This window comes from Streptomyces tailanensis (assembly GCF_008386495.1).
Taxonomy (GTDB): domain Bacteria; phylum Actinomycetota; class Actinomycetes; order Streptomycetales; family Streptomycetaceae; genus Streptomyces; species Streptomyces tailanensis.
In genome coordinates this window covers 1-48,446 of record NZ_VTHJ01000068.1, presented here as the reverse complement: position 1 = coordinate 48,446, position 48,446 = coordinate 1, and the positions used below count along the sequence as shown (strand labels likewise).

Sequence of the window (48,446 nt, the reverse complement as noted above, 5' to 3'; positions counted from 1 at the left end):
CACCCAACACCGTACGGGGCATTCGGCTGAGCATGAGCCCTGGCAACAGGACTCACTCCCGCTCAGTCCCTAGGAACGGTGATCGACAGGTCAGCAGCCGCCGGACGTGCTTGGCGCGCCGATGCCGATCTGCAGGGTCGCGGGAGCCGCGCAGCAGCCTCCGCCCTCGCTGCTCTGGGCGGCGTCGGGGTCGTCGTACAGGCCCGCTCCGCCGCATACGCCGGTCTCGGGCAGGGTCAGCTCGACGCGTTCGGCGGCCTCGTGGTCGCCGGCGAGGGCGGCGGTGATGGAGCGGACCTGCTCGTAGCCGGTCATCGCGAGGAACGTGGGGGCGCGGCCGTAGGACTTCATGCCGACGAGGTAGAGGTCCTGCTCGGGGTGGGAGAGCTCGCCCACGCCGTGCGGGTAGACGGTGCCGCAGGAGTGGACGTTCGGGTCGATGAGCGGGGCCAGGGCGGTGGGGGCCTGGAGGCGTTCGTCGAGGCCGAGGCGGACCTCGGAGAGGAAGGACAGGTCGGGGCGGAAGCCGGTGAGGACGATGATCTCGTCGACCGGGTCGAGGCGGCGGCCGTCCTCGGCGAGGAGGACGATCCGGTCGCCGGCGCGGTCCACGGTCTGGGTACGGAACCCGGTGAGCGCACTGGCGTGGCCGGCCTCGACGGCGGCCTTGGCGCGCAGGCCCAGGGCTCCGCGAGCCGGGAGCTGGTCGGCCTCGCCGCCGCCGAAGGTGTTCGCGCCGATGCCCCGGCGCAGGATCCACACCGCGTGCGTGCCCGGCTCGTCCTCGGCCAGGTCGGCGAGGTAGGCCAGAGCGGTGAAGGCGGAGGCGCCCGAGCCGATGACCGCGGTGCGCTTGCCCGCGTACCGAGCACGGACGGCGGGGTCATTGAGGTCGGGGACGCGATAGGAGATGCGGTCGGTGGCCGTCCTCTCGCCGAGGGCGGGCAGGCCGTCGGCGCCCATGGGGCCGGGGATGGTCCAGGTGCCGGAGGCGTCGATGACGGCGCGGGCGGTGAGGCGCTCCTCGTGGCCGTCGGCTGTCCGGACGTGCACGGTGAAGGGCTGTTCGGCGCGGTCGGCGTCGACGATGCGGTCCCGTCCCGCGCGGGCCACGCCGGTCACGGTGACGCCGTAGCGGACGTTGTCGCCGAGGACGTCGGCGAGCGGCTGGAGGTACCGCTCCGCCCAGTCGCCGCCGGTCGGGTAGGCGGCGCCGTCGGGGCGGACCCAGCCGGTGGGGGCGAGGAGCTTCTCGGCGGCGGGGTCGGTGACCTCGGCCCACGGCGAGAACAGACGCACGTGCGCCCAGTCTCGTACGGCCGTGGCGGCGGAGGGGCCGGCCTCCAGGACCAGCGGTTCGAGGCCGCGCTCGACGAGGTGCGCGGCGGCGGCCAGGCCGACGGGACCGGCTCCGATGACCAGGACGGGCAGCTGGTCGGTGGTGGGCACGCTGTTGGTGGGCACGGCCACGATGTTCCCCTTTGAGTCGACCGATTCGCTTGATTCGACGCATGTCGATGTCTTGCGTACCCAGGATGGCACCTATATCGATGAGCGTCAACATAGACATTCACCGAATCAACGACGAGTGCGACTGCAACCAGGGGACGCCCCTTTCCGAGGGGCGCCCCCAGACGTCACTCCGCGGTTTCCCGCCCAGGCAGGAATATGAGGGCCACCAGCGCCAGCCCGAGCACGGCACCGATCAGTTGCATGGCGATGAAGCCCGCGACCGAGCCGGGCGCGATGCCCGCGAAGGTGTCGCTGAAGGTACGGCCGATGGTCACCGCGGGGTTCGCGAAGGACGTCGACGAGGTGAACCAGTACGCGGCGCCGATGTACGAGGCGACGGCCACCGGGGCGAACCGCAGCTGGCCGGTGCGGGCCAGGCCGAAGATCAGCAGGATCAGCCCGGCCGTGGCGACGACCTCGCCGAGCAGCAGGTGCCCGGCGGACCGGTCGTGCGTGGACCACTCCACCAGCGGCTCGGCGAACATCGCGTCCGCCAGGATCGCGCCCGCGATCGCTCCCACGATCTGTGCGGGGACATAGACCGCCGCCTCGCGGATCGTCACCCCCGCGCCGCCACGCCTGGCCGTCCACCATTCGGCCAGCGTGACCACGGGGTTGAAGTGCGCGCCGGAGACCGGACCGAGCAGGAGGATCAGTACACCGAGGCCGAAGACGGTGGCCAGGGAGTTGGCCAGCAGTTGCACGCCGACGTCCTTCGTCAGCTCGGTGGCCTGGATGCCGGAGCCGATCACCACCGCGACGAGGGCCGCGGTGCCGACCAGCTCGGCGGCCGCGCGGGCCGCCAGCGGCCTACGGGGCGGGGTGGCGCCCGGAGCGGGCTGCGGCGCGGCGGCGGGCATCGCGGACTCCGCGGCAGACTCGCGCGTGCCGGACTCGTGCGTGGCGGTCAACAAAAACTCCTTGGTGCAGTCGCCAGGAAGGGCGAGGGATCAGGGACAGGACCGCTTGTTGTCGGAGGCGGTACGAGCGGACTCGGCCAGGTCGGCGAACCGGCCCGCGAGGGAGGCGATGACGTCGGGCTTGAGCCGGTAGTAGGTGAACCGGCCGCAGGGCTCCGTCTCCACGACCCCGGCCTCGCGCAGCACTCTCAGATGGTTGGAGAGGTTGGTCTGCCTCGCACCGGTCTCCTCCACGAGGTGGCTGGTGCACAGCATCTCTTTGGCGAGCAGGGTCACGATCTGGAGCCTGAGCGGGTCGGCCAGAACCCGGATCAGGTCAGTGTCGACTGACGTCATCATGGACTGATACTCTCACATCAGTGGTAGCTGACACCACCGGGCGCTGACATCATTCGCGCCTGATGTCGTCGTGAGACAAGAGAGACCTCTGATGTCCGACAAGCCCTCCGTGCTCTTCGTCTGTGTCCACAACGCGGGCCGTTCCCAGATGGCCGCCGCGTGGCTGACCCACCTGGCCGGGGACCGCGTCGAGGTCCGTTCCGCCGGCTCCAACCCGGGCGCCAACGTGAACCCGGCCGCCGTCGAGGCCATGGCCGAGGTCGGCATCGACATCTCCGCCGAGGTCCCGAAGATGCTCACCATCGACGCGGTCAAGGAGTCCGACGTCTGCATCACCATGGGCTGCGGCGACACCTGCCCGGTCTTCCCCGGCAAGCGGTACCTCGACTGGACGCTGGACGACCCGGCCGGTCAGGGCGTCGAGGCGGTTCGCCCGATCCGCGACGAGATCAAGACGCTGGTCGAGGGCCTGATCAAGGAGATCGCGCCGGAGAAGCCCGAGGCCACGGCATGAGCGACGGCGAGATCCGCAACGTCATCGTCATCGGCTCCGGCCCCGCCGGATACACCGCCGCCCTCTACACGGCCCGCGCCTCGCTGAAGCCGCTGGTCTTCGAGGGCGCGGTCACGGCCGGCGGCGCGCTGGTGCAGACGACCGAGGTGGAGAACTTCCCCGGTTTCCGCGACGGCATCATGGGCCCGGACCTGATGGACAACATGCGCGCCCAGGCCGAGCACTTCGGCGCCGAGCTCGTTCCCGACGACATCGTCGAGGTCGACCTCACCGGCGTGGTGAAGACCGTCACTGACAGCGCGGGTACGGTCCACCGGGCGAAGGCCGTCATCATGGCGACCGGCTCGCAGCACCGCAAGCTGGACCTGCCCGGCGAGGACGCGCTGTCCGGGCGTGGCGTGTCGTACTGCGCGACCTGCGACGGCTTCTTCTTCCGCGAGCACGACATCGTGGTGGTCGGCGGCGGCGACACGGCGATGGAGGAGGCCACCTTCCTCTCCCGCTTCGCCAGGTCCGTGACCGTCGTCCACCGCCGCGACACCCTGCGGGCCTCCAAGACCATGCAGGACCGCGCCTTCGCCGACCCGAAGATCTCCTTCGCCTGGAACAGCGAGGTCGCCGAGATCCACGAGGACGGCGGCAAGCTCGCCGGGCTCACCCTGCGCGACACCGTCACCGACGAGACCTCCCGCCTCCAGGCCACCGGGCTGTTCGTCGCCATCGGCCACGACCCGCGCACCGACCTGGTCACCGGCCAGCTGGACCTGGACGACGAGGGCTACCTCAAGGTCACCTCCCCCTCCACCCGTACGAACATCCCGGGCGTCTTCGGCGCCGGTGACGTCGTCGACCACACCTACCGGCAGGCCATCACCGCGGCGGGCTCCGGCTGCGCGGCCGCCCTCGACGCGGAGCGCTACCTCGCCGCCCTGAGCGACGCCGAAGCCGCGGGCGAGCCGGTCACGGCTGCCGTCTGACCACCTTCCGGCCGCGCGCTTGGCGATCATCGACCGGCTGGTGCTGGGCGACGCCTCGCCCGGCGAGCTCGGCCGGGAACTGGGCCTGCCCAGCAACCTCCTCGCCCACCACCTCAAGGTGCTCGACCAGGTCGGCCTGGTCGAGCGATCCCGCTCGGAAGGAGAGTTGTTCGTGGGCGTTGTCGCAGACGGCGACCACGAGGTAGTCGGGGCGCGAGGCCCGTGGGCGGTCGCCGTGAGGAGCACGTACTGCAGGGCCTGGCCGGCCCGCAGCCAGTCCTCCCGTCGGTCGTGAGGCGTCCACAGCAGGGCCAGCTGGACGTGGCGTTCAAACCACAGGGCGGGCCGACGGACGATGGCGGGCAGTACGACGGCGAAATCCCTCATCGGTACGCGCCTGCCCGCGTCCGGCGGGCCGAGGGCGGTGACGGGAATGCCATACGGGGCGTCCGATCCTGGGACGGTGACCCAGGTGAGGGTTTCGGCTGTACGTGCCGGGTTGGCGCCGTTGCGTGCTTCGGCAGCGGCGGTCAGACGCAGCAGCCGCCGGGTGCCGGCGAAATCCGGTACGTGAAGGCGTGCGCCGGCGGCCTACGCGGCGGTCACCATCTCCGCCACGATCGGCTCGGGCACCGGGCGGCCGGTGAACGGCATCCGGCTCGTGTGCCGTCGTGGGATGGCCTCATAGAGGCCGGGGTCCGGCGGCTGGTCGTCCGCGCCGAGCGGACCGGTCAGTCGTACGGCGGCCAGCAGGCCGGGGGCGTGAGGGTCCGGCAGCAGTCGTACCTCCGGCCGCCAACCCAAGTGGACGGCGGCGAGGCGGAGGTTGAAGACCGCCGCGCCCGCGGACAGATACTGGGCGCGGTGTGTCGGGTCGGTCAGGGGCAGGGTGCGCTCCGGCACCGAATGGACCTCCAGCAGTCGGCTGTCGGGGGCCAGGCGGAAGCGCCAGGGTTGGGTGTTGTGGATCGACGGGGCCGCCACGGCGGCCGCCAGGAGCGACTCCACGGTGGCCGCGTCCAGCGGGGTTTGAGTGCGCATGAGGGCTTCTCTTCCTTTCTTCCGCGCTTTCTTCGGCGTGCTTTCTTCGGCGTGGCCGCTTGTCAGGTGGCGGGCAGGGCCGTGGCCAGCAGGACGACGCCGAGTGAGCCGACGAGGGAGACGACCGCCAGGGCGCGGGCCAGGTCGGCGCGGCCCCTGGCGTGGGCGATGCCGTGTCCGGCCGCGGCGAGCATCACGAGGATGAACAGGGCGAGTTTGGTCGCCAGGGTGCGGCCGTAGCCGGGTTCAGCGAGGGAGGACCAGGTGACGCCCTTGTGCCAGGCCATGGCCCAGCCGGTGGCCAGCTACACGGGCAGGAAAACCGCTCCGGTCAGCATCCCGAACCGGCGGCCGACCGCCGCGGTGAAGCTGTCCTTGGCCTCCGGGGCGAGCAGGTGGCGGGCCAGCGGCAGGATCACCAGGGAGAGGGCGAGTTGGCCGCCGATCCACAGGGCGGCGCCGGCCACGTGCGCGAACCTCACCAGGGATCACCAGCCGACGGTGTCCATCAGTCGCTCACCTCCACCATGCCGTGCGCCCCGGCTTCGGCGTGGCGCATGTCGTGGTCGACGAAGCGGTAGTGGCCGGCCTCGGGGAACGTCGTCTCGGTGAATCCGCCCTGCGCCGGGGCCAGGTCGAGCACCTGCGAGCCTGGTTCGGTTCGAGCAGGTAGGCGCCCTCCTTGTACACGGTGTCGAAGACGGTGCCGACGATGTGGAAGGCGATGCCGTCGCTCGGCCCGGCGCCGACCACCCGGAAACGGGCCCGTTCACCGGCCTTCACCCTTCAGGGGCTGCTGGGCGTACTGGTTGGCGATGCCGTTGAACGCCCAGGCGTCCGGGGTGTTCTGGCGCATCTTCGTCACCTGGGCCGTGTGCCGGGTGTGCCGAGGTAGAGCTCGAAGGAGACCAGCACGTACTCGTGGTCGACCTTCGCCAGGCCGGGCGGGTCGATGACGACGGCGCCGTACATGCCGTTGCCGATGTGCTGGAGGTGACCCCGCGCTGCCTGGAACGGGGCATCATCCCGGTGCCCCGGGGTGCCCTGTACGTCGTCCGGGACACCCACTGGATGCTGCTCGGCGCCTGGTACGGGGTGATCGCACTGCTGGTCCTGACCCGCTTCTGGCCGTACTGGAGCAGCCTGCTGTAACCGACCGACACACTCCGGGACATCCCGCCGAACTTCCTCGGCGGGGTGTTGCCGTGGCTAGCGGCCGTGCTTCTTGTTCCAGTCGCTCACATACCAGGCGTAGATCGCGTTCCCGATCCCCGCGGTGAACATGAACAGCCAGAAATGCGCCCAGAACGACTGACGCTTCCGCCGGCCGTACCCGCCGCCGAACGCCACAGCCGACGCCGACGCGGCCACGGAGTTGTTGATGATGATCGGCGCCGCGTACTGCTGCTGCGGCGGATACGGCTGGCCCTGGTACTGCTGCCCCGGGTGCTGCTGCCCCTGGTAGGCCTGCGGCGGGTACGGACCACCCGGCTGCGGCTGCGGCGGGTACGGCTGCTGGAACTGCGGCTGCGACGACGACGCGGACATGGATCCCCTCCTCGGCCACAGACGTGGCCATCTACACGTAGAAAGCGAGAGATTCTTACACGAACCGCACAAGCCCCGACGCCCACGTCCACACACACCGGGACAGCACTGTCGAATGCCGACCAAGCCGCGGCCCAACTCCCCATCCACGCACGCCAGATGCCCCGTACCCGGTCAGCCGGCAACTCGTCATCCGGACGGAATGGAGCCGGCTGCGCGTGCTGGGCGAGGAAATCGGGATGCCTGAATGCGCCACTTCAATCGACCATGGAGGCATGACCCAGCCGGATCATGCTGTCCGAGCCGGAATGCACTGCCGGGTGCTGCGGAGCCGTGTACGTCACAGTGCGCCGCGAGGGGACGCCGACCAGTTGCTGCAGGAACTGGAGTTGCATCTGCCGGGCTTCGGCCGGACCGTTTCCGCACTCGCCGGTGGGTTCCACAGTCCTGCGCTTCGTACGAGGGCGCCCGAGCGACCGCGTCGCCTGCGGTGGTGGGGAAGGACTCTGATGGTGCCGAGGGACGGGCCAACTCACGGCAGGAGGCCGTGAGCATCAGGCTCTTCAGCTGTTGGCGGTTTTGCTGCGTTTTCCTGCATGAGTCGGGCCTTGTCGCCAGAGGGTGCGTGCTTTGTGCGGGGGTCGGTCGTTAGGTCGATCGGATGCGGGGGTGCGCACCGGTTCGGGGCTGTGGAGGGGGTGGTGCGTGTGGGCCGGTTGGTGGCGACGGCGACGTGCACCGCCTTCGGCGGTGTGGTCGAGAGCAGTGGTGAACGGGTGGGTCAGCGGCTGCTGTTGGAGCGGGTGTCCTACCTGGCCTCCTTGTGCCAGGAGCTGACCGGGGCTGTGGTGGCTTCCCGGTGGGACGAGGGTTCGCTGGATGTGCTGGCCGCCGGCCTCGGCGGGCAGGGCAAGGAGCTGCCGTCCAAGGGATGGATGGCGCTGCGCCGCCTTCACTGGGCAGGAGTCGCCGCGCCTGCCGAGGGTGTGTACGTCTCGGACCGGGTGCGCCGGGCGGCCGAGGAGTACGCGGCACGTACCCTGCGTCTTGCGGTGCACCGGCGCACTGTGGTGGCGGCCATCCTGGCGACCTGGCCCGCCGATCCTTCTCGGCGTACCGGGGCGGAGTGGGCCGCGTTGCGGGCGCTGCTGCCCGCCGGGATCAGCGGTGCGGAGATCCGCAGTCGCACCCGGCAGGTGGGCGCGTATCTGGCCGAGCACGGCAAGCTGCCCGCCGGGTTGTGCGAGCTGGAGGAGCCGCCCCGGGTCGCGGCGCAGGTGCTGCTGGCGGCGATGGACCGCCAGCAGGTCACCCTGCAGCGCCTGGATGAGACCACGGCCCGGCTGCGGGTGAAGCTCCCGCTGTGCGCTGCCCCGGCCTCGGGGCGGGAGTGGGCCTGGCATGTGATCGACATCCGGCTGCCGGGCACCGTCCACGCGGACGCGGTCCTGCACACCCCCACCCTGCGCCCCACCCCAGCTGGGCGGATCGCGGTGGACCTGCCGTACTCCCGCCCCGTCCCGGCCGCCAGGGCGTCCGGACATCGGGTGGCGGTCGGTTTCGACTGGGGTGTGAACACCCTGCTCACCGGCGCCCTCGGCCGCTTGACCGGGCGGGGTGAGAGCAAGCGGGTGGTCACCGACGGCCGGCCCCTGATCTTCGACGCCACCGCGATCAGTGCGAAACTGCACCGGCTGCGCGGCCACCGCGAACACCTGGCCGCCAAACGTGACCACTACCGCGCGCTCGCCAACCCTCTCGGTGCCCCGCACCGCGCCTGGGGCCGACTCCTGCACGGGGCGGCGGTGCTTCAGCGCGAGCATGAGCGGGTATGCGCCCGCATCCGGAAGCTGAACGACGCGCTGGCGTGGTCGGCGGCCCGCTGGGCCGTCGACCAGACGACCGCGCTCGGCGCCACCGTCATCTACCTCGAAGACCTCGCCACCCTGGAGGCCCGCGGCCGCAGACGCGGCAACGCCCGGCTGTCCGGGCAGGTCCGCGGCACCGTGGCCGAGGCGATCCAGGACTGACGCGTCGGCAATGACGATCGCTCGCGTCACCAGGTGATCCGCGCGCCACCGGGTGATCCGATTGATGGGCCCAGTGGGCCCGTCAATCGGGACGTTCGGCCCGCGCAGCCCGCCATCACTCCTCGTTAGGTTCGCCTTAGTAGGACCCGTGCGAGAGCGAGGCATGAGCATGGCATCGATGGATCAGCCGGCCCTGCGGAAGAACCTTCCCGTTCCCGGCGAAGGACTGGACGCGGCCCGCATGCCCGGCCATTGGCTGCTCGCCCGCGTGGGCAAGCGCGTGTTGCGCCCCGGCGGTGTGGAGCTGACCCGGTGGATGCTGGACGCGTTGGGCGTGGATCCCGAGGACCGGGTGGTGGAGCTGACCGCCGGCCTGGGGCCACCGCCCGGCTGACCCTCGCCCGTCGCCCGGCCGCCTACACCGCCGTCGACCGCGACGCCGCCTGTCGTGGCCGCGCTCAGCGTCCTCGTCGCTCCCGGCCCGACCGAGGTGCGTGCCGTACGGTCGGACGCCGCGGACACCGGCCTGCCGGGCGGCGACGCCACCGTCGTGTACGGCGAGGCGATGCTGACGATGCAGCCCGAACCGGCCAAGCGGCGCGCGTACGGGAAGCGCGCCGCCTCCTCGACGACTCCACCGGCCGGTATGCCATTCACGAACTGTGTCTGCTGCCCGACGACCTGGACCCGGCCCTCGCCGAGCGGATCGCGGCGGACCTACAAGACGCCATCCGCGTCGGCGCCCCCCCTGACACCCACCGGCTGGAGCGAACTCCTCGCCGACGAGGGGACCACGCCGGCTCGTCGCCGACGAAGGGCTGCTTCCCGCCCTGCGCATCGCCGGCCGGGCGCTGCGGGACCCGGCCGTCCTGCGTCGTGTGCTGCACATGCGCCGCGTCTTCCGACGGCACAGCGCCCACTTGGGCGCGATCAGTCTGCTCGCCGTCCCCACCCAGTCCCAGCCCTGAGGATGTACTCCACATGACCGCCACCGTGATCACGGACCTGGCCACCGAGCTGACCGTGCCCGAGGACGGCACCCTCAGCCGCGTCCTGTACCGCGACGACCGGCTGCGCGTGGTCGGCTTCGCCTTCGCCGCCGGCCAGGAACTGACCGAGCACACCTCCGCCCTGCCCGTGGTCATCCAGGTCGTCCGGGGCCGCCTCGACCTCGTCCTGGGCGACGAGAAGACCGAGGCGACACCCGGCAGCTGAATCCGCCTCCCCGCACGGCTGGCGCACACCGTACGGGCCACCGAGCCCAGCATCATGCTGCTGACCATGCTGCCGACCCCCGAGCCGTCCGGATCAGCGGTGCCTTCCACGGCGTGGGCGACACTTCAGTGGCCGTCCTGCTTGAGCCTGTCCTGGGCCTGGGTGGCGATGACGGCGGCCTGGATGCGCCGTTCCACACCGAGCTTGGCGAGCAGGCGTGAGATGTGGTTCTTCACCGTCTTCTCGGCGAGGTAGAGCCGCTGGCCGATCTGCCGGTTGGTGAGGCCCTCGCCGATGAGGGCCAGGATCTCCCGCTCCCGCTCGGTCAGGCCCGGCAGTGCGTCGGGCTCGGGCTCCGGCTCCTGGCCCTGGCGCAGCCGGGCCATCACCTTGGCGGTGGCGCTGGGGTCGAGCAGGGACTGGCCGGCGGCCACCGTGCGCACGGCCGACACCAGGTCGGAGCCCTGGATCTGCTTCAGCACGTAACCGGACGCGCCCGCCATGATCGAGTCGAGCAGGGCCTCCTCGTCGTCGAACGAGGTCAGCATCAGGCAGGCCAGCTCCGGCATCCGCGAGCGCAGCTCCCGGCACACGGTCACGCCGTCGCCGTCGGGCAGGCGGACGTCGAGCACCGCCACCTGCGGGCGCAGCGCGGGCACCCGGACCAGGGCCTGCTCGACATTGGCGGCCTCGCCGACGACGGTGATGTCCGGCTCGTCGTCCAGCAGGTCGTGCACCCCGCGCCGTACCACCTCGTGGTCGTCCAGAAGAAAGACCCGGATCGGGTTGTCGGGGCCGGGCTGCTCGCCGTCCGCCATCGGATGCTCCTTGTTCCGCTCGCTCCGCGTTTCGCGCTGTCTGAATCCGCCTATCGCAGATCCTGTGCGATCCCGGGCCGAAGGACCAGGGCCGATCGGCCCTACTGCGTTCACAGTGCCCGCAGGCCGTGCTCCCGGAACCGCTCGCGCACCCGCTCCGTCAGCCCCGGATCCGGCGCGGGGGTGTCGCGAAGCGGGAAGGGAATCCCCACCTTGGCCATGAAGGGACGTCACCAGGTCGGTGGCTATGGCGTCGGCGCGGTCGTCGTTGTTGCCGTACGCCGGGTAGTCGCCCTCGACCTCGTAGTCGACGGCCAGCCCGGTCGCGTCCCGGATGACCTTCACGCGCGCGTGCCTGACGGCGGACAGGCTGTCCACGGCGACCGACAGGCCGGCGATGCCGCACGCCATGAAACGGTGCACCGGGGTGGTCGTGCAGGTGGGGCCCGCCATCCGTCCCTCCCTTGCCGGGCCGTTCGGCCCGGTCAGCCGTCCCAGGTCCAGTCGGCGACCTCGGGGAGGTCGGTGCCGTGGACACGGATCCAGTCGTGGTGGCGCAGCCGGGTGTCCTCCATCCGCTGGCGTACGGCGGCGGCGCGGACGGCGAGGCCGGGGACGCGGTCGATGACGTCCATGACCAGGCGGTAGCGGTCTTCCCGCAGGCGGGCGATGCCGAGCCGCGGAACGGCTTCTTCCGACCGGTCGTTCCTGGCCTGCCGCTCCTGGCCCGGGCTTGTCGCGGCCACCAGTGAGGGCAGGTCGGGCGTGGTGTGCCGGTGCGTGGCGGAGTGCGGGACGCGCAGGCGGGCCCCGCGCCGCGCCGCCTCCCGGAAGGCATAGGCCGCCGCTTCCGTGTCGGCGTCGCTCTCCAGGCCGAGCAGCACCTCGCGGCCCCCGTCGCAGGGGTGGTCGCCGCGGACGGCCAGCAGCGGACCGTGCGCTTGGGCGGCCAAGCGCCAGCTCACCGAGCGGGCCAGCGCGCCGGAGACACCGCCGAACCCCCGGGTGCCCACGACGGTGAGGGCCGCGTCCTCCGGACGATCGCGAGGAGGCCGGGGTCCTCCGGGGCGGGCAGCAGGCGCCCGACCGGCGACCATCCGCAGTGCGCGACGACGACCCGGAGATTCCAGAGGCACGCCCCCACCGAAAGATGCAGGGCGCGACCTGTCGGGTCCGTGTGGCGCAGGCCCCGTTCGGGGGCGGCGCGCACCTGGAACATGGCCGACTCGCCGTCGAGGCGGAATGACCATGGCGGGGTGTTGTGAATCGAGGGCGCGGCGACCGCGGCCGACACGCAGGTCTCCGGAATCACGGCGTCCAGGGTTGTGCTGTGCATGATGCCCTCCTCACGCGTAGGCCAAGGGAGGCCAGGGGGTGCTGTCCTCCGAGCGTGGGTGCCCGCCACGGCCCTGTGAGGAGCCGATGGCCGCGCCGCCGGTCCTCACGGGCAGGGGCCGAACGGCCCCAGATCTGCTTCGAGTTGGCCCCGGCCGACCCACCCCTACTGCCTGCTCGGCCCATGCCAGGGCTCCCTCTCGACTGTCACCTTCGTGAGCGCCACGACGAGGAAGAGGGGCAGGCCGATGGACGACGGCAGCAGGCGTACGAGGAAGAACCAGCTCTGGCGGTGGCGGAACAACCCGCTGCGGCGGCGCGACGACATCGTCGAATCCTGGATCGTGCCGGCCGTGTGGGCGGTCATCGCGGTCGGCGGTACGGTCGTCGGCCTGGTGGCGGCCCAGGCAGCCGACGAGGTGTTCGCCCGGCAGCGCGCCGAGCGGCATTCCGTACGCGCCGTTCTTCTCACCGACGTCCCGCGGAGCCTGGGGGGTCGGGACCAACAGCGACAGGATCGCCGCGAAGGTCCGCTGGACGGACCCCGACAGCACAGTCCACACGGACAGGACCCTGGCGGACAGCGGGCTGACGGCCGGGTCCGGGATCATGGTCTGGACGGACGGCCGGGGCCAGATCGTCACCGAGCCGCCGAGTCCCGCAGAAGCGGCCGTCGAAGCCGGCGTCTTCGCCACCGCGGCCGGCCTCGCCTTCGCCGGCCTCGCCTTCGGCGCCGGAGCCCTCGCCCGGTGGAGGCTCGACCTGCGGCGCGTCGAGCAGTGGGGCAGGGAGTGGGACCTGGTCGGCCCGCGGTGGAGCCACAAGACCGGCTGATCCACGGGTCCCCGACCTTCCGTGTACCTCATGCACAGGGGGCCGGGCGGCCCGCGCATGGGGCCGTGTGGCCCATCGTCCGGCACGGGGCACGGGAGCACGCTGGAGGTGCCAGGTTCGTACGCCCCGACTGGAGGCACGTCATGAACGCTCCCGCCACGGCCGGCATGCTGCAGGCGCTGCCGGCCGAGCACCGCCGTCGGCTGATGCGCTTCGCCCGTGAGGTGTCGTTCCCGCAGGCCACCCCCCTCTTCGAGGAGGGCGGCCGGGCCGACCGCTTCTGGATCATCCGTACCGGCAGCGTGGACCTCGACCTGCGCGTACCCGGCCGCCGCGCGGCCGTCATCGGGACCCTCCGGCACAACGAACTGGTCGGCTGGTCCTGGCTGTTCGCCCCGCACCTCTGGCATCTGGGTGCCGAGGCGACCAGCCCGGTGCGCGCCTACGAGTTCGACGCCACCGCGATACGCTCGATGTGCAAGGACGATCCCGACCTGGGCCGGACGGTCGCCCTGTGGGTGGGGGGCGTACTCGCTCACCGTCTGTACTCGGCCCGCACCCGGCTGCTGGACCTGTACGCCCCCTACGGCAGCGGCAGCCTCCTGTGACCGGGCCGACGAGTCGAGGTGACAGCGCCGTAGGAGGCATCATGCACGGCACCCCGCACATCGTCAGCGACGTGATGACCCATACCGTCGCCGCCATCGGCCGTGGCGCCTCGTTCAAGGAGATCGTGCGGATGATGCAGGACTGGAAGGTCAGCGCCCTGCCCGTCCTGGAGGGCGAGGGCCGGGTCGTCGGCGTCGTCTCCGAGGCCGACCTCCTGCCCAAGGAGGAGTTCCGCGACAGCGATCCCGACCGGCACACCCAGCTGCGGCGCCTGCCGGATTTGGCGAAGGCCGGCGCGGTGACCGCCGGGGAGCTGATGACCTCGCCGGCCCTCACCGTCCACGCGGACGCGACGCTCGCCCAGGCCGCGCGGACCATGGCCCTGGCGAAGGTCAAACGGCTGCCCGTCGTCGACGACGTGGGCATGCTGCAGGGCATCGTCAGCCGCGCCGACCTGCTGAAGGTGTTCCTGCGTGAGGACGAGGACATCGCGGAGGAGGTCCGCCGGGAGGTGGTGTCGTACCTCTTCCCCAAGTCGACGTCGTCCGCAATCGTGACGGTACGGGACGGGGTCGTCACCCTCAGCGGTCACATCCGGGACACCTCCCTGATCCCCGTGGCCGCACGTCTGATCCGGGCCGTCGAGGGAGTCGTGAACGTGAACTTCGACGTCTCCGAGCCCAACCGTCCCTCCAAGCCGGCTCCTGCCCCGCCGAGTCACAGCGAGAACACCTCACCCTCGTGACCGACCCGAGCGAACGATGAAGCAACGCGGCGAGAACCTCGCCGCGTTGCGCACGTTTGGGCCCGCCTTCAACTTGGAACGGCTGCGCCGGACAGAGCCGACAGGCAGTCGTCCCGGTGCCGTGTGGCCCCAACCGCGGAGCGGGGTGTGGGACCGATGTGCCTCAATCCATGGGGCCGTTCGGCCCCTCTTCGCCCAGTGCCGGGAAACAGCGCCGAAACGCGGGCCGGCGCCTGCTACACAGAAGATGCCGCCCGATGCGATGAGGCGGCGCCCTTCCAACCCCACCCCCTGCCCGGGAGGCTCCATGCTGTCCGCAGAATCCGCCGCCGTAGTCCGTGCCACCCTGCCCGCCGTGGCCGGAGCGCTCGACGAGATCACGACGCGCTTCTACGGCGCGATGTTCCGCGACCGGCCGGAACTGCTCGACGGGATGTTCAACCGCGGCAACCAGGCCAGCGGAGCCCAGCGCCGCGCACTGGCCGGCTCGATCGCCGGGTTCGCGACCGCGCTGCTCGACGATCCGGAGACCCGCCCGGACACGCTGCTGGACCGGATCGCGCACAAACACGCCGCGGTCGGCGTCACCGACGACCAGTACACGATCGTCCACAAGTACCTGTTCGGCGCGATAGCCGAGGTCCTCGGCGACGCGGTCACCCCCGAGGTGGCGGCGGCCTGGGACGAGGTGTACTGGCTGATGGCCGGCGCCCTGATCGGCCGTGAGGCCCGTCTGTACCAGGACGCGGGCGTGGAGCCCGGCAAGGTGTGGCGGCAGTGGACGGTGGTCGAGCGCCGCACCGAAACCCCGGACGTGGTGTCCTTCCTGCTCCGCCCGGCGGACGGCCGCCCGGCGCCGCGGGCGCGGGCGGGCCAGTACGTGAGCGTACGGGTCCTGATGTCGGACGGGGCGCATCAGCTGCGCCAGTACAGCCTGTCCTCGGACCCGGGCGGGGATCTGCGGCGGATCACGGTGAAGCGGGTCGCCGGGACGGCCGACGCGCCGGACGGTGAGGTCTCCAACCTGCTGCACGACCAGGTCCGCGAGGGCGACGAACTGACGCTCTCCGCGCCCTTCGGCGACGTCTTCCTCGACGACCCGGCCGACGCCACCACTCCGGTCGTCCTCGTCTCCGCGGGCATCGGCGGCACGCCCATGACCGGCATCCTGGCCCATCTCGCGGCCCTCGGCTCGACCCGCCCGGTGCTCGTCCTGCACGCCGACCGCTCCCCCGCCGACCACGCCCTGCGCACCGAGACAGGCAAGCTGGTCGGCCAACTGCCGGAAGCCCGCGCCGTCTTCTGGTACGAGCACCCCGAACCGGAGGAACCCGACGCCCGCGAGGGCCTGATGAACCTCGACGGCATCGAACTGCCCGAGAACGCCACGATGTTCCTGTGCGGCCCCCTGCCGTTCATGCGAGCCGTCCGCGCGCAGTTGCTGAACGCCGGGGTCCCGGCACAGCGCATCCGCTACGAGGTCTTCGGCCCCGACCTGTGGCTGCCCGGCCCGACGGCCTGAACGACGTCGGGACATCCCCGCCCCCTCGCGATTCCAGGAGAGGAACCGCGATGACCAGCAAGGGAACCGGCATGACGACCAGCAAGGACACCCAGACCACCACTACCGGCGTGCTGCTGCGTTCGGACGGCGAGGTGGTCGAGGAGACCATGACCTACGCCCGCACGAAGATCGACGCGGTGCTGGGCCGGCCGGGACTGCCCGCCGTCAGCGGCGAGGTGCGCATCACGAGAGCGTCCGCCCACCACGCGTACCGTCCCTGGTCGGCAGCGGCCGCCCTCCACATCGGACGGCGCGAAGTGGGCGTATTCGCCGAGGAAGCCACCGGCCGCGAACTCGTCGACCGCCTCCACGACCGGTTGCGCCGCCAGACCGACAAGGCCGCACACACCGGACGCGACGACCGTCGGGCGGTGACCCCGCCCTGGCGCGGTGGCTCCGGCACCGACTCTCACCCGGCGTGAGCCCGCGGTGAGTACAGGCCCGGACGCCGCGGCACCTCCCTACCGGTGTCACCCGCATGGCCGCCACGAAGCGTCGGCCATGCTCGACCGTGTTGGTATGGGAGCGACCTCTATTCCTACGGATGGAGTCGGCCATGTACGAGATGTGGTGCGGCGCGAACACCTCGGGAGAACCGATGTGGCATGTGCTGACGACGGACAAGACCCTGACGCTGTGCGGGGTGGAGAAGCACGAGGAACCCGATGGGCGGGCGCCGACGGACAGGCACTGCTTTCCGTGCATGAAGGCGTTCCAGGTCGCCATGGCGTCCCCCAAGTCCTGAACCGCGGCTTCGAGCCGCACGGGCCCTGTCGCTGACCGGCCGTCATACCGCCGTCAGCTGCGGAAACCCCTCCTGCCGTGCGACCGATCGGGGGATCGCTGGAGCGTCCGATTGCGGCCGGGGCGAGGTCAATTTAGCGTCAAGTGTCGGACTTATCCGATAAAGCCATTGCAAATCCCTGCGCTGGCTTGCCCATGGCATCGAACAACGGAGCATTCATGTCGGTGATGACCGGTACCCAACCCCTCCAGCAGTACGGCCAACAGTTCGGCAGCCAGCAGTTCGGCGGTCAGCAGCCGGGCGGCTCGCAGCAGATCGCCCAGATGGTCCAGCAGGCCATCCAGCAGGCGTGTCAGCAGACGGCCCAGCAGGTCGCGCAGCAGGTGCAGCAGACGTTCCAGCAGATCCAGCAGATCCAGCAGCAACTGCAGCACCGGCCTGAGCTGGCCCAGCAAGCGCACCCGTACATGGCCCTCGTGCTGCACCGCACGCTGGCCGGGGCCGTCCGCCACGCCGTGGAGCAGTCCGTACAGCAGGCGCTGCCCAGCGCGATCGTGACGCTGCTTCAGCAGGGCCAGCAGGGCTTCCAGAGCCAGCAGGGCCAGCAGGGCCAGCAGCCGTGGGGTGGCGGGTACGGCCCGCAGTCGTTCGGTCAGCAGTTCCCGCAGCACCAGCAGCCCGCGTTCGGCCAGATGGGCGGCCAGCCCTTCGGTATCGGCTGACATCAGGCGGCGCACGATGCGGTGTGCCCAGGGCCGGTTCCTGGGCACACCGCATCACCGTGGAAGCGCGCGCCGCCTGTCACCGGATCAGGAGCACAAGGACGACGTAGGCGTGGTGAAAGTGGACGTAATGGTCAAGGACAGGCCCGGAAACAGCCGCGAGAGCGGATCCGAGGGTGCGACGGCCGGCAGGTCGGCGCCCAAGGGCAACGAGGAAGAAGCAGCGCCACGCAGGCAAGGCGCACCGTCACCCATCGCGGTACAGCCGCGCCGGTCGAGGTACATGGTGACGGCGCTGCCGCAGAATCTCCTGCCACCGGGAGTTCCCGAACCGAGCATGGACGCGGTGTGCGACCGGCTGGACAGAATGCCCGAGGTCAGGGTCGTCCGCAGACTCCTGCCGTCGGACAAGCTCCAGTCGGCGGGCCTCCAACCCTCCTGCCCGGAGATCGCCGTTGTCGAGGCGGCCGAGACCCAGGTACCGGTGATGCGGTCGCTGCACGTACACATCGAACCGGACCTGCCCCTGTCCGGAACCTTCCCCGCGTCCGCGCAGACCGCGGGCATGCTGCCCCTGCGCGATCCGGGGCTGGTCATGCCCCTGGAAGAACCCGTGGAGCTCAAGCTGCGCGTCTGCGGTCCGGACGGTGAACCGCTGGCCGGCGCCGGGGTGTTCCTGATCGGGGCGACGTGGCCGAGCCAGAGCATCACCAGAGCCGACGGCAAGGTCACCATCACCCTGGCGACGGAGACGGCGGAGTCCATCCAGTCCCTGTATGTGCGCCCCGCGGGTGGTTACACGGACCGCTGGATCCACCGTCCCGACCTGTCGGCGACCCAGGAGAATCTCGTCACCCTCACCCCGCTGTCCGAGGTGTACCCGGAACTGGAGCAGCGACAGCAGTACGGCTGGGGCCAGCAGGCCATGCGGCTCGACCGGCTGCCGCCCACGTTCCGTGCCTTCGGCATCAAGGTCGGCATGATCGGTTCGGGCGTCAGCGCCGAGCACCCTGATCTGAAGCAACGTGTGAGCTCCGGGGTCGACATCGTCCGCGGCACGGACGAGGGCTGGGCCCAGGACACCCTGGGCACCGGCACACACGCGGCCGGCGTCATCGCCGGCGCGGACACCGGCACGGGCATCATCGGCATCGCCGTCGACGCCTCGATCGAGGTCTGCCAGGTCATGCCCGGCGGGCACTTCAGCGACCTGATCGCCGCTCTGGACCACTGCATCGAGCGGGAGGCCGACATCGCCCACATCGCGGTCGCGACCCCGTATCCCTCGGCGCTGGTCTCCCGCAAACTCGCCGACGCCACCGCGGTCGGCATCGCCTGCATCGCCCCGGCGGGCGACACCGGCGGACACGTCTGCTTCCCCGGCTCGCTGCCCACGGTGTACGCCGTCGGTTCCCTGGGAGTCTTCGGCTCGTACCCGGAGGGCACCTCCCAAGCCACCCATGCGGGGCCGCAGTTGACTCCGGAGGGGCACTTCACCGCACCGTTCAGCTGTCTCGGAGCGGGGGTCGATGCGGCCGCCCCCGGCGTGGCGGTCCTGTCGTGCGCCCCGCAAGGCGGCTACACCGCCCTCGACGGCACGGTGACGGCCTCCGCCCACATCGCGGGCCTGGCCGCGCTCGTCCTCGCCCACCACGAGGACTTCCACGGCCAGTTGCTGCCCCGCGGACCCGGCCGCGTGCAGCGCCTGTTCGAAATCATCGCCGCCAGCTGCCGCCCACTGGCCGCCCCCGGAACACTGGAGGCGGCACGCGTCGGCCGCGGCCTCCCCGACGCCCTCGTCGCCCTCGGCCTGGCCCCCGGAGTACAGCTCGCCCCGGCCCTGTCCCCCTACGCCGTGTCCATGGCCTGACGAGCGCATCCCACAACGGCACACGGAACGGCATCCGCATCGAGGCAGCGGGTGCCGTTCCGTGAGGTCATGCTCCGGATCCGGTGTCCGGTCCCGGAGCGATCAGGTGCCCTGCTGGAAACGCACCGGTTCACCCAGCACAGCGCGGGCGCTCTCGAAGTCGGCCGGGGTGAGGTCCTCCCGCAGGCGCAGCCGGGTGTCGGTGGGCCGTTGCAGGGGGTCGGTGACCGACTTCAGGGTGGCCGCGAGCGTGGCGTTGGCGCGGTAGCCGGCCCACGTCCACCAGCGGACGTCCTTTCCGACGCGCGTCACCAGCGTGCCGCCCGCGTGCACGGTGTCGGGGGCGTCGGTCTCGCGCTGTTCGGTCAGGCACGCGTCCGCATGCCGGGTGGGGGAGACCGGCGGGTCCGTACTCAGCAGCACCTCGCGCATGGCGCGCGTCCTGCGCCGCCACCGCCTGACCCGCCGCCGGGGAGTGGATACTCGGCAGGCGCATTGACCGGTCAATTGACTGATTGTACGGTCTAATCGTGGCCGCACCTCTTTACGTACAGATCAGGCGAGAGATCGAAGCAAAAATCCGGGCCGGGGACCTGCCCCCTGGCGCACGGCTGCCGACCGAGATGGACCTCTCCACCGAGTACGGCGTCAGCCGGGCCACGGCCCAACGGGTCCTCAACGACCTGGCCGAGGCAGGGCTGGCGATCCGTCGGCGGCGCCACGGAACGTTTGTCGCGGACGTGAGGCGGCAGATCAATCTGCTCGGCTTCGTCACCCCCGACGTAGCCGCAAAGGGCACGCCGGGCAGACACGAGGTCGTGTCCGCGCGGATAGCCAGGGCCGCCGACGCCATCCTGACGCTCCCCGGTGCCGCCCCCGACACGGCCGTGGTGGAACTGGTCCGCCGCAAACTGGACCTGCGCGAGGAGCCACAGTCCGTCGAGCGACATGTCGTTCTCTTCGCGGTCGCTCCCGATCTGCTGAACGAGAACCTCGAAGACCTCGTCACCCTGCCGTATCTGCGGCGCAGAGGAGTACCGATCGACTCGATCCGGCTCTACCTCGATCCGGTGACCCTCGACGAGCACGACGCCACCTTGCTGCACAGCGAGTTCGGAACGCCCGCGCTGATGAGGCGCAGGGAGTTGCGTGCCGACGACGGAAGCACCATCGAGGTGGTCACGACCCTCGTTCGTCCGGGAACCGCCGAGTTCTTCCTGGAGCTTCCCGTCCCCGCCATGTGAGCAGCGCACTGCTGCCGGAAAGGAAGTAGGCAGAACAATGAAGATCATCATTGTCGGCGCCGGTGTACTGGGCGTAAGCGTCGCCAGGCAGCTTGCTCTGGCGGGCGAGGACGTTCTCCTGCTGGATCAGCGCGGACCCGGCACCGGTACGTCCTCGACCACCTTCGCCTGGATCAACTCGTACCGCAGGCTCGACCCGGACTACCACCGGCTGGGCCTCGCGGGGATGGAGGAGCACGGCAGGCTCGCCGAGCAGTTGGGGGGCGCGCGGACCTACTTCCCCAGCGGGGCACTGCAGTGGGCGAACTCCTCGAGCGAGCAATGGCTCGCCGACAACGTGGAGCGGCTGCGGGCCCTCGGCTACCCGGCACACTTCGTCACGCCTGACGAGGCGACGTGGATAGCAGGCGACCTCCGGATCCCCGCGACCATCACGTCCATCGCGCACTTTCCCAGCGAGGGATACGTGCTGCCGGACCTCTTCGTCGGGAACCTGCTGAAGGACGCCGAGCGGCACGGAGCCAAGTGTGCGATCGGCCGAGTCGTGGCCATCGCGGACAATCCTGACGGGGTGTCCGTCACCCTGGCCGGAGGCGAAGTCCTCAGGGGCGATCGAGTGGTCCTGGCGGCAGGCCGTTGGTCGGAGCGTCTGGCTGCCCAGGCCGGGATCGACGTTCCGATGGTGACCGAGACCGGTCGCGGATCGCAGACCGTCGGTCTGCTCGGCTACGCCAGGTCCCCGGAACTCGACCTGCGCTGTGTGATCCACAGCCCTGGCCTCAACCTCCGGCCCTCGGCCGACGGGCACACGGTCCTGCAAGCTCTCGATCTGAACGCGCACGTCGATCCGGAAGACCCTCCGTCCCCGGACGGGGACATCGCACGCACCCTCACTCAGCGGTTCTCCGCACTGCTGCCCGACCCGGACGAGCGACCGCGGATCGACCTGCGCATAGGTTTCCGATCACTACCCGCGGACGGGCACACCATCGCCGGCTACACGTCCGGGCAATCCCGCGTCTACTGCCTCGTCTCACACAGCGGGATCACCTTGGCTCCGATTCTGGGACGCCTGGTCGCCACCGAGATCACAACCGACCAGGGACAGGACCTTCTCCGGGCTTTCCGGCCCACACGATTCATCGGCATACGGCGCTCGGACACAGAGGTGGCGCAACACGCGACCAGGCTGGGTGAGCAGTAGCCGACAGCCCTGAACCTCCGTTCGTGCCGCGGAGGGCCTGTTGGCGAGTCGTCGGGGCTGGGGGCGAGGACCCGCTTACCGAGGGCCCTCGCCCCTGTCAGAGTGCCGCGAACTCGACGAACGCGATCCACGCCGTGGGGTCCACGGCCAGTGCGGCGCGGGTTGTGTCCTTCGAGTCGCGGACGTGGACCGTGCCGGGGCAGGCGGCGACCTCGACGCATTCACCGCCTTCCTCGCTGCTGTAGCTGCTCCTGCGCAATGCCAACTGGTCTATGGACAGCTGATGTACGTGCGCGTTCATGGCTCTCCCGGCTCGACGTACGCGATCCTCCGTCCTTCCTTCGTTTCGATCAAGGTGAAGGGACCAGCCATACCAGCGTTCTCCTCACGGTCGAACGGCATCACCTGGATCTCGATGTTCCGCCGCTCCCCGTCAGGAGAATGTGCTCAAGCTGGCCACGCAGGACTCCCCGCCCTCCGATCGGACGCCTCAACACGGCCTCATCAATGACAAAGCTGGCGAGCGGCGCGTCACGGCCGGACAAGACCTCCTGCCGGGCCAGGCGCGCCGACGCTCGCTGTTCGATCAGCTCGTCATCCATACTCCTCCGTCTGCAAGAGCCCAGGCACCGCCTGGTTCGCATACACATGCAGCTCAACGGCCTCCGCCTCCAACCGCGCCGCATCCCGGAAGAACGCCGGATACTGAGCCCGAGCCACCTCCTCCTTGCTCGCGCCCAACACCCCACCCGCGCCCAGCACTTCATCCGCCCGGTCGATGAACTTCGGCGGCGGAATACGTCTCCCCTGCTCAAACGACGCGATCGTCGACGCCGAGTACCCGGTCAACGACCCCAACTTCGCCCGGTCCATCCCCGCCCGCTCCCGGAACAGCTTCAACTGCCGTCCAAACACGTACAGAATGCCCGCCCCGAACTCGTACTCCGGCTGCTGATCCTCGTCGTTCACGCCGCGGCTCCTCCCGTACGACCACCACAGTCACCGGACTCCGCCCGCCCAACGCTCGGCTCGGGAACCGTTCACGCCCAACACCACGTACAAGCGCCCCGCCCACGTGTACAGCCCGCACCCGTCAGCGCAACGCTCCTGTTCAAGGCTACGCAGCGTCCGCAACCGTTGACCGCGTGAAGTCGGCGATCCCCCCGAACGGGCATATGCCACAACACCCCGCGCCCGAACGCGAGTTCGCCATGCACTTCACGTCAACCCCACGCGGCGCCCGCCTCGCCCGCCGACTCGTCTCGCACCGCCGGCACGACTGGGGTCACCCCTACACGACCCCGGTCAACGAGACACTCACCCTCATCACGGCCGAACTCAGCGCCAACGCCGTACGCCACGGCCACGTCCACGGCCGGGACTTCCACGTCCAACTCACCCTGGCGAGGACACCTTCCGCCTCGAGGTGACCGACACCCGAGCCGAGAAACAGCCCTCGCCCACTCCCCCGACCCCCGACTCCCTGTCCGAGTCCGGCCGCGGCCTGCACCTCGTCGCCGCCCTCGCGGACGACTGGGGCGTCACTGCTCGCCCGGCCGCCCCCGGCAAGAGGTATGGGCGGTGCTGCATTTACCGACCGGAGGCCACTCGCACAAGCACCCGGTGACCCCTCGTCCGGCAGACTCGGCATCGACGTACAAGCACGACACCGAGTCGTTTCCGGCTACTTCTTCACGGCGGCGCGACGCCCTCGGGTTGCGGCCGGGGGACGCCAGTTGCGGAGGTCGTCGTCGGTGAAGCCGTGCTTGTCCTGCTTCTGCCGGCGGTAACCGGATCTCCTCGGCGGTCAGCGCCGTGTTGGTGAAGTACGTGGCGAGGGGCAGATTGTCGGGGGCGGGGGTACCCGGAGGTTTACGTGGTCCGGACGGTGTCTACGGCCATACGGGCGGCGTCGTCCGCCCTGCCGCCTGCGCTCGGCCGGCGGCCCGGCGCCGACGCGGCGGTGGGGAGAAGAACGTCACACGCGGATGACGCGCAGGCCCACCTCGGTGAAATCCACGGCGGCCTCTGCCTCCATACCGGTGTCGGTGACCACGACGTCGAAGTCGCGGAGTTCGGCGAACCGGCAGAAGGTGTCGTTCCCGATCTTGCTGCTGTCGGCGAGCAGGACCCGCCGCCGCGCGCGCTGGCACATCGCCCGTTTGACCTCCGCTTCGGCCAGGTCCGGTGTGGTCAGGCCGTGTTCGACCGAGACACCGTTGGTCGCCAGGAAGGACACGTCGATGAGGAACGTCCCCAGGGTGCGGATGGCGACCACGTCGACTTCCGCGAGCGTACGAGCCCGTACGCGGCCGCCCAGGGTGAGGACCGTGAGCTCGGCGTGCTGCGCGAGCAGCTGGGCGATCGGCAGGCTGTTGGTGATCACCGTCAGTTCACGGCCGGCGGGCAGCAACTCGGCCAGACGGAAGGTGGTCGACCCGGCGTCCAGCAGGATCACTCCCTCGTCGGGCACCTCGTCCAGCGCCGCCGCGGCGATCCTCTTCTTCTCGTCCTCCATCACCTCGCCACGCGTGGGCAGGTCCGGCTCGAAGCCGAGCCGCCTCAGGGGGATCGCTCCGCCGTGCACCCGCCGCAGCAGACCCTGGCGTTCCAGCAGGGCCAGATCCTGCCAGATCGTCTCCGGGCTCTCCGAGAGGGCATCGGCCAGCCGCTCCACGCTCGCTTGTCCTTCCTCGCGCGCGAGAGCCACGATCCGCCGTTGGCGTTCCTTGGCCTGCATGATGTGCTTCACCTCTTGCTGTGGCGCCCCCTCGGACGCCGACCTGGGGGAAGGGATCACCAGGACGACGGTTCCGGAGGCGCCGGTGTGGGAGACAGGGACTGCTCGGCCCAGATGACTTTGCCCCGCGGGGTGTAGCGGGTTCCCCAGCGCTGGGCGAGTTGGGCGACGAGGAACAGGCCGCGCCCACCCTCGTCTGTGGCTGTGGCCTGGCGGAGGTGGGGGGAGGTGCTGCTGCCGTCGGAGACTTCGCAGATGAGCACCCGGTCACGGAGCAGACGTACCTGAACGGGCCCGGTGGCGTGCCGGACGGCGTTCGTGGTCAGTTCGCTGAGCAGGAGTTCCGTGGTGAAGGCGCAGTCCTCCAGGCCCCATTCGGTCAACTGCCGGACGGCGGCCGCGCGGACGGCGGAAATCGCCGCCGGGTCGGTGGGCACGTCCCAGCACGCGGTGTGTTCGGCGCCGAGGGCGCGGGTGCGGGCGACGAGCAGGGTCACGTCATCACAGGACTGGGGGCCGGGCAGGACGCGCAGCACCGCCTCACAGGTCTGTTCGGGAGCCCGGTCGGCGTGTGACAGAGCGGCCCGCAGCCGTTCGAGGGCCACGTCGATGTCCCAGTTGCGGTCCTCGATGAGTCCGTCGGTGTAGAGGACCAGCTGGCTGCCCTCCGGCAGTTGCAGTTCAGCGGTCTCGAAGGGAAGGCCGCCCAGTCCGAGCGGAGGGCCGGCCGGCAGGTCCGGGAAGTGGACGGCACCGTCGGGGTCGACCACCGCGGGCGGGGGGTGGCCGGCTCGGGCCACCGTGCAGCGCTGGGAGACCGGATCGTACACGGCGTACAGACAGGTGGCACCGACGACGTCGTCGCCTCCGGAGCGGGATGCCTCCTCCTGGCCCAGGGCGATGACCAGGTCGTCGACGCGTCCGAGGAGCTCGTCGGGGGCCAGGTCCAGGGTGGCGAAGTTGTGCACCGCGGTGCGAAGCCGGCCCATGGTGACGGCAGCGTGCAGACCGTGTCCGACGACGTCGCCGACCACCATGGCGACGCGCGCCCCGGACAGCGGAATGATGTCGAACCAGTCGCCGCCCACCCCGCCCATGGCGATGTGGGCGGGCAGGTAGCGATGGGCGGCCTCCACCGCGGTCTGTTCCGGGAGCACGCCCGGCAGAAGGCTGCGCTGCAGGGTGAGAGCGACCGTCTGCTCGCGGGTGAAGCGGCGGGCGTTGTCGACACAGATGGCGACGCGGGCGATGAGTTCCTCCGCCAGGTGCAGGTCGTCCTCCTCGAAGGGCCGGGACTCCCGGCAGCGGTAGAAGGTGGCGAGCCCCAGCGACGCCCCACGGGTGCGCAGCGGGACGGCGATGAGGGAGTGGATGCCGTACTCCACGATCTCCCGGATGCGGCCGGGATCCTGGGCCAGCCACTCGGGGACGGCGCGCACATCCGGTTCGAGGACCGCCTGTCCCTCGGCGAAGCACCGGGCCTGCGGCGCCGACGAGGCGAAGCTGACCCGCTTGCCGACCGGGAAGAACGGCGGTTCGGCGTGGTGGGCGCCGAGCGCCGCCCGTTGCAGGGGCGCATGCCGTACGAGCGCTTCGTCTCCGCGCAGCACGGGCTCCAGCAGATCGACCGTGACGACGTCGGCGAACCGTGGGACGACCACCTCGGCCAGCTCCTCCGCGGTGCGCGTCACGTCCAGGGTGGTACCGACGCGGATGCTCACGTCGTACAGCAGTTCCAGGCGCTCCCGCGCGGCCATCGCGAGCCGCCCCAGCTCGGGATGGCCGACGGCCAGCAGCCACTCGATGGGGGCATCCGTCGCCGCGCCCTCGTCGGGCCCCGCCTCCCCCGTCGCCTCGTCCACCGCAACCTTCTCCACCGGTGCTTCCGGTACGGCCTGCCCCAGTGGCTCATCCGGCAGGGCTGCCACACCTGACCGCTCTGGAAAGGAAGCCCGAAGCACCACCTCCGGTGTGTCGGCCTCCGGTGCGCTGTCCGCCGGTGTGCCAACCGTCGACGCGCCGCCGCTCCCGTTCGGCACTGTCACCATGCGATGCCCTGGTTCGTCGCCGACGAAGCTCAGCTTGACCACCACGCCTTCCTCACCCGAGGTCCCCGCCATGGGACGGCACACGAGCGCGGCCATACGGCCTCCGGACAGCGGCACCTGCACCGTGGTGCGGCCGACCGCGGAGATCAGCTCGGTGGCCTTCTCCCGCAGAACATTGCGGTCGCTGTCGGTGAGGGAGGAGAGAGAAGAGAGGGAGGTGTCGTGCGAGCCGGGCAGGCTCCGTGCCATGTCCGCCATCGCCGCCTGCACGCGGCGCTCGACCTGCAGAGCCTCCTGGAGCAGCGCATGCTCCCGCTCCGTATGCCCCTCCAGCAGCCGCAGCGAGATGGCCTCGGCCGCCTTGCGAACCCTTGCCGCCATGGCCGGATCCGCGTCGGCACACCAGGAGGTCAGACCAACCACACCCGCGAGGCTTCCGCTGAGCGGGTCGCGGACGGCGGCGCCCACCGACACGAACGGGTGCAGGCTGCCGACGAAGTGTTCGGCGCCGAAGACGTGGAAATCCCCCCGCTCCTCCAGGGCCGTGGCGATGCCGTGGGTGCCGACGTACTCCTCGGTGTAGGTGAAGCCCGGTGCGAGCCGAACCGCCTCGAAGTGCTTGTACAGTGCCTTCTCACCGGCATGGCAGCGCAGGATCACGCCGTGCCGGTCTGCGAGGATCACGCCCACGCGCGCGCCCGCCAGCTCGGATTCCAGCCGCTCCAGCACAGGCACCGCCGCCCGGACAAGCCGGTCGTCCATGTCCAGGTCCGCCTGGTAGGGAGGTTCGATCCTGTCCGGCGACACCCCCATGGCGGTACAGCGCCGCCATGAGTTCAGGATCGGGGCCCGCAGGCTGGCCACGGCCGACTCGCCCCCCAGGAACCGCTCCCGGTCACGGGCCAAGGCATCGTCGGCGCCCCAGAGATCCGTCACGGAGACCTCCTCTCCTCGGAGGAAGAACCCCGAACGCCTCGGCTCGATCGGGGGCCGGAGCATGGCCGCTGCCCGGGGGCTCCGGTCTGCCGACATCGGGACCGAAGGCTCCCGGCCTGCGGGGCATCGGCATCCGCTATCAGGCGGCACATCCGTATTGTCACGATACTCCCTCCATGCCGTTCGGGGCTCGAGCAGCCGGACGCACCACGCGCTCCCACGAGCAGGACCGCCGCTCGGCAGGTTCACCGGCTCGTGGTCCCGGGAAGCGTCGGTGCCCCTTCGAGCACGGGGCGTCGTCCGAAGTGCTTGGCGACGAGCACACAGGCGGCACCCACCAATACGCCCGCCGCGATGGCTGCCAGGTACAGGGCGGGGTTGCCGATCAGACCGATGACCCACAGGCCACCGTGCGGGGCGCGCGAGGTGGCGCCCACGGCCATGGACAGGGCACCGGTGACCGCACTCCCTGCCATGATCGACGGGATGACCCGCAGCGGGTCGGCCGCCGCGAACGGGATGGCGCCCTCCGTGATGAACGAGGCGCCCAGCAGCCAGGCCGCCTCCCCGGCCTTGCGCTCGCTGTCGGTGAAGAGCGCCCGCCGCACGACCGTGGCCAGGGCGAGGGCGAGCGGAGGCACCATGCCCGCGGCCATGACGGCGGCCATCACCTCCAGATCGCCGCTGGCCAGGCCGGCGACGCCGAAGGTGTAGGCGACCTTGTTGACCGGACCGCCCATGTCGAAGGCCATCATCAGGCCGAGCAGAGCGCCCAGCAGGATCGCGTTGGCCCCGCTCAGGCCGTCCAGCCAGTCGGTGAGGCCACGCTGCGCGGCGGCGATCGGCTCCCCGATGACGATGATCATCAAAAGGCCCATCACCAACGTGGACACGAGCGGAATCCCGACCACGGTCATGACCCCCGCGGCTGCACGCGGCAGGTGGATCCTCCGCAGAGCCGTCACCACCGCACCGGCGAGCAGGCCGCCGGCCAGGCCGCCGAGGAAGCCTGCGCCTGTCGCGACGGCCAGCAGACCGGAGACCACGCCGGGTACCAGGCCCGGCCGGTCGGCGATGGCGTATGCGATGAAGCCCGCGAGGATGGGCACCAGCATGGAGAAGGCCGTTGCACCGATCTTGAACAGCACCCCCGCGTATCCGGCCCGGTCGACCAGTTCGGACAGGTCGGTGACTTCGGGATAGGTACGCCCCTGCCAGGTGCCGCCGTCGACCTTCACGGCGACCTCGGCGCCGCCGATCATGAAGGCGAGCGCGATCAGGATGCCACCCGCAGCGACGAAGGGAATCATGTAGCTGACTCCGGTCATCAACCACTGACGCAACCGGGTGGCCGGGTGGACCCCGGCGCCCTCCGAGGGCGCGCCGTGCGCAGGGCCGCCGACCGCAGCTCCACGGTCCTCTGCGGTCCCGTCGGCCCCGGCGCCCGCGGTGACGTCCTCGGGGGCATCGCCCGGACCGGTACCCTCCGCCGTGGCCGCGCCGGCTGCCGCCTCCGCGGCCTCCTCGGCCCGCGAGATGAGCTCGCGCGGATGGTTGATGGCCCGTTGCACAGGGGCGATCACAACGGGTTTGGCCGCGAACCGCTCACGGTCCTGGATCTCGGTGTCGGCCGCGAAGATCACCGCGTCTGCCTGCGCCACCTGCGCGGCACTCAGCCTGACCGCACCGGCGGCGCCCTGCGTCTCCACCACGATGTGGTGCCCGGCTTCGGCGGCGGCCTGCTCCAGGGCCTCGGCGGCCATGTAGGTGTGGGCGATGCCGGTCGGGCACGCGGTGACAGCGACGATCCTCATCTTCCGCCCACCTCCTTGTTGATGAGGTCGACGACTGCCTGCGCGTCCACGGCACGGCGCAGGGCCTGTCTGAAGGAGACGTGCACCAGGCGGCGGGCGATTGACGCCAGGATGTCCAGGTGCTCGGCATGGCCGCCGGCCGGCGCGGCGATCAGGAAGACCAGGTCCGCCGGGCCGTCCGCGGCGCCGAAGTCGACGCCGTCGGCGCTGCGCCCGAAGGCGAGCGTGGGCAGCGTGACATGGACGGAGCGGGCGTGTGGGATTCCGATGCCCCCTTCGATACCGGTGGGCATCTGCTCCTCCCGGTCCCGCGCGTCGGCGAGGAACCCGTCGAGGTCCGTGACGCGGTCGGCGGCGGCGAGCCGGGCAGCGAGGGAACGGACCGCCTCGTGACGGTCCGCGGCCTCCAGGTCCAGATCCACAAAATCCGCGGTGATGAGATCGGGCATCGTGTCAGTTCCGTTCGGAGATCGGGCGATCGGATTCGATACGGTGTCGCACGACGACAGCCGACCGGTCCAGGTCCCACTGTCCGGGCATTCCGCTGCCGGGCTGCGACACTGCGGCAGCACCCCAGGCCAGGGCCTCGGCAAGAGCACCAGGCCCCTCGGTGGTGGCCGCCAGGTACCCCGCGAGGAGAGCGTCCCCGGCGCCGACGGTGCTGCGTGGTACGGCGACACGCTGCTCTCCGTGCAGCACGTTGGAGTCACCGACCAGCAGGGCACCGTCGCGGCCGAGACTGGCCAGCACCGTCCGGGCGCCGCGCGCACGCAGCACGTTCGCCGCGGTCACGGCCTCGCCGAGCGTGGTCACCGGCATCCCGGCGGCCTCGGCGAGTTCGCCCCGGTTGGGCTTGACCAGATCCGGACCGGCGGGCAGGGCAGCGGCGAACGGGGCCCCGCTGGAGTCGACGGCGATACGCGGCGCCCCGCTGCCACGCAGGCGCGACACCAGGTGCGCGTAGAGGTCGACGGGGGCACCGCGTGGCAGGTTGCCGGCGAGAGCCACCCACCGGACGCCCTTGGCGGTGGTACAGGTGGCTGCGGCAAGCGCGTCGATCTCGGTGGCGGAAAGCCGCGGGCCGGCCGCGTTCAGCTTGGTGACGGTGCCGTCGGGCTCCACGACGCTGATGTTGACCCGGACGCTGTCGGCGATCGGGATGGTGACCACCTCGACGCCCTCGGAGGCGAGCAGTTCGGCGAGCTGTTTGCCCTCGATGCCGCCGCAGGGCAGGACGGCCACCGTCCGGTGACCGTTGGCGGCCAGCGCCCGAGAGATGTTGACGCCTTTGCCCCCCGGATCGAGACGGCTGTCGGTGGCACGGATGACCGAGCCGGGCCGCAGGTCCGGAACCTCCAGGGTGCGGTCCAGGCTCGGATTGGGGGTGAGGGTGACGATCACGCGCGCACCACCACTGGAGCCGACGGCAGCGGGGGCGCCGGTCTGCCCTCCATCGGGCAGAAGCCCGATGGCCCTGTGGCGACGAGCCGCCACGGTCGCGCTGTCGAAGCGGTCGGAGGGACAGTTCGTTTGACCGGCAGAACAACATTACCTCTGGCTGGTGAGGACGCAGCCGGAGAGGCTGAGAACGTGGCAGGGCGAGCCCGATCGGTCCCCCGGCCGCACGTCGGTGGCTCGGAGATCCGGCGGCTTTCCCTGAGCCATGGACGCGTCGCCGCTGCGGTGCGTCCGCGCTGTACGCCGGGCGCTCCACCACGACACCGGCCAGCCGAAGTCCCACCGCGCCCGCATCGCGGGCGTCGGATACGTCAGAGCCGCTCGACCCGGGCGGTCACCGGCGTGTTCCCACGCGGCTGTGATCGCGACATCCAGGTACCTGACACGCCATCAGGACAAGCATCCAATGAGTGCGAACATGCGTCATCGCAGACACATCGACGACGCGAAACGTACGCCTGTACGCCCTACGTGGGGCGCCACCAGCATCGGGGCTCGGGGCCGACAAGCGAACCGCCGCCGTGGCGCTTCAGCGGGGTTGCCTGGCGAACGCCTCGTACGCCCGCTCGTCGAAGAGGACGAACCTGACCTCATCGACCGATGTCTCCGTGGCCCGGACGGTCTGCACCGCGATGCGGGCGGCGTCGTCCATGGGCCAGCCGTAGATGCCGGCGGAGATGGCGGGGAAGGCGATCGTGCGGGCGCCCAACTCGTCGGCCACGCGGAGGGATTCGCGGTAGCAGGAGGCGAGGAGGGCGGAGCGGTCGAGGCTCTGGCTGTAGACCGGGCCCACGGTGTGGATCACCCAGCGGGCGTCGAGTTCGCCGGCCGTTGTGGCGACGGCCTGGCCGGTGGGGAGGCCCTTGCCGATGGGGGTCCCCCCGCTCGAGCGCAGCCGAGAGTGGGGGAGGGAGGCGCGGAGCTTGCGGCAGTCGGCGAGGATGGCGGGGCCGCCGCGCCGGTGGATGGCGCCGTCCACTCCTCCCCCGCCGAGGAGGGAGGAGTTCGCGGCGTTGACGATGGCGTCGACGGACTGCTCGGTGATGTCGCCCCGGACGAGGGTGATGGTGGTCATGTCCGCCTCTATACCAGCCACCAGGCCCCGCGAGCCGTCGAATAACGGGCTCCCGGTACCTACTATCAGCCGACCGGCAGCGCCCGCATCCCGTGGAACGTGCTCGCGGGGAGTGTGAAGTCCTCCGGTCGGTTGGTGAGATGTAGTTCCGGGAGCCGTTCGAAGAGGGCGGGCAGGCCGATCTGGAGTTCGGCGCGGGCCAGTGACTGGCCGATGCACTGGTGCAGGCCGTGGCCGAAGGTCAGGTGTCCGGTGGTGTCGCGGCGGACATCCAGCGTGTCCGCGTCGGAGAAGACGGCCGGGTCACGGTTGGCGGCGTGCACCGCCACGACGACGCCGTCCCCGGCGCGGATACGGACGTCCCCGACCTCCACGTCCTCGGTGGCGATCCGCCGCAGCCCCGTATGGGCAACGGTGAGATGGCGCAGCAGCTCCTCCACCGCGTCCGGCCACAGGGCGGGCTCCGCGCTGAGTGCGGCGAGCTGGTCGGGGTTGCGCAGCAGGGCCACGACGGAGAGCGGGAACATGCTGGCGGTCGTCTCGTGGCCCGCCACCAGCAGCACCGCGGCGAGTCCGACGGCCTCGGCCATCGTCACCTCGCCGGTCGCCACCCGGTCGCGCGCGAGCCGGGAGATCAGGTCGTCGGCGGGCTCCCTCGTGCGCAGGGCGAGCAGTTCACCCAGATAGGTGTGGAGGGCCTTGCGGGCGGCGAGCCGCTCGTCCGGCCCGGCGGCGAGACTGCTGATCGCCTTCGCCTGCCGCTGGAAGAAGTCGTGGTCCTCGTACGGCACCCCGAGCAGTTCGCAGATCACGAGCGAGGGCAGCAGCAGGGCGTACGCCTCCACCAGGTCGCCCGTCGTGGCGCCTTGCGCCGTCATCGCGTCGAGCAGTTCGCCGCAGATGCGGGCGATCGCCGGCCGCAGTTGCTCGATACGGCGGAAGGTGAAGTCGGGGATCAGTACGCGGCGCAGTCGCGTGTGGTCGGGCGGGTCCATGATGAAGAACTGGCCGGGGGCGCGCGGCGGCGACTGCGGACGGAACCCCGGGAAGCCTTCCAGGGTCACGTCCGCGCTGAACCGCGGGTCGGCGAGGACAGCGCGGGCGTCCTCGTGCCGCGTGACCAGCCAGGGGCTGTTGTCACCCCAGATCGTCACCCGCCGGACCGGCTCCTCCGCACGCCACTTGGCGTACTCGGGGGCCGGGTCCAGCAGCGGGCGCTCGGCCGGGAGGGAGGGGTGGGGCGCGTGGGTCGGGTGGGGCGCGTGGGCCGGGTGGGCCGGGGGGGCCGTCATGTGGACAGCCGCCCTTCGTCCTCGGAGCCGTCGCTCTCGGAGCCATCGCCCTTGGAACCGTCCGCGTCCAGTCCGGCCAGCCCCAGCAGCAGCGCCTTGATCTCGGTCGCCTCGTACGCCTCGCGGGCCGGCCCCGGTGCGGAGCACAGCAGTACGGGCCCGTCGTCCGGGTGGGCGGGCAGTCGGCCGTGACTGCCGCTGACGCCGGAGGGGTCCAGCGGGACGGTGCTGATGCGGTAGCGGAACCCGAGCTTCTTGCGGGCCACCTGGCCGATCGCGCGCAGCTTCACCGCGGGGACGGTCTCGTCGTACAGCAGCTCGGCGGGATCGTAGCCGGGCTTGCGGTGGATCTCGACCTGGCGGGCGAAGTCGGGGGCGCGCTCGTCGTCCAGCCAGTAGTAGTACGTGAACCAGGCGTCCAGGTCGGCGACCGCAACCAGCTCGCCGGAGCGTTCGTGGTCCAGACCGTGGGCCGCTTTGCCCTCGGCGTCCAACACCCGCTCCACGCCGTCGAGTTCGGCCACGATCTTGGCGACCGCCTCCGTGTCGGCCGGGTCCCGTACGTAGACATGGGCGATCTGGTGGTCGGCTACGGCGAAGGCCCGCGAGGTCCACGGGTCGAGGTACTCCATGCCGTCCTGGGTGTACACGTCGAGCAGTCCGGCGCGACGCAGGGCGCGGTTGATGTCGACCGGGCAGGAGACGGGCGTGATGCCGTACTCGCTGAGTGCCACCACCGTGGCGCCCTCGCTCAGGAAGTGGGCGATCAACGGACGCAGGGCGTCGTCGAGTTGGCGGGCGGCGCGGATCGTGGCGGGTGAGTCGGGGCCGGATCGCTGGGGTTCGTAGTCGAGTTGGGGGAGGTAGACGAGGGTGAGGTCGGGGTGATGCTCGTCGAAGACCTGGCGGGCGGCACCGAGGATCCATTGTGTGGAGGGCATGCCCGCGTTGGGGCCCCAGTAGGTGAACAGGGGGAACGGGCCCAGCCTGTCGGTGAGTTCGTCATGCAGGGACGGCGGCCAGGTGTAGCAGTCGGGTTCCTTGCGGCCGTCGGAGTAGTAGACCGGGCGTGGGGTGACGGTGAGGTCGACGTCCGCGCCCATCGCGTACCACCAGCAGATGTTGGCGACCTTGTAGTCGGGGGCGGACCTGCGCGCCGTCTCCCAGATCTTCTCGCCGCCGACGAGCGCGTTGTGCTGGCGCCACAGCAGCACTTCGCCGAGGTCCCGGAAGTACCAGCCGTTGGCCACCGCGCCGTGCCCGGAGGGCGGTTCGCCGGTGAGGAACGTGGACTGGACCGTGCAGGTCACGGCGGGCAGTACGGGGTCGAGCCGGGCCCGGAAACCGCGGTCGCCGAGGGCTGCCACGGCGGGCATGTGCTTGAGCAGTTTCGGGGTGAGGCCGACTATGTCGAGGACGACGAGCCGGTTGGGTCGGGTGCTCACTGGTGGTCCTCCTTGCGGCCGAGTCGCATACTCACCGTTCGTATACTCACCATTCGGGTACTCACCGGTCATCCTCCTTGAGGCCCAGCCCCGTCAACTGCTCACGCGCCCAGGCGAGTTCGGCCGCGATGCCACCGGCCAGGTCGGCGGGCGGCTCGGGGAGGACGGACCAGGTGTAGGTCTCGACCTCGATGTGGTCGCAGTCGGCCGAGGCTCCGCCGAGCAGCCCGGCGAGGACAGCGCTCAGCTGGTCGGCGGTCGTGCGCAGCGGTGGTTCGGGGTCGGCGTGCAGCGGGGCGTGGAAATGGACGCGCCAGGGGCCGGTGTCGGTGGGCAGACCGTCGTCCAGCGCGTCCGGGAGGTCGTCGACTCCCCGTATTCCGGCCGCTGTCGAGGTACGCGTCTGGTGCAGGAAGCGGGGCTCGACGAAACGGCCCAGGGCCGCTCGGGTCGCCGGGTCGGCCGGGTCCGGGGCCTCGATCGCGCAGGACGCCTGGAGCTTGACGACCGGCAGCCCGGCGTCCGCGAGACGGCTCAGGGCGGCGCCGGGCTCCTCGAACTGGACGGCGAGATGGCAGGCGTCCAGGCAGACACCGAGTCGGTCGGGGTCGAGGCCGCGCAGTTCCCGTACCGCCTGGGCGGTGGTCTCCACGACGCAGCCGGGCTCCGGTTCGAAGGCGACCCGGATACGACGGCCGGTGTCCGACTCGATCTCGGCGAGCCCGGCGGTGAGCCGGTCCAGGGCCCGGCGGGCGGTCTCGGCGCGGTCCGGGGGCCAGGAGGTGCGCCAGGCCAGGGGGAGAGTGGAGATACTGCCCCGCTCGGCGTCGTCCGGGAGGAGTTCGGCGAGGACGCGGGCGCAGTCGAGGGTATGGCGCAGCCGGGCCTCGTCCGCCCAGTCGGGCAGGTACACATCCTTCTTGACCACCTCGCGGTGGAACCGGGCGTACGGGAAGGCGTTGAGGGTGACCGTCTCCAGGCCACGCGCCGCGAGTTCGGCCTTGAGGCGTTTCAACTCGGCGGCCTCACCAGCAAGTTGACTGACCACACCACGGGCGAGCCAGAGTCCGATGCCCAGCCGGGCTACGCCCAGGTGCTCGCGCACGGGCTCGGCGTAGGTGGCGAGCTGGGCGATGACGCCCTCCAGGTCCTCCGCCTGATGGACGTTGCTGCAGTAGCCGAGGTGGACGGCGGTGCCGTCCGGGTGCCGGAATCGCATGACCGTCCCCTCACGCTCCGCCGCGCCGGATGGAGTTGCCCTCGAAGGAAGACTCCTCGTCCGGCTTGGGCTCGTCGAGGTCCAGTCGGCCGCTCTGCCCGTAGAAGTCGACCGGGTTCCGCCACATCACCCCGTCCACGGCGTCGTCGTCGAACCCGGCGGCGAGCATCGCGTCGGCAGTCCTACGGGTCTTGAGCGGGTCCGAACGGCCCCAGTCGGCGGCGGAGTTCACGAGCATGCGCTCGGTGCCGTGCTCCTGGAGGATGGTGACCATGCGGTCCTCGCTCATCTTGGTCTTCGGGTAGATCGAGAACCCGGCCCAGCAGCCGCTGTCGAGGACCATGCCGACGGTCAGCTCGTTGAGGTGGTCGAGGACGACGAGTTCGGGGGCGATGCCGGACTCCCGTACGACGTCCAGGGTCCGGCGGGTGCCGGTGGCCTTGTCGCGGTGCGGGGTGTGCACGAGGGCGGGCAGGCCCTGCTCCATGGCGAGTTGGAGCTGGAGCGCGAGCGCCTCGCCCTCCTCCGGTGTCATGGAGTCGTAGCCGATCTCGCCGACCGCGACCACCCTGTCCTTGGCGAGGTAACGGGGCAGCTCGTCCAGCACTGGCCGGCAGCGCGGGTCGTTGGCCTCCTTGGGGTTGAGCGCGATCGTGCAGAAGTGCTGGATGCCGAACTGGGCCGCGCGGTAGGGCTCCCAGCCCAGCAGCGCGTCGAAGTAGTCGTAGAAGCTCTCCGGCGACGTCCGGGGCTGGCCCATCCAGAAGGCGGGTTCGACGACGGCGCGCACCCCGGCCGCATGCATCGCCTCGTAGTCGTCCGTGGTGCGGGAGTTCATGTGGATGTGGGGGTCGAAGATGCGCACGGTCAGCTCTCTTTCCTGAGGACTGCGGCTCTGTCTTGAGGACTGCGGCTCTGTCTTGAGGACTTGCGGCTCTGCCTTGAGGACTGCGACTGCAACTGCGGCTTACTGGAGTGCCTTCAGGGCGCGTACGGCGGCCTCTCGGCGCTCGGGGGTGGCGGCCCAGGTCTCGGCGGCGAGCTTCTCGGTGAGGGTGGCGAGGGCGGGGAAGGCGCGGACGACGGGCCAGATGTCCTGCGGTACGTCCCGTCCGGCGGCGACCCGCTCGTGGGCGAAGTCGGCGAGCATACGGGCGAGTTCGTCGTCGGCGCGGGTGTCGAGCCCGGCGATCCGGTCCAGCGTGATCTCGTAGAAGACGCACTTCAGGACGGCCTGGCGGTACTCGGCGTCGGGCAGCCGGGCGGCCCCGTACGGGCCGAGGGCGGCCTCGATGAGGGTGCTGTCGTTGCCCCGCAGGGCTTCGCGGACGAAGCCGAGAGCGGCTTCCTCGGGCACGTCGAGGAAGGGCAGTGCCCTCAGCACGGCCCGCTGTTCCGCCGGGTCGCCATGGCGGAAGAGACCTGCCAGTTCGGACGCGAGCGGAGTGCCGTCGAGAGGGAGCGCGAGGAGCAGAACAGCGCGGGCCGCCTCGTCCGCGGTCCAGTGCTCGACCAGACGGTCGCGACCGCAGTGCCGTCGGACCGCGGGGAACAAGGCCCGTACGGCGGTGGACCGGGCGGCGACGCGGGCCTCGGCCTCGTCGACCCAGGCGCGGCCGGCGGGGTCAAGGGGGTGGAGGGCGAGGGCGGTTCGGGGATCGGGGGGCGCGGAGTCGGACATGCCGGTGGATGCCATGACGGAACGACCTCTTGTGGGGAAAGGAGAAATTACCAGGGGTGACGGGAAAGGGGGGTGGGGGTGGGGGTCAGGCCGATGCGGCGGCGCGCAGGAACTCGATGGAACGCCGGGCGACATCGGGCGCGTCGAGGGAGCCGCCCTGGATCTCGACGGAGACCAGGCCCTGGTGGCCGAGGTCCTTCAGGGCGGTGAGCACGGGCGGGAAGTCGATCTCCCCGGCGCCGAATTCGAGGTGCTGGTGAACGCCGCGCCGCATGTCCTCGATCTGCACGTTGAGCAGCCGCGGAGCGGCAAGGCGCACGCACTCCAGCAAGGTCCGGTCCTCGACACAGTGCGCGTGCCCGACATCGAGGGTGATCCCGAACAGTTCGTGCCCGCCGACCAGTTCGGCCAGCTCCACACAGCGCTCCACGGTGTCGACGAACATGTACGGCTCGGGCTCGAAGGCCAGCGAGACGCCGTACTCCTCCGCGGTCTCCAGAACGGTCTGCACGCCTGCCGCGAGCCGCTTCCACGCGTCCCGTTCCGGCAGCCCGCCGGCAGGCGCGGGGCCGCTGCACAGGTGGACGGTGGGCGAGCCGAGGTCGGCCGCGATGCGCACGGCCCGCCGCAGCAGGTCGATCCTGCGCTCGGCCGCGTCGGACATCAGGGTCGGCTCGTGCTTGCCCCAGGGGTCGAGGAGGTAGGGCGCGCCGGTCTCGACCGTCACGTCGAGCCCGTGCCGGGCCAGGTCCCGCGCGATCGCGGCGACGCGCCGGGGCAGGTCGTCGGCGTACGGGTCGAGGTGTCCGTGGTCGAGGGTGAGGGCGACGCCGTCGTAGCCGAGGTCGGCGAGGACCGCGAGGACGTCGCTCAGCCGGTGGTTGGTGAAGCCGTTGGTGCCGTAGCCGAATCTGAGAGGGGTGGGAGGCGGTTTCATTCCGGGGGCTCCTCCGGCGGAGGTCTGTGCTGGTTCAGGTGGGGGATACGCTCCGGGCGAGCCGCCGGGCCAGGGGGTGTACGACACCGAGGGCGGCCGCCGCGAACGTGGATCCGCTCCGCGCGGTCAGCGCCGCCTGCAGGGGCATCAGCCCGAGGATTCCGGCCCCGACGGCCCGTCGTACGTTCTCGCCCGAGGGCTCCCGTACGGCGCGGGCCTGGGCCGTTCCGTAGCTGCCCAGGTAGGCGAGGGCACCGGCGGCGACCACGGCGGCGCGGGTGACGGCGGTGGCGCCGGGGTGCCGCGAGGTAGAGGTGGCGTCGGCGCGCGCCGAAGTTCGCCGGGCCGCGGTGACGACCGTGCGGACGGCGGGGAGTGCCGTCGCGAGGGCGGTGGTCGTGGAGGCGGCGAGGGTCGTGGCGGGCAGCCGGGCGGGGGCGCCCGAGATCTCGTGCCGGCTGAGGGCGGTCAGGGTGTAGGTGTGGGCGCCGACCAGGGCGGCGGGGACCGCGCCGCGCAGCAGAGCCTTGCCGGTGCCGCCCCTGCGGTCGGCGACCAGTGCGCCCGCGAGGACGTCCAGGGCGCGGGCCGAGGCCATGGCGGCGGGGCCCGCCGGGGTGGACTTGAGCTTCAGGTCGTAGGCCCAGACGGCGCCGGCCAGGGGGAGCGCTCCCAGGAGGCTTCGGCGGCCTCCGGAGGCGGCGGCGAGGCCGAGGCCCCCGAGGGTGAGGGCGCCGGCGACGGCGAGGGCGGTGCGGCGGGGGACGCGGCCCGACGGAACGGGGCGTTCGGGGCGCTCGACGGCGTCGATCGTGGCGTCGGCGTAGTCGTTGAGTGCCATGCCGGCCCAGTAGAGGCAGACGGACGATCCCATCACGCCGAGGGTCCGCGCACCCAGTGGACGCCCGGCAGCGGCGGCACCCGCGAGGACGTCGCCCGGCACGCTCAACGCGGCCGGTGCGCGAACGAGTTGAGCCAGGTCAGCGAGGCCCGGCGCGGTCCGGGACCCGGAGCGTGGCTGCGACGCTCTCCGATCTTTCATGGCCGCAACCTACCCGCGCTGCTTGAACATTCATGCGCGGAATGTGTGAAGACCTTTGTGTGTTCGTGACTTGGCTCTGGTCATGGTTGAACCGCTTTCGAACACCCTTGGCTGCCAGGTGCACTTTCCGGACAGCCGGGCCTCAGGACTCCTGGCGCAGCCTCCGCCACACCGCCTTGGCCGCGTTGTGCCCCGACATGCCGTGCACCCCCGGGCCCGGCGGGGTGGCGGAGGAGCAGATGAAGACGGCGGGGTGCGGGGTGTGGTACGGGAAGAGCGAGAGCTTGGGGCGCAGCAGCAACTGCAGACCGGAGGCCGCGCCGCAGGCGATGTCGCCGCCGACGTAGTTCGCGTTGTGCGCGGCGAGTTCGGGCGGGCCGGCAGTGGCGCGGGCGAGGACGCGGTCGCGGAACCCCGGGGCGAACCGCTCCAGTTGCCGCTCGACGGCGTCCGTCAGATCTCCCGTCCAGCCGTTCGGGACATGACCGTACGCCCAGAAGACATGCTTGCCCTCGGGGGCGCGGGTCGGGTCCACAAGGCTGGGCTGCACGGTGATCAGGAACGGCGCGTCGGGGGCGCGGCCCCGGCGGGAGGCGTCGTTCAGGGCGGCGCCGATCTCGGCCTTGCTCGCCCCGACCTGCACCGTGCCCGCGTGGCGCGCCTCCTTGGCCGTCCAGGGCACGGGGCCGTCGAGTGCATAGTCGATCTTGAAGACGCTCGCACCGTACCGGTACGACTCGTAGAAGCGCCCGAACCCCGCGATCCGGGCCAGCGCGGTGGGCGAGGTGTCGAAGACGTACGCGCGCGCGGGCGGCAGATCGTCGAGCCGCTTGACCTCGTAGTCGGTGTGGACGGTGCCGCCGAGGTCCTTCAGATACGCGGTGAGCGCGTCGGAGATGGCCTGGGAGCCGCCGCGGGCGACCGGCCAGCCGGCGGCGTGCGCGGCCAGCGCGAAGACCAGGCCGACGGCGCCGGTGGCGAGGCCGCCGAGCGGGGCGATGACATGCGCGACGAGCCCGGCGAACAGTGCCTTGGCCTTCTCGTCCTTGAAGCGGCGCATCAGCCAGGTCGAGGGCGGCAGACCGACGAGGCCGAAGCGGGCAAGGGTGACCGGATCGCGGGGCAGCGCGGACAGCGGCAGCGACATGAAGTCACGGACCAGCGTCTCCCACTTGGGCAGGAACGGGTCGACCAGTCTGCGGTACGCGCCCGCGTCGCGCGGCCCGAACGAGGCGGCCGTCTCCCCCACCGAGCGCGCCAGCACGGCGGCCGTGCCGTCGCGGAACGGGTGCGCCATGGGCAGCTCGGCGTGCAGCCACTCCAGGCCGTAGCGGTCCAGCGGCATCGCCTTGAACGCGGGCGAGTTGATCCCCAGGGGGTGTGCGGCCGAGCACGGGTCGTGACGGAAGCCGGGCAGGGTCAGCTCGGCGGTGCGGGCGCCCCCTCCCACGGTGTCCTTCGCCTCGAACACGGCCACGGAGAACCCGCGGCGGGCCAGCTCCACGGCAGCCGTCAGGCCGTTCGGCCCCGCCCCCACCACCACCGCGTCGAGCATCGACGGCACGTCCGGACCCCTTCGTCAGCTTCGTCAGCCGATGGCCATTCAGGATCAGGATATGCCCGGCCACCGACAGTGCCCGGGCATGGGTAGGCTCCGCGCAATGACGCGCCGGTTCCGTTTCACCGCTCCCGACGACGACACCTGGTGCTGGTTCGAGGTGGGGGACGACGGGCGTGCGCTGCGGCAGATCGTCTTCCATGGCGACGAGCAGACGGCCACTGTCGCCTCCGACACGGGCGAACTCACGCAGGTGCGGCGGCTCGGCGGGAGCTGGGGCGCGAGCTGTACGAGGTCGTGTACGGGACACCGGTGCCGGGATCGGTGCCGGAACCACCGGGTGCACTGCCCGTCACCGAACTGGAGTTCAGTCTCGCCTGAGGCCGCGCCCGCTCGTACCGCCAGTGCCACGTGCGACACGACTCCGGCCCGGTCCCCGTCGGCGCAGGCCTGCCCGGCACGTTCACCGTCTCGCCCTGGGGCCCCGGTGTCACCGGAGTGTTCGTCGATCTCGGTCTGCCCCTGCCGGGCTTCGTGGACGCCCTGCCCCTTCTGGAGGCGGAGTGCGAGTGGCCCCCGGAGGGCACCCCTGCGGAGTTCGAGGTGATCGACATCCGTGTGGGCGGCTCCTTCCAGCTCAGACTCCGCCCGACAGCAACCCCACCACCCGGCGAGCCGTGGCCGCGTCGCGGGCCGCGGTGAACGGCAGGGCGTTGCCGCCGGTGATGCGGAACGGCTCCCCCGCCAGGGTCAGATGGGCGCCGCCCGCCTCCTCGACCAGGAGGAGACCGGCCGCGTGATCCCAAGCGGCTTCCCAGGAAAACGCCGTCGCATCCAACCGGCCCTGGGCGATGGCGAGATACTCCAGCCCCGCCGAACCGCACGCGCGCGGGGCGACGCCTTCCGTCCAGAGGCCGAGCAGTGCCTCCTTCTGGTCCTCCGTGGTGTAGTCCGGGTGGGAGGTGGCCACTTCGAGGTCACGGCCGGGCTCCGGTGAGCCGGCGCGCAGGGGTTCGCCGTCCAGGGTGGCCCCCTGGCCCCGTATCGCCACGGCGAGCCGGTCGAGGGCGGCCGCGTACGTCCAGGAGGCGCGCAGGACGCCGCCTTGGGCGAGGGCGACGAGGGTGCAGAAGCCGGGCTCGCCGCGCACGAACTGCCGGGTGCCATCCACCGGGTCGACGATCCAGACCGGCGCCTCGCCCCGGATCGCGTCGTACGACGCCGGGTTGGCGTGCACCGCCTCCTCGCCGACCACGACCGAGCCGGGCAGCAGCGCGGAGAGCGCCTCCGTCAGATACAGCTCGGCCTTGCGGTCGGCGTCCGTCACCAGGTCGTGCGGGCCGCTCTTCTGGTCGACCTCGTGCGCGGCGAGCTGCCGGAAACGCGGCATGATCTCCGCGGCGGCGGCCTTGCGGATCGCTTCCTCGACGTCGGAGGCGTGCCGGGCGAGAAACTCGTCGATGGTTTCGTTGTCTTCGATCATGCCTCCATGACAGCACACCCCACTGACAACCCCCGCCCGGCCGGTGTATTGCACATGGAATCGCCATGAATGCCCGGAGTCGGCCCCGGCTCAGCGCCCGACCGCGTACCCCTGCATGCCCCGGGGATTCGCCGCCGCCGACAGCACCCCGGTCTCCGGGTCCCGTGCGACCGCGCAGAGCCGGCCCTCGGACCAGGGCGCGCCGACGGTGACGCCGTGGCCGCGCCGCCGCAGCTCGGCGACGACCTCCGGCGGCGTGCGGGACTCCACCGTGACGCTGCCGGGGCGCATGCCGCGCGGGAAGAAGGAGCCGGGGAAGCTGTCGTTGTGCCAGTTCGGGGCGTCGATCGCGCCCTGGAGGTCGAGGCCGCCCCGGACCGGCGGGCGCAGGGCCACCGCCAGGAAGAAGTGCAGCTGCCACTGGTCCTGCTGGTCGCCCCCGGGCGTACCGAACGCCATGACGGGCACCCCGTCGTGCAGCGCGAGCGACGGGGTGAGCGTGGTGCGCGGCCGGCGTCCGGGGGTGAGGGAGTTGGGCAGGCCCTCGTCGAGCCAGGCCATCTGCAGCCGGGTGCCGAGCGGGAAGCCCAGTTCGGGCGCCACCGGGTTGGACTGCAGCCAGCCGCCGCTGGGCGTGGCCGCGACCATGTTGCCCCAGCGGTCGACGACGTCCAGGTGACAGGTGTCGCCCCGGGTGCCCCCGTGGGACGCGACCGTGGGCTCACCGACCCCCAGCGGGTTGAAGCCGGGCTCCGCGGAGCCGTCGCCGGGCTCTGCGGAGGCCACCACGCGCGCGTGCGCGCTCATGCGCGGGGCGCGCCCGCCGGGACTGCCGGGGCGCAGCTCGTACGACGCCGTGTCACCGACGAGCGCCCGCCGCGCGGCGTTGTACTCGTCGGACAGCAGCTCCGCCAGCGGCACCGGCGCCGCGTCCCCGTACCAGGCCTCCCGGTCCGCCATGGCGAGCTTGCAGTTCTCGACGAGGAGGTGCACGTAAGCGGCGGACCCGTACTCCGGCAGTTCGGGCGGCAGCAGGGCGAGCTGCTGGAGCAGCACCGGCCCCTGGCTCCAGGGGCCCGCCTTGCACAGGGTCCAGCCTTTCCAGTCGTACGTCGCCGGGGTCTCGTAGGAGGCGGACCAGGTGGCCAGGTCGGCCATGGTGAGCGTGCCGGTGTGCCGTTCGCCGCTGGTGTCCATGGTGGGCCGCCCGGCCTGCCGTACCAGGGCTTCCGCGATGAAGCCGGAGCGCCACACCGCACGCGCCGCCTCGATGCGGGCCTCCCGGTCCCCCGTCCCCTCGACCTCGGCGAGCAGCCGCCGCCAGGTCGCGGCGAGCGCCGGATTGCGGAACAGCTCACCGGGGCGGGGCGCCTTCCCGCCCGGCAGGTACACCTCCGCCGACGAAGTCCACTCCTCCTCGAAGAGGACACGCACCGACTCGACGGTGGCCCCGACGTTCTCCACGGGCGCGTGCCCGTCCTCCGCGTACCCGATGGCGTACTTGAGGACGTCGGCGAGGTCCTTGGTGCCGTGATCACGAAGGAGCAGCATCCAGGCGTCGAACGCGCCCGGCACGGCCGCCGCCAACGGCCCCGTACCGGGTACGAGATCCAGGCCGAGGCCCCTGTAGTGCTCGATCGACGCCCCTGCGGGTGCCACGCCCTGTCCGCACAGGACCCGGACCTCGCCGTCCGCCGGGGCGAGGATGATCGGCACCTCGCCCGCCGGGCCGTTGAGGTGCGGTTCGACGACGTGCAGGACGAAGCCCGCGGCGACGGCCGCGTCGTAGGCGTTGCCGCCGTCCTCAAGGACGGCCATCGCGCACTGCGACGCCAGCCAGTGCGTGGTGGACACCATTCCGAAGGTGCCCTGGAGCGTCGGTCGAGTGGTGAACACGGGCGGACTCCTCACTGCACGACAGCCGTTCGAAGATCGTACGCAGACCGCTCCCCCGTCAGGGAAGCCGTCGGCCGGCTGTGAGCAGATGCCCGCTCGCCCCCAGCAGCGAGGGCTCCGACTCGATGCGCCGGGTAGCCGCCAGGACGGCCTCTCTGCGCTCCGGGTCGTCCAGCCACTCCTCCACACCGCCCATCAGCCAGGCCACACCCTCGACGCCGTACCGTCCCTCGCACACGAGCCCCGCCTCGGTGAACTCGCCGGGCACCTCGGCCGGGTCGGCGAAGTAGGCGGTGGTGAAGATCGGGTCGTCCGGTGAGGGCATATGCCTGCCGTCGTCCGAGACGGCGTCGGTCCGGACTCGGCGCTCGGACAGGAAGTAGTTCCCTTGCATCAGCATGTCGTTGAGCCCCGCGAACCGGTTGATCGTCGCCGCGACCACCACACCGCCCGGGCGGACGGCCCGGTACGCCTCGGCCAGGGCCCGTACCCGGTCCGGGCGTTCGGGCAGGTGGTAGAGCGGCCCGAGGAGAAGCACGACGTCGTACACGGCGTCCTCGGCGGGCAGCGCGCGGGCGTCCCCGTGCCGGGCGGTGACACCGGGCAGCCGGCCGGCCCGCTCGACGTGCATCGGTACGGGGTCGACGACTTCGACCTCGTACCCGTCCCCCGTCAGCCACTCCGCGTGGATGCCCGTGCCGCCGCCGACGTCGAGCACACGCGCGGGAGCCCCGGGAAGCAACCGTCGCAGGATGTCCTGGGTACGCCAGAACTCCAGCCGCCCGGTGCCTTCTCTGAGGCGGGCGTCCTCCTTCCCCTGCTCGTAGTAGGCGACGATCTCCTCGCGCACGGCAGGGAGTTGGGGCTCGGTGGCAGACGGTGACTGAGTCATGCGTCCAGGGTGCTGATCGCGCGAAGCGCGGTGCAACCGGTTAACCGCCCGGTGTCAGAACTCCGACGTGTCGAGTTCCAGGGCGAACGGTTCGGGCAGGGGAACGGGGGCTCCGAACTGCAGCGGGCCCTTGACCTCCGTGTAGCCGAGGCGGCCGGGGCTGGCGTAGAGCGTGCAGGAGCGCTCCTGGCGGTCGACGAGCAGGTAGAGCGGGGCCCCGTACTCGGCGTAGCGCTTGCGTTTGACGGTGCGGTCCGTGTCGCCGTTCGCCTCCGAGGTGACCTCGACGATCAGCAGCGTCTGGTCGGGTACGAGGGCGTACGCGCCCTTGGTGAGTTCCTTCGGGACGACGGCCAGATCCGGGATGTACCAGTTGCTCGTCCCCGGCAGGTCCAGATTGCCGGAGCCGACCTGGCAGCCCAGTCTGCGGAGCGCCGGGCCGAGTTGCTCGTAGACCTGGTACGCGACGCCCTCGTGGTCCCAGGAAGGGATGACCGGCTGGATGATGCCCTCGATGATCTGCGCCCGTTCGCCCTCGATGTACTGGATCGCGTACTTGAGTGCTGCTTCGGGGTCGGAGACGGCGTACATATGCGTCTGAGCGCTCATCGGTTCTCCATGAACATCGTGCCTGCAGCATGATCGCCGCCCCCGGTCTACCGCAATCCATCCCCGAATGCCGCAATTCCTCGCACACATCACCCCAATTGACGAACTCCGCAAAACGGGGCCGCCCACAGCGCGCACTTTCGCCCCACAGGGAGTCGTGTGACACTGGCGTACCCACCGCCCGGCGGTACCGCCGCCTCGACCCCGAGAAGTGCGCTGTGCGTGATCTTCCTCTGCCGCTCGCCCTCACCGCGCGCCTGCTGCCGGTCGCCGTAATCGCCGCCGGCGGCTGGGCGTTGTCGTCCGGCCCGTTCGCCGCGAGCCCGGCCGGGGAGAGCTCCGCGCAGGAGTCCGAGGCCAAGCCCGCCTCCCCCTCCGAGTCGGCTCCGGCGACGTCGGCCGCGACCAAGACGTTCACGAAGGCGCCCTCGCCCTGTGGCGGTGTCTCGACGAAAACGGTCAAGTCCCTTGTCCCGGGCGCGAAGACGGCCGGCAAGGAGATCGCGTCGACCGACGAGTCCGTACGCCGCACCTGCTCCTGGAACGCGCTCAAGGGCTACGACTACCGCTGGCTCGACGTCTCGTACGAGATTCACGAAACGGACGAGAAGGCAGAAAACGCCTACAAGGAGCGCATCTCGGAGAAGAGCGGCGGCGGCGCCGTTCCCGGTGTCGGCGACGAGGCCTACTCGGTGGTGAACCTCACCACCGAGGACAAGCAGCAGACACGCGAGGGAATCGTGTACGCGCGTGTGTCCAACGCCCTGGTGGTCATCACGTACAACGGCAGCGACTTCGAGTCGAAGAAGGCGCCCAGCACGGACGAGATCAACAAGGGCGCCATCAAGGCCGTGAAGGAGGCGGCGGCCGTGCTGGAGGACTCCCCGTAGCACGGCCGCCGGTCCACGTCGCTCAGACGGTCTTGGCACGCTCCTTGTGGCCGGCCATCAGTGCCACGTACAGCGCCATCGACGCGGCCAGGCCGACCGCCCAGCCGTAGTCGGCGAGCGGCTTGAGGAACGGGATGAGTCCGTCGGCCGGAAACGGGCCGGACGACACACCGTCCGCGGACACGGTCGAGTACGAGCCGCCGACCGCGAGGACACCTCCGACGACGAAGGCCACGATCGCCCGCCAGTTCCAGCCGTTGGAGTACCAGTAGCGCCCGCCGGGCGTGTACAGGTCGGCGAGGTGCAGGACCGTACGGCGGATGATCCAGTAGTCGGCGATGAGGATGCCCGCGACCGTGCCGAGTAGTCCGCCGACCACGCCGAGCCAGGTGAAGATGTAGAACTCGGGCGTGGAGATCAGCTTCCACGGGAAGATCAGGATGCCGACGACACCGGTGATCAGGGCGCCCGTACGGAAGTTGATGAGCTTCGGGGCGAGGTTCGCCAGGTCGTACGCGGGTGAGACCACGTTCGCCGCGATGTTCACGGAGATGGTGGCGACCAGCACGGTGATCAGGGCGAAGAGGAGCCCGAAGACGTTGTCGGCCTTGGCGGCCAGTGTGACCGGGTCCCAGATGGCCTCGCCGTAGACGACCTCGGAGCCGGAGGTGACCAGGACGGCCAGGACCGCGAAGAGGGTCATGGTCGTCGGCAGGCCGAGGGACTGGCCCCAGGTCTGTGCCTTCTGGCTGGCGCCGAAGCGGGTGAAGTCGGGGATGTTCAGGGAGAGCGTGGCCCAGAAACCGATCATGCCCATGAGGGACGGGAAGAAGACCGGCCAGAAGTCGGGGCCCCAGCCGAGCTTGGAGGGCTGGTCGAGGAGCGCGCCGAAGCCGTCGGCCTTGACCGCGATCCAGATCAGCAGCACGAGGGCGCCGACGATCACGAAGGGCGCGGCCCAGTTCTCGAAGTGCCGCAGGAAGTCCATGCCGCGGTAGATGATCGCGATCTGCAGCGCCCAGAAGAGGATGAAGCAGAGCCACAGCGGCCACGGGTTGCCCGCGATCTTCCCCGCGTTCTCCCACTCACCACCGGTGAGCTTGGAGCCGAGGACGAAGATGCCGGAGCCGCCGATCCAGGTCTGGATGCCGAACCAGCCGCAGGCCACGGCCGCGCGGATCAGCGCCGGAATGTTGGCGCCGCGCAGACCGAAGGAGGCGCGGGCTAGCACCGGGAACGGGATGCCGTACTTGGGTCCGGCGTGCCCGGTGGCCAGCATCGGCAGCAGCACGATGATGTTGGCCAGGGCGATGGTGAAGACGGCCTGCTTCCAGTCCATGCCGAGGGCGACCAGGCCGGAGGCCAGGGTCCAGCTGGGGATGCAGTGCGCCATGGAGATCCACAGCGCCGCGAAGTTGTACGTCGTCCACTTGCGCTCGGCGACCGGTACGGGCCGCAGGTCCTCGTTGGCGAAGGGGCTGTCGGCGGGGAAGGCCTCGGGGGCGAGCTCGATCCGGCCACCTCTGTCGGCGGACTGGGATATCGGCGACCCCGTGGGGACTGTGTCGGTCATGGGCAGGCCAATCAGGGAGGCGGGACGGGAAAGGCCGCGCGGGGGCCTTGGGCGGGGCCGGAGAGGGGCGGG

Annotated in this window: 50 protein-coding genes and 6 pseudogenes; 21 read left to right on the top strand and 35 right to left on the bottom strand. The window is 71.0% G+C overall.

Annotated elements, in window-relative coordinates:
* Nucleotides 1–90: 90 nt before the first annotated feature.
* The 3 genes from F3T56_RS38155 to F3T56_RS38145 all read right to left on the bottom strand — a co-directional run bounded on the left by F3T56_RS38155 (nt 91) and on the right by F3T56_RS38145 (nt 2,771).
* Nucleotides 91–1,470, bottom strand: a complete 1,380-nt coding sequence (locus F3T56_RS38155; RefSeq protein WP_425473718.1) for an FAD-dependent oxidoreductase — start codon at nt 1,468–1,470, stop codon at nt 91–93.
* Nucleotides 1,471–1,637: 167 nt separating this feature from the next.
* On the bottom strand, nt 1,638–2,372 hold the full coding sequence (locus tag F3T56_RS38150) for an aquaporin (RefSeq protein ID WP_149830060.1): 735 nt from the start codon (nt 2,370–2,372) through the stop codon (nt 1,638–1,640).
* Nucleotides 2,373–2,462: 90 nt separating this feature from the next.
* Entirely contained in the window at nt 2,463–2,771 is a 309-nt protein-coding gene (locus tag F3T56_RS38145) for an ArsR/SmtB family transcription factor (protein WP_149830054.1), read from the bottom strand.
* 91 nt (nt 2,772–2,862) lie between these two features.
* Between F3T56_RS38145 and F3T56_RS38140 the strand changes: the two genes are divergently transcribed.
* The 3 genes from F3T56_RS38140 to F3T56_RS48715 are packed head-to-tail and all read left to right on the top strand — an operon-like array spanning nt 2,863 to nt 4,557.
* A complete protein-coding gene (locus F3T56_RS38140; protein WP_149830053.1) occupies nt 2,863–3,285 on the top strand; it encodes an arsenate reductase ArsC in 423 nt (140 codons plus the stop codon).
* Nucleotides 3,282–4,262 (top strand): thioredoxin-disulfide reductase, encoded by a 981-nt coding sequence (gene trxB / locus F3T56_RS38135; protein WP_149830052.1) that lies wholly within the window; start codon nt 3,282–3,284, stop codon nt 4,260–4,262. Before F3T56_RS38140 ends, trxB begins: the two co-directional genes overlap by 4 nt.
* Nucleotides 4,263–4,281: 19 nt before the next feature.
* On the top strand, nt 4,282–4,557 hold the full coding sequence (locus tag F3T56_RS48715; protein WP_281291956.1) for an ArsR/SmtB family transcription factor: 276 nt from the start codon (nt 4,282–4,284) through the stop codon (nt 4,555–4,557).
* 296 nt (nt 4,558–4,853) lie between these two features.
* On the opposite strand, the gene F3T56_RS49915 is transcribed toward F3T56_RS48715, so the two are convergent.
* The 4 genes from F3T56_RS49915 to F3T56_RS49530 all read right to left on the bottom strand — a co-directional run bounded on the left by F3T56_RS49915 (nt 4,854) and on the right by F3T56_RS49530 (nt 5,946).
* Nucleotides 4,854–5,303, bottom strand: coding sequence for a nitroreductase family protein (locus F3T56_RS49915; protein WP_342787044.1), 450 nt, complete (start codon nt 5,301–5,303; stop codon nt 4,854–4,856).
* A 62-nt stretch (nt 5,304–5,365) separates the two neighbouring features.
* The gene (locus tag F3T56_RS47205) at nt 5,366–5,590 is read right to left on the bottom strand and encodes a hypothetical protein (protein WP_216373061.1); all 225 of its coding nucleotides are present in this window, start codon (nt 5,588–5,590) and stop codon (nt 5,366–5,368) included.
* An 18-nt stretch (nt 5,591–5,608) separates the two neighbouring features.
* Entirely contained in the window at nt 5,609–5,785 is a 177-nt protein-coding gene (locus tag F3T56_RS47200; protein ID WP_216373060.1) for a hypothetical protein, read from the bottom strand.
* A gap of 26 nt (nt 5,786–5,811) precedes the next feature.
* A complete protein-coding gene (locus F3T56_RS49530; RefSeq protein WP_281291955.1) occupies nt 5,812–5,946 on the bottom strand; it encodes a cupredoxin domain-containing protein in 135 nt (44 codons plus the stop codon).
* A 341-nt stretch (nt 5,947–6,287) separates the two neighbouring features.
* Between F3T56_RS49530 and F3T56_RS38115 the strand changes: the two genes are divergently transcribed.
* On the top strand, nt 6,288–6,455 hold the full coding sequence (locus F3T56_RS38115; protein ID WP_216373059.1) for a hypothetical protein: 168 nt from the start codon (nt 6,288–6,290) through the stop codon (nt 6,453–6,455).
* 57 nt (nt 6,456–6,512) lie between these two features.
* Here F3T56_RS38115 and F3T56_RS48710 read toward each other — a convergent pair whose 3' ends face one another.
* Nucleotides 6,513–6,851 (bottom strand): DUF8108 domain-containing protein, encoded by a 339-nt coding sequence (locus F3T56_RS48710; protein ID WP_246204282.1) that lies wholly within the window; start codon nt 6,849–6,851, stop codon nt 6,513–6,515.
* A gap of 701 nt (nt 6,852–7,552) precedes the next feature.
* On the opposite strand from F3T56_RS48710, the gene F3T56_RS38105 reads away from it, so the two are divergent.
* From F3T56_RS38105 to F3T56_RS38095, 3 genes are all read left to right on the top strand, one after another.
* On the top strand, nt 7,553–8,881 hold the full coding sequence (locus F3T56_RS38105) for a transposase (protein WP_149830051.1): 1,329 nt from the start codon (nt 7,553–7,555) through the stop codon (nt 8,879–8,881).
* Between the two features lie 178 nt (nt 8,882–9,059).
* Nucleotides 9,060–9,275, top strand: a complete 216-nt coding sequence (locus F3T56_RS47195; protein ID WP_216373058.1) for a hypothetical protein — start codon at nt 9,060–9,062, stop codon at nt 9,273–9,275.
* Between the two features lie 587 nt (nt 9,276–9,862).
* The gene (locus tag F3T56_RS38095; RefSeq protein WP_149830050.1) at nt 9,863–10,096 is read left to right on the top strand and encodes a cupin domain-containing protein; all 234 of its coding nucleotides are present in this window, start codon (nt 9,863–9,865) and stop codon (nt 10,094–10,096) included.
* A gap of 125 nt (nt 10,097–10,221) precedes the next feature.
* On the opposite strand, the gene F3T56_RS38090 is transcribed toward F3T56_RS38095, so the two are convergent.
* The 6 genes and pseudogenes from F3T56_RS38090 to F3T56_RS48700 form a co-directional block, all read right to left on the bottom strand.
* Nucleotides 10,222–10,914: a response regulator gene (locus F3T56_RS38090; RefSeq protein ID WP_149830058.1), complete on the bottom strand. Its 693-nt coding sequence runs from the start codon at nt 10,912–10,914 to the stop codon at nt 10,222–10,224.
* A gap of 110 nt (nt 10,915–11,024) precedes the next feature.
* Nucleotides 11,025–11,126, bottom strand: a pseudogene (locus tag F3T56_RS48705) (pyruvate formate-lyase-activating protein); the annotation flags it as partial.
* 19 nt (nt 11,127–11,145) lie between these two features.
* Nucleotides 11,146–11,367, bottom strand: a pseudogene (locus F3T56_RS50330) (pyruvate formate lyase family protein); the annotation flags it as partial.
* Between the two features lie 32 nt (nt 11,368–11,399).
* Nucleotides 11,400–11,567 (bottom strand): annotated as a pseudogene (locus F3T56_RS49910) (phosphoketolase family protein); the annotation flags it as partial.
* Between the two features lie 308 nt (nt 11,568–11,875).
* Nucleotides 11,876–12,250 carry a hypothetical protein gene (locus tag F3T56_RS38070; RefSeq protein ID WP_149830049.1) on the bottom strand — a complete coding sequence of 125 codons (375 nt, stop codon included), beginning with the start codon at nt 12,248–12,250 and terminating at the stop codon, nt 11,876–11,878.
* Nucleotides 12,251–12,415: 165 nt separating this feature from the next.
* Nucleotides 12,416–12,616, bottom strand: a complete 201-nt coding sequence (locus F3T56_RS48700; protein ID WP_246204286.1) for a hypothetical protein — start codon at nt 12,614–12,616, stop codon at nt 12,416–12,418.
* 80 nt (nt 12,617–12,696) lie between these two features.
* On the opposite strand from F3T56_RS48700, the gene F3T56_RS50325 reads away from it, so the two are divergent.
* From F3T56_RS50325 to F3T56_RS38030, 8 genes are all read left to right on the top strand, one after another.
* Nucleotides 12,697–13,083 (top strand): Rv1733c family protein, encoded by a 387-nt coding sequence (locus F3T56_RS50325; RefSeq protein ID WP_425473720.1) that lies wholly within the window; start codon nt 12,697–12,699, stop codon nt 13,081–13,083.
* Between the two features lie 143 nt (nt 13,084–13,226).
* Complete coding sequence (locus F3T56_RS38060) at nt 13,227–13,691, top strand: cyclic nucleotide-binding domain-containing protein (RefSeq protein WP_149830048.1); 465 nt, start codon at nt 13,227–13,229, stop codon at nt 13,689–13,691.
* A gap of 41 nt (nt 13,692–13,732) precedes the next feature.
* Nucleotides 13,733–14,437, top strand: a complete 705-nt coding sequence (locus F3T56_RS38055; RefSeq protein ID WP_149830047.1) for a CBS domain-containing protein — start codon at nt 13,733–13,735, stop codon at nt 14,435–14,437.
* Between the two features lie 307 nt (nt 14,438–14,744).
* A complete protein-coding gene (locus tag F3T56_RS38050; RefSeq protein WP_149830046.1) occupies nt 14,745–15,959 on the top strand; it encodes a globin domain-containing protein in 1,215 nt (404 codons plus the stop codon).
* 50 nt (nt 15,960–16,009) lie between these two features.
* Entirely contained in the window at nt 16,010–16,423 is a 414-nt protein-coding gene (locus F3T56_RS38045; protein ID WP_149830045.1) for a hypothetical protein, read from the top strand.
* A gap of 134 nt (nt 16,424–16,557) precedes the next feature.
* Nucleotides 16,558–16,746 carry a hypothetical protein gene (locus F3T56_RS38040; protein WP_149830044.1) on the top strand — a complete coding sequence of 63 codons (189 nt, stop codon included), beginning with the start codon at nt 16,558–16,560 and terminating at the stop codon, nt 16,744–16,746.
* A gap of 218 nt (nt 16,747–16,964) precedes the next feature.
* Nucleotides 16,965–17,468: a hypothetical protein gene (locus F3T56_RS38035; RefSeq protein ID WP_149830043.1), complete on the top strand. Its 504-nt coding sequence runs from the start codon at nt 16,965–16,967 to the stop codon at nt 17,466–17,468.
* 283 nt (nt 17,469–17,751) lie between these two features.
* A complete protein-coding gene (locus F3T56_RS38030) occupies nt 17,752–19,338 on the top strand; it encodes a S8 family serine peptidase (protein ID WP_246204281.1) in 1,587 nt (528 codons plus the stop codon).
* 129 nt (nt 19,339–19,467) lie between these two features.
* Here F3T56_RS38030 and F3T56_RS38025 read toward each other — a convergent pair.
* Nucleotides 19,468–19,779 (bottom strand): annotated as a pseudogene (locus F3T56_RS38025) (DEAD/DEAH box helicase); the annotation flags it as partial.
* Between the two features lie 89 nt (nt 19,780–19,868).
* On the opposite strand from F3T56_RS38025, the gene F3T56_RS38020 reads away from it, so the two are divergent.
* The gene (locus F3T56_RS38020) at nt 19,869–20,582 is read left to right on the top strand and encodes a GntR family transcriptional regulator (protein WP_246204280.1); all 714 of its coding nucleotides are present in this window, start codon (nt 19,869–19,871) and stop codon (nt 20,580–20,582) included.
* Nucleotides 20,583–20,619: 37 nt separating this feature from the next.
* Entirely contained in the window at nt 20,620–21,786 is a 1,167-nt protein-coding gene (locus F3T56_RS38015; RefSeq protein ID WP_149830041.1) for an NAD(P)/FAD-dependent oxidoreductase, read from the top strand.
* 97 nt (nt 21,787–21,883) lie between these two features.
* Here the strand turns inward: F3T56_RS38015 and F3T56_RS38010 are convergent, their stop codons facing one another.
* Together F3T56_RS38010 and F3T56_RS38005 are read right to left on the bottom strand one after the other, a co-directional pair.
* Nucleotides 21,884–22,087 carry a DUF397 domain-containing protein gene (locus F3T56_RS38010; RefSeq protein ID WP_149830040.1) on the bottom strand — a complete coding sequence of 68 codons (204 nt, stop codon included), beginning with the start codon at nt 22,085–22,087 and terminating at the stop codon, nt 21,884–21,886.
* 11 nt (nt 22,088–22,098) lie between these two features.
* Nucleotides 22,099–22,755, bottom strand: a pseudogene (locus F3T56_RS38005) (helix-turn-helix domain-containing protein); the annotation flags it as partial.
* A 176-nt stretch (nt 22,756–22,931) separates the two neighbouring features.
* Between F3T56_RS38005 and F3T56_RS48695 the strand changes: the two are divergent.
* Nucleotides 22,932–23,216 (top strand): ATP-binding protein, encoded by a 285-nt coding sequence (locus F3T56_RS48695; protein WP_246204279.1) that lies wholly within the window; start codon nt 22,932–22,934, stop codon nt 23,214–23,216.
* Entirely contained in the window at nt 23,213–23,413 is a 201-nt protein-coding gene (locus F3T56_RS48690) for an ATP-binding protein (protein WP_246204278.1), read from the top strand. Before F3T56_RS48695 ends, F3T56_RS48690 begins: the two co-directional genes overlap by 4 nt.
* Before the next feature lie 351 nt (nt 23,414–23,764).
* Here the strand turns inward: F3T56_RS48690 and F3T56_RS37995 are convergent, their stop codons facing one another.
* The 13 genes and pseudogenes from F3T56_RS37995 to F3T56_RS37930 all read right to left on the bottom strand — a co-directional run bounded on the left by F3T56_RS37995 (nt 23,765) and on the right by F3T56_RS37930 (nt 41,028).
* The gene (locus F3T56_RS37995; RefSeq protein ID WP_149830039.1) at nt 23,765–24,526 is read right to left on the bottom strand and encodes a DeoR/GlpR family DNA-binding transcription regulator; all 762 of its coding nucleotides are present in this window, start codon (nt 24,524–24,526) and stop codon (nt 23,765–23,767) included.
* 56 nt (nt 24,527–24,582) lie between these two features.
* A complete protein-coding gene (locus tag F3T56_RS49525) occupies nt 24,583–27,573 on the bottom strand; it encodes a SpoIIE family protein phosphatase (protein WP_149830038.1) in 2,991 nt (996 codons plus the stop codon).
* 182 nt (nt 27,574–27,755) lie between these two features.
* Nucleotides 27,756–29,773: pseudogene (locus tag F3T56_RS37985) on the bottom strand (PTS fructose transporter subunit IIABC).
* 4 nt (nt 29,774–29,777) lie between these two features.
* On the bottom strand, nt 29,778–30,725 hold the full coding sequence (locus tag F3T56_RS37975) for a 1-phosphofructokinase family hexose kinase (protein WP_149830056.1): 948 nt from the start codon (nt 30,723–30,725) through the stop codon (nt 29,778–29,780).
* A 586-nt stretch (nt 30,726–31,311) separates the two neighbouring features.
* Entirely contained in the window at nt 31,312–31,857 is a 546-nt protein-coding gene (locus tag F3T56_RS37970; protein WP_149830035.1) for an O-acetyl-ADP-ribose deacetylase, read from the bottom strand.
* A gap of 65 nt (nt 31,858–31,922) precedes the next feature.
* Nucleotides 31,923–33,149, bottom strand: a complete 1,227-nt coding sequence (locus F3T56_RS37965; protein ID WP_149830034.1) for a cytochrome P450 — start codon at nt 33,147–33,149, stop codon at nt 31,923–31,925.
* Nucleotides 33,146–34,594, bottom strand: coding sequence for an alkaline phosphatase family protein (locus F3T56_RS37960; protein ID WP_149830033.1), 1,449 nt, complete (start codon nt 34,592–34,594; stop codon nt 33,146–33,148). Before F3T56_RS37960 ends, F3T56_RS37965 begins: the two co-directional genes overlap by 4 nt.
* A gap of 61 nt (nt 34,595–34,655) precedes the next feature.
* Entirely contained in the window at nt 34,656–35,813 is a 1,158-nt protein-coding gene (gene eboE, locus F3T56_RS37955) for a metabolite traffic protein EboE (protein ID WP_149830032.1), read from the bottom strand.
* 10 nt (nt 35,814–35,823) lie between these two features.
* Complete coding sequence (locus F3T56_RS37950) at nt 35,824–36,678, bottom strand: TatD family hydrolase (protein ID WP_149830031.1); 855 nt, start codon at nt 36,676–36,678, stop codon at nt 35,824–35,826.
* A gap of 102 nt (nt 36,679–36,780) precedes the next feature.
* Complete coding sequence (locus F3T56_RS37945) at nt 36,781–37,509, bottom strand: EboA domain-containing protein (protein WP_149830030.1); 729 nt, start codon at nt 37,507–37,509, stop codon at nt 36,781–36,783.
* A gap of 70 nt (nt 37,510–37,579) precedes the next feature.
* A complete protein-coding gene (locus tag F3T56_RS37940) occupies nt 37,580–38,431 on the bottom strand; it encodes a sugar phosphate isomerase/epimerase family protein (protein WP_149830029.1) in 852 nt (283 codons plus the stop codon).
* A 34-nt stretch (nt 38,432–38,465) separates the two neighbouring features.
* The gene (locus F3T56_RS37935) at nt 38,466–39,473 is read right to left on the bottom strand and encodes an SCO3242 family prenyltransferase (protein WP_149830028.1); all 1,008 of its coding nucleotides are present in this window, start codon (nt 39,471–39,473) and stop codon (nt 38,466–38,468) included.
* Between the two features lie 142 nt (nt 39,474–39,615).
* Entirely contained in the window at nt 39,616–41,028 is a 1,413-nt protein-coding gene (locus tag F3T56_RS37930; protein WP_149830055.1) for a phytoene desaturase family protein, read from the bottom strand.
* A 414-nt stretch (nt 41,029–41,442) separates the two neighbouring features.
* On the opposite strand from F3T56_RS37930, the gene F3T56_RS37925 reads away from it, so the two are divergent.
* Nucleotides 41,443–41,733, top strand: a complete 291-nt coding sequence (locus F3T56_RS37925; protein ID WP_149830027.1) for an SRPBCC family protein — start codon at nt 41,443–41,445, stop codon at nt 41,731–41,733.
* Here the strand turns inward: F3T56_RS37925 and F3T56_RS37920 are convergent.
* From F3T56_RS37920 to F3T56_RS37905, 4 genes are all read right to left on the bottom strand, one after another.
* Entirely contained in the window at nt 41,669–42,514 is an 846-nt protein-coding gene (locus F3T56_RS37920) for an inositol monophosphatase family protein (RefSeq protein WP_149830026.1), read from the bottom strand. The two genes, F3T56_RS37925 and F3T56_RS37920, sit on opposite strands and share 65 nt — an antisense overlap.
* A gap of 90 nt (nt 42,515–42,604) precedes the next feature.
* Nucleotides 42,605–44,410, bottom strand: coding sequence for a gamma-glutamyltransferase family protein (locus tag F3T56_RS37915; RefSeq protein WP_149830025.1), 1,806 nt, complete (start codon nt 44,408–44,410; stop codon nt 42,605–42,607).
* A 58-nt stretch (nt 44,411–44,468) separates the two neighbouring features.
* Nucleotides 44,469–45,302 carry a class I SAM-dependent methyltransferase gene (locus F3T56_RS37910; protein ID WP_149830024.1) on the bottom strand — a complete coding sequence of 278 codons (834 nt, stop codon included), beginning with the start codon at nt 45,300–45,302 and terminating at the stop codon, nt 44,469–44,471.
* A gap of 54 nt (nt 45,303–45,356) precedes the next feature.
* On the bottom strand, nt 45,357–45,911 hold the full coding sequence (locus tag F3T56_RS37905) for a Uma2 family endonuclease (RefSeq protein ID WP_149830023.1): 555 nt from the start codon (nt 45,909–45,911) through the stop codon (nt 45,357–45,359).
* Nucleotides 45,912–46,129: 218 nt separating this feature from the next.
* Here F3T56_RS37905 and F3T56_RS37900 point away from each other — a divergent pair, with 218 nt between their 5' ends.
* A complete protein-coding gene (locus F3T56_RS37900; RefSeq protein WP_149830022.1) occupies nt 46,130–46,801 on the top strand; it encodes a hypothetical protein in 672 nt (223 codons plus the stop codon).
* Nucleotides 46,802–46,823: 22 nt separating this feature from the next.
* Here the strand turns inward: F3T56_RS37900 and F3T56_RS37895 are convergent, their stop codons facing one another.
* On the bottom strand, nt 46,824–48,374 hold the full coding sequence (locus F3T56_RS37895; RefSeq protein ID WP_149830021.1) for an NCS1 family nucleobase:cation symporter-1: 1,551 nt from the start codon (nt 48,372–48,374) through the stop codon (nt 46,824–46,826).
* Nucleotides 48,375–48,446 lie beyond the last annotated feature (72 nt).

What these genes read in the sequence shown, in the direction of transcription:
- F3T56_RS37910 (WP_149830024.1), bottom strand. Translation starts at nt 45,302, where the DNA reads ATGACTCAGTCACCGTCTGCCACCGAGCCCCAACTCCCTGCCGTGCGC.
- F3T56_RS37935 (WP_149830028.1), bottom strand. Translation starts at nt 39,473, where the DNA reads ATGAAAGATCGGAGAGCGTCGCAGCCACGCTCCGGGTCCCGGACCGCG.
- F3T56_RS37940 (WP_149830029.1), bottom strand. Translation starts at nt 38,431, where the DNA reads ATGAAACCGCCTCCCACCCCTCTCAGATTCGGCTACGGCACCAACGGC.
- F3T56_RS38045 (WP_149830045.1), top strand. Translation starts at nt 16,010, where the DNA reads ATGACCAGCAAGGGAACCGGCATGACGACCAGCAAGGACACCCAGACC.
- F3T56_RS38050 (WP_149830046.1), top strand. Translation starts at nt 14,745, where the DNA reads ATGCTGTCCGCAGAATCCGCCGCCGTAGTCCGTGCCACCCTGCCCGCC.
- F3T56_RS37920 (WP_149830026.1), bottom strand. Translation starts at nt 42,514, where the DNA reads ATGATCGAAGACAACGAAACCATCGACGAGTTTCTCGCCCGGCACGCC.
- F3T56_RS38055 (WP_149830047.1), top strand. Translation starts at nt 13,733, where the DNA reads ATGCACGGCACCCCGCACATCGTCAGCGACGTGATGACCCATACCGTC.
- eboE (WP_149830032.1), bottom strand. Translation starts at nt 35,813, where the DNA reads ATGCGATTCCGGCACCCGGACGGCACCGCCGTCCACCTCGGCTACTGC.
- F3T56_RS38010 (WP_149830040.1), bottom strand. Translation starts at nt 22,087, where the DNA reads ATGAACGCGCACGTACATCAGCTGTCCATAGACCAGTTGGCATTGCGC.
- F3T56_RS38040 (WP_149830044.1), top strand. Translation starts at nt 16,558, where the DNA reads ATGTACGAGATGTGGTGCGGCGCGAACACCTCGGGAGAACCGATGTGG.
- F3T56_RS38090 (WP_149830058.1), bottom strand. Translation starts at nt 10,914, where the DNA reads ATGGCGGACGGCGAGCAGCCCGGCCCCGACAACCCGATCCGGGTCTTT.
- F3T56_RS38095 (WP_149830050.1), top strand. Translation starts at nt 9,863, where the DNA reads ATGACCGCCACCGTGATCACGGACCTGGCCACCGAGCTGACCGTGCCC.
- F3T56_RS37930 (WP_149830055.1), bottom strand. Translation starts at nt 41,028, where the DNA reads ATGCTCGACGCGGTGGTGGTGGGGGCGGGGCCGAACGGCCTGACGGCT.
- F3T56_RS38150 (WP_149830060.1), bottom strand. Translation starts at nt 2,372, where the DNA reads ATGCCCGCCGCCGCGCCGCAGCCCGCTCCGGGCGCCACCCCGCCCCGT.
- F3T56_RS37995 (WP_149830039.1), bottom strand. Translation starts at nt 24,526, where the DNA reads ATGCAGGCCAAGGAACGCCAACGGCGGATCGTGGCTCTCGCGCGCGAG.
- F3T56_RS37895 (WP_149830021.1), bottom strand. Translation starts at nt 48,374, where the DNA reads ATGACCGACACAGTCCCCACGGGGTCGCCGATATCCCAGTCCGCCGAC.
- F3T56_RS38035 (WP_149830043.1), top strand. Translation starts at nt 16,965, where the DNA reads ATGTCGGTGATGACCGGTACCCAACCCCTCCAGCAGTACGGCCAACAG.
- trxB (WP_149830052.1), top strand. Translation starts at nt 3,282, where the DNA reads ATGAGCGACGGCGAGATCCGCAACGTCATCGTCATCGGCTCCGGCCCC.
- F3T56_RS48710 (WP_246204282.1), bottom strand. Translation starts at nt 6,851, where the DNA reads ATGTCCGCGTCGTCGTCGCAGCCGCAGTTCCAGCAGCCGTACCCGCCG.
- F3T56_RS47195 (WP_216373058.1), top strand. Translation starts at nt 9,060, where the DNA reads ATGGATCAGCCGGCCCTGCGGAAGAACCTTCCCGTTCCCGGCGAAGGA.
- F3T56_RS38060 (WP_149830048.1), top strand. Translation starts at nt 13,227, where the DNA reads ATGAACGCTCCCGCCACGGCCGGCATGCTGCAGGCGCTGCCGGCCGAG.
- F3T56_RS38145 (WP_149830054.1), bottom strand. Translation starts at nt 2,771, where the DNA reads ATGATGACGTCAGTCGACACTGACCTGATCCGGGTTCTGGCCGACCCG.
- F3T56_RS38030 (WP_246204281.1), top strand. Translation starts at nt 17,752, where the DNA reads ATGGTGACGGCGCTGCCGCAGAATCTCCTGCCACCGGGAGTTCCCGAA.
- F3T56_RS37945 (WP_149830030.1), bottom strand. Translation starts at nt 37,509, where the DNA reads ATGGCATCCACCGGCATGTCCGACTCCGCGCCCCCCGATCCCCGAACC.
- F3T56_RS47205 (WP_216373061.1), bottom strand. Translation starts at nt 5,590, where the DNA reads ATGGCCTGGCACAAGGGCGTCACCTGGTCCTCCCTCGCTGAACCCGGC.
- F3T56_RS38070 (WP_149830049.1), bottom strand. Translation starts at nt 12,250, where the DNA reads ATGCACAGCACAACCCTGGACGCCGTGATTCCGGAGACCTGCGTGTCG.
- F3T56_RS38140 (WP_149830053.1), top strand. Translation starts at nt 2,863, where the DNA reads ATGTCCGACAAGCCCTCCGTGCTCTTCGTCTGTGTCCACAACGCGGGC.
- F3T56_RS49915 (WP_342787044.1), bottom strand. Translation starts at nt 5,303, where the DNA reads ATGCGCACTCAAACCCCGCTGGACGCGGCCACCGTGGAGTCGCTCCTG.
- F3T56_RS37970 (WP_149830035.1), bottom strand. Translation starts at nt 31,857, where the DNA reads ATGACCACCATCACCCTCGTCCGGGGCGACATCACCGAGCAGTCCGTC.
- F3T56_RS48700 (WP_246204286.1), bottom strand. Translation starts at nt 12,616, where the DNA reads ATGACCGCCCACACGGCCGGCACGATCCAGGATTCGACGATGTCGTCG.
- F3T56_RS37965 (WP_149830034.1), bottom strand. Translation starts at nt 33,149, where the DNA reads ATGACGGCCCCCCCGGCCCACCCGGCCCACGCGCCCCACCCGACCCAC.
- F3T56_RS37905 (WP_149830023.1), bottom strand. Translation starts at nt 45,911, where the DNA reads ATGAGCGCTCAGACGCATATGTACGCCGTCTCCGACCCCGAAGCAGCA.
- F3T56_RS49525 (WP_149830038.1), bottom strand. Translation starts at nt 27,573, where the DNA reads ATGCTCCGGCCCCCGATCGAGCCGAGGCGTTCGGGGTTCTTCCTCCGA.
- F3T56_RS38015 (WP_149830041.1), top strand. Translation starts at nt 20,620, where the DNA reads ATGAAGATCATCATTGTCGGCGCCGGTGTACTGGGCGTAAGCGTCGCC.